This is a genomic window from Noviherbaspirillum autotrophicum (genome assembly GCF_000818395.1).
GTDB classification, from domain to species: domain Bacteria; phylum Pseudomonadota; class Gammaproteobacteria; order Burkholderiales; family Burkholderiaceae_D; genus Noviherbaspirillum; species Noviherbaspirillum autotrophicum.
Map to the genome: position 1 here is coordinate 1,366,222 of NZ_JWJG01000028.1, position 56,192 is coordinate 1,422,413.

Genomic DNA, 56,192 nt, shown 5'->3' on the forward strand with positions numbered 1-56,192 from the left:
GTACTCGACCCGCAAGCCGTCGATCGTCACCACCTGCTGCGCGCCCGGAAAGCGCGCTTCCTTTTGCAGCTTCGCGATCAGTTCAACGTTCTCGCCCTCTTCCAGCTTCAGCTGCAGTTCCGGCGTGCTCACCGATTGCGGCAAGGCATTGAGTACCGCCGACGGATCGGCCACCCGCGACAGCAATTCCAGCAGCCGCGCTCCCGCATACAAGCCGTCGTCGAAGCCATACCAGCGGTCCTTGAAGAAAATATGCCCGCTCATCTCTCCGCCCAGCGGCGCGCCCGTCTCGCGCATCTTCGCCTTCACCAGCGAATGCCCGGTCTTCCACATCAGCGGCACCCCGCCATGCTGTTTCACCCACGGCGCCACATGCCGCGTGCACTTGACGTCGTACAGAATCTCGCGCCCCGGATGGCGCATGAGCACGTCCTGCGCAAACAGCATCAGCTGCCGGTCCGGATAAATAATCTGCCCATCCTTAGTCACCACGCCCAGCCGGTCGCCGTCACCGTCGAACGCCAGGCCTATCTCCGCATCCGTGTCCTTCAAGCAGCGGATCAAGTCCTGCAGGTTTTCCGGATGGGCCGGGTCGGGATGATGGTTGGGAAAGTTGCCGTCGACGTCGCAAAACAGTTCGCGCACCTCGCATCCCAGCGCCCGGTACAAGTCGCCGGCAAAGGCGCCGGCCACACCGTTGCCGCAATCGATGGCAATCTTCATCGGCCGCGCCAGCTTCACATCGCCGGTGATGCGTTCCAGGTATTGCTGCCGGATATCGTGAGTGCGGTAGCTACCGTTGCCTTGCGCAAAGTCTCCCTTGACGATCGCCTGGTACAAGCCCTGGATCGTATCGCCGTAAATGGCTTCGCCAGCCAGCACCATCTTGAAGCCGTTGTAGTCGGGCGGGTTGTGGCTGCCGGTGACCATGATGCCGGACTGGGCATCGAGCACATGGGTGGCGAAGTACAGCATCGGGGTGGCGACCACGCCGAGGTCGATCACGTCGACGCCGGCGCGTTGCAGGCCGGAGGCCAGCGCCTTGGCCAGTTCGGGGCCGGACAGGCGGCCATCGCGGCCGATGACCACCGTTTGCTCGCCCTTGATGCGGGCAGCGGTGCCGAAGGCTTGGCCGATCTGGCGGGCGATGCCGATGTCGAGCGTTTTGCCGAGAATGCCGCGGATGTCGTAGGCTTTGAAAATGGTGGGAGAGAGAGGTAACAAGGTAGATTCCGCCAGACAGAATAAGACAGGAAAATCGCACTCACGACGAGCCGGCGTGGGCGCCATGCATTGAACCAAAGAAAAACCGAAGGCCGGATTTCCATCCGGCCTTCCTCATGCCAGCGCCTATCTGGCTCCCGAAGCTTCGATCAGCGGGACATCTCCTTCCGAAGAACCATTGCGGTAGGTGCCATAGCCATAGCCATAACCGTAACGTCCGGGGCGCGCCTTGAGATCGTTGAACAGCACGCCCTTCGCCGCCAAGCCCGCCTGGGCCAGACGCTTCATCGATTCATTGATTTCGCCCGGCGTCGTCACGCCTGCGCGCGTCGTGATGTAGATTGCGCCGGCATGCGAGCCGATGATCAGCGTATCGGCCACGGCGAGGATCGGTGGCGCATCGACCAGCACCAAGTCATATCCGACGGACAGCTGCTCCAGCATGGCGCCGAAGCTCGGGCGCAGCAGGAGTTCGGATGGATTCGGCGGCAAGGTTCCGGTAGAGATGAAGTCCATATTCTCGATCACGCCGTGGTGTATCACTTGCTCCGGTGTACGTGCGCCCGCAATCGCGTCCGACAATCCATCCTGGCGTCCGAAGCCGAAATACAGGTGCAGCAAGCCGTTGCGCAAGTCTGCATCGACCAGCAAGACCCGCTTGCCGGTCGCCGCCATGATGGCCGCGAGGTTGGCCGACACGAACGACTTGCCCATTCCTGGCGTCGCGCCGGTGATCAGCACAACGTTGTTCCTGAACTGTGGCAGAGAGAATTGCAATGCCGCACGGAAGCTGCGCAGGCTTTCAATGGCGGCGTCGGTGGAAGACACCTTGGCCAGCAGCGGAACTTTCTGCTGCCGTGCGGCGACCTGCTGATACAACTCCTTCTGCTTCTTGCTATGCGGGATAGTGGCATAGACCGGCACACCGACCATCTTCTCCACCTGCTCCGGCGTATCGATGCCGCCATACAGTGACTTGCGGAAGAATGCCGCCAGCACACCGAGGAACAATCCGCCCAGCACTGCCAGCGCAAGGATGACCGGACGGTTCGGCTTGATCGGCTTTTCCGGCAGCATCGGCGCATCCACCAGGCGCACGTTGCTGACCTTCCCGACAGTGATCAAGCGCAGCTGCTGCGCCGTGTTCAGCAATGCGGTATACAGCTCGGTATTGACCTTCACGTCGCGGGTCAGTCGCACTAGGTTCTGCTCCAGCATCGGCAGCGATTTGATGTGTTCCTGCATGCCGTTGATTTCGGCATTGATTTCCTTGAGCTGGCTGTCGAGGCCCTGCACCAGCGGATGATCGGGCGTGAATCGCGTCAGCAGCTCCAGCCGCTTTTGCTGAAGCTCCATCTTCTTGATCTTCGCATTCGACTGCTGCTGCAGCGTCAGTTTGGATTCTTCACTCAGGTCGACGGTACCATTACTGTTGCGAAATGCGTTGTACTTCGCTTCAGCCTGTTCCAGCTGCTGCTTGAGTTCCGGCAGCTGCTTGTTCAGGTAGGCCAGTGATTTTTCTGCTTCCTCCGTCTTGCGCGCGGCGTTCTGCTTCACGTATTCCTTGCTGATCTCGGTCAGCACTCCGTGAATCATTTTCGGATCCGATCCCTGCAGGGTGGCGGCAATGATTCCGGACTGCTTGCCGCCCTGCTCGTTGACGGTCAGGGAATTCTGTATACCTTCGATGGTGGCCAGGCGCGAGCTGCGATTGAGCAGGAATTGCGTGCCGGGCTTGCCCTGAAGCCGGTCGACGCGCAATTCGATGGCGCCCTTGTCGGTATCGACGCTGACCGGCTGGCCCACCTTGCCCTTGAATTCGACGCCCAGGTCCTTCTGCATGACACGGAACTGCCCGTCGTTTTCGGCAGTCAGGACAAACTCGCGGTTCAAGAAGGAGTCGGGCACGTTAAATACGGCCACGTCGATTTTTTCCGCGCCCCATGCATAGCCGCCGTATCCCAGCAAACCCGGCGTCGACAACTGCCTGTTATAGCCGGACAGCCAGGAGCCGATCAGGGGGAAGCGCTTCGGCTCGGCGCTGATGTACAGGCGCAGATTGTCGATGGCGCGCGAGACGACCAGGCGGGAACGGACCAGCTCCATCTCGGAGGGCGCCGCGGTTTTCACGTCGAACATCGAGGACAAGTCGCCCAGGATGTTTTTCGATTCTTTCTGACTTTCTTCCTCGACATGAATCAACATGTTCGCTTCGTATACCGGCTTGGCCAGGAACGCATAGCTGGCACCAAGCAGGGTCACGACAAACGCAATACTGGCAATCAGCCAGCGGTTTTCCCACAGGATGTCGAAGTAAGTTGCCATCCCGATTTCTTCATCATCGTGGCGTATGCTCGGCGGCCCGGATAACAGGGGTATGGATTGATTCGTCATAGGTTTATCTGAAAGAAGTTAAAACATGCATAGACTGTCGCCGGATGATCCACGCTGCCCGCTACAGCGCTACACCGCCCGATGTCCATGCCTGGAAGACGCCGGGCAAATGCAGCGCATGTCGCTCAGAGCTAAGCCATTACTTGTTGGTAGCCGGCGTGACCGCGCCGACCGCGCCGGATAACGCGCTCGGGAGTATCAGGCTGATCGCGCGATGCCAGTTCGCCAGCGGCGTGGCGGCCACATAAACGACATCCTTCGGACTCAGCTCGAAGTTTTCCGCCATTGCCAGCGCACCCGGCGAGCGCCCATCAAGCTGATAGACAATCTGGTCGGTCCCCGATCTGCGAATGACGTAGATCTGGCTGCCATCACCGCTGAGCGGATTGACGCCGCCCGACTCGCCCAATGCCTCGTTGAGCGTCAGGCGTCCGTTATGCATCGGCAGGGCTCGCGGGCTTACGACCTCTCCCGACACGAACACCTTGCTTTCGTCGCGCGAGCGCACGCGCACCACGTCGCCGTCCTGCAGCATGATGGTCGACGGGTTGACGCCGCGCTGAACAAGCTGCGGCAGGTTCACCTGATAGTTGACGCCGCCGCGGTTGACGACCACCTGGCTCTGGTCGCCGGTCGGCAGCACGCCGCCGGCCCGGTTGATTGCTTCCACGAGGGTCATCGGAATATCGTTGATCGCCTGCAGGCCGGGCGTTTTGACTTCGCCATCGACGTACACGCGCTTGCTGCGATAGGACTGCACGCGCAGCGTGACCTTCGGATTGCGCAGGTAGCGCGACAGCTTGGTGCTCAGCAGATGGGCCGCCTGATCCTGTGTCATCCCGGAGACCTTCAACGTGCCGGCGTAGGGAAACTGGATGGTCCCGTCATGGTCGACCATGAATCCGGCTGGAGGCGCGGTGGTCGCGGCCACAGCGGCATCCGCGCCGACACCGCCATAACCCACCGCCGCGACCGTGGCGCTGCTGGACAATTCAGGATGGTCCCACACAACAATCGACAGCACGTCGCCGCTGTCGATCTTGTATGCCACCGGCTTTGCAATCAGTGCACTGATATCCTGCGTCACCTGCTTTTCGCGCAGTTGCTTTTCAGTCTTAACGAGTTGCACGGTGATCGGCTTCAGCACCGCATTGGCATTTTCGCCGTTGCCTGCCGTGGCAGAACCGGTGGCATCGCTGCTTGCCCGCTGATCGAAATGCATGCCTGGGGCGGCTGACGTGCAAGCCGCAATCAGTGGAATGGCTGCAACCACACTCCATCGTTTCAGGGACGCGTTGAAATACAAATGCATATGATTACCCCACATGATTAGTACGAACTTGCCGGACGATTGGCTGCACAAGCAGTGTGCAAGAAGGCCTGGTCGGAATACGTCCACAATTTGGCGGACTGCATGTCAAAGAAGTGAACGTGGATTCGGGATAGACGTTGCGCGACTCCTCTTGATGAACGGAACCGGTCTCGTTTCAGGTGTCCTGCCCGGAGTGACACTGACTCTGCGTTCCAATTGCCTCACAACTTTCGGCGACTTAATTGATGTTCAACTCTACTTTTCCACTCGTTGTCTGTTTTGACACGTATCAACGCACAACACGAATGGATTTTTGCCTCTGCGGATGCGTTGTTTTGAACGCGCAGACTGCATGTCATGAAGTTTCGCGAAGGAATAATTACGCTTCACGACATGCGATTTGCCGCACCGAATTGACGAGGTGCGCTGCATTTCGCAACTGCCGCAGGGACAATAGGAATGTAGCCCGTGATGCCAGGAGACGGCTTGCGGAAAAGCACGGTCACGGTCGTGCATCTTTAATGCAGATTAAACCGGCACACTGAAGGCCGAAGGCGGGAGAAGATCAGTTGCCGCGCAAGGATTGCAGCGGGGGCTGGCGCAAGACATTGCGCAATCCGGCCCAGCCGCCGATAAACGCGCAGATCGCCCCGACGGCGAGGCCGATCAGCCAGACCACCGGACTGAAGCGCCACTCGAAGTTGAAGACATATTGCGCCAGCACCCATCCCACAACGGCAGCGCCGGTCGCGGCGAGCAGCCCGGCCAGGCTGCCAACAAGCGCAAACTCGATCCACTGCGCCTGCGATAACTGCCCGCGCGTGGCGCCCAGCGCGCGCAGCAAGGCCGCTTCGCGGATCCGCTCGTCCTGTGAACCGGCCAGCGCCGCGTACAGCACCAGCACGCCGGACGCCAGCGTGAACAGGAACAGGAACTCGACAGCGGCAATCACCTGGTCGAGTACGGCCTGCAGCTGCCGGATCACGCTGCCCACATCGATCACGGTCAAATTCGGAAAGTCGCGCGTCAGGGAATGGATGACGGCCGATTTCGATTGCGGCAGATGGAATGCGGTGATCCATGTCTGCGGCATGTTCTCCATCAGTTTAGGATTGAGGATCACGAAAAAATTCACCCGCATCGAACCCCATTCCAGCTTGCGCAGACTGGTCACGGTAGCCTCGACCTGCTGGCCCGCGATATCGAAGCGCAACCGGTCGCGCAGCTTCAGATTCAGCGTTTTTGCCAAGCCTTCCTCGACCGATGCTTGCGCGCCGCTGTCGTCAAGCCAGCGTCCGGCCACGATCTCGTTTTGCGGCGGCAGCGCGCGCATCGTCGACAGGTTGAACTCGCGGTCGACCAGGCGCTTGGCGCGCTCTTCGACGTAGGTCTGGCCCGTGATCGGCGTGCCGTTCACCTGGATCAGGCGGCCACGAATCATCGGGTACAGCAGCGGATCCGCGATGCCCGCCTGCGCCAGGCGGTGCGCGATCTCGTCCCTCTGCTCCGGCTGGATATTGATCACGAAACGGTTCGGCGCGTCCGGTGGCGTCGACTGGCGCCATGCAGCCAGCAGATCGCCGCGAATGACCGTCAGCAGCAGCAAGGCCATCAACCCCAGCGACAGCGCCACGATTTGCACCACCGTGGCGCCGGTACGGCGCTGCAATGCAGTGACGGCAAAACGCCAGCTTGGATGGGCGATGCGCGAACGCAGCGCGCGCAGCGATTTCACGCCCAGCCACCCGATCAGCGCGAACACGGCAAACCCGCCGAGAAAACCGCCGGCCGTCAGCAAGCCAAGCTGTGGCGCGCCGGATTGCCACAGCAGCAGGCCGACAAATGCGCCCAGTCCCAGCACATAGGTCGCCAGCGTCACCGGTTGCGGCGCGTCCTGCTCGCGTCGAATGACACGGTTGTGCGGCACGTTGCGCAGCTGCAGGATCGGCGGTATTGCAAACCCGATCAGCAGCAGCATCCCGGCCGCTAGCCCCTGCACGGCTGGCGTGAAGGTGGCCGGGGGAAGCTGGCGGCTCACCAGCGAGCCGAGCCATTCCAGCAGCACGAAGTGCGCGCCGAAGCCGAGCGCGATGCCCAGCAGGCCGCCGGCCAGGCCGACCATGCAAAATTCGCTCAGGTACATCAGCGTCACCTGGTTTTGCGTCATTCCGAGGCAGCGCAGCATCGCGCACGCATCCAGGTGGCGCAACATGAAGCGGCGTGCCGCCATCGCCACGGCAACCGCTGCCAGCATCGCGGACAGCAAGCCGACCAGCGACAGGAACTGTTCGGCGCGGTCCAGCGTGGCCCGCATCTCGGGGCGGCCGGATTCGAGCGATTCGAGGCGCACGCCCTTCACGTTGGCGCGCGCGATTTCTTTCTGCAGCCAGCGCCGGAACGAGGCGACCTGCGCCGGATCACCGGCAGCAAGCAACCGGTAGGTCACGCGCGATCCGTTCTGAATCAGATTGGTTGCCTGCAAGTCGGACAAGCGCAGCATCACGCGTGGCGCAAAATTCATGAACGACGCTCCGTGGTCGGGCTCGAGCGAGATTACGTTGACAATACGAAAAACAGCATCCCCCAACTGCAACGCATCACCGACGTTCACGCCGAGAGCCGACAGGATATTTTGGTCCACCCAAACCGTGCCCGGGGCAGGAATGTCACGCACCTCGACTTCTGCCCCGTCCTTTCCGGTTGCCAGCGTCAGCTTTCCGCGTAGCGGATAGCCAAGCGACACCGCCTTGATAGACGCCAGCTGCGACACAGCCTGCTCCCCCTCCCCTGCTATGGCCATGCTGGGGAAAGCGACCGTCTCGGCCAGTTGCAATCCGTGCCGCTGCGCCTGCGCACGCCATGCCGGATCGACCGGCTGATCGGCATTGATGACCAGATCGGCACCCAGCAGCTGGTTTGCGTCGCGATTGAGCCCGGCACGCATGCGGTCGACGAAAAAGCCGACCGACGAAAGCGATGCCACAGCGACGACCAGCGCGACCAGCAGGAATCGCAATTCGCCGGCGCGCCAGTCGCGCCGCGTCATTCGCAATGATTGCAGCAGCATGGGATGTGTTTTCTTTCTTATTGGGGCGGCGCACTATGCGCTCAGCCTTCGGAACAGCCATCGCAGTCCGCGCCACAATTTGGGCAGCAGCCACAATGCGACAAGGAAGAATACCGCAAGAAATGAAATCAAGATCCAGGGATGAAAAAACGCCGCCCACAGTCCGCCAGCCACCCCCACATCCTCCACTACCGACGCGGTCCAGTTGGAAAACGGCTCGGGCGAGGTATTGATCAGCACGCGGCTGCCCGCCTTTGTGGCGTGTGCGCCGGCGGCGAGCGTTCCTCCCAGCAGCGCCGCGGCGGCCGTCCATTCCGGCGCCATGTGGCCGAGCGTGGCGGCACCAAGAATCGCGCCGGCGGGAATGCGGATAAAGGTATGGATCGCATCCCAGGCCGAATCGACGCCGGGCACCTTATCGGCCAGGAATTCAACGACCAGGAGGGTGCCGGTAACCGTCATGACCCAGGGCGATTGCAGCGTCTGCAGCGCTGGGGGCAGATCGAGCCATCCGGCACGCCCCAGCCAGCCGGCAGCAAACAGCGTCATGTAGAGCCGGATGCCGCTGGCCCAGGACAGGCCGCCGGCCAGCGCCGCGGCGGACAATGGATCAGCCATGGGACGGCATGTCCGGCAAGCCCAGCGTCACGGGAAGTGCGGCGTCCTGCATCATGGTTCTCCCGTCAATACCCTATGCTGCAGCGCTAAGGGCGAAGGCTGGCCAGACCGAATGCGCTACGCAAAGCAGGCATCGACCTCCTCCAGCAATTTCCGCTTGGCCGCCTCGTCCAGGAACGACGCGACAAAGCTGTTGCGCGCCAGCAGGCGCGCCTGCTCTCGCCCGAGCGGCAATGCCTCGAACATGCGCAGAAAATTGTCATTTACATAACCGCCGAAATAAGCGGGATCGTCGGAATTGACGGTCACCAGCAAGCCGGCTTCCAGCAGTTTCAGCAGATTGTGGTCTGCCAGGCGATCGAACACGCGCAGCTTGATATTCGACAGCGGACAAACGGTCAGCGGTACGCGCTGCTCCGCCAGGCGCCGTGTCAGCGCCGCGTCTTCGAGGCAGCGCACGCCATGATCGATGCGTTCCACGTGCAATACGTCGAGCGCCGAGCGGATATAGTCCGGCGGGCCCTCTTCGCCCGCATGCGCCACCAGGTGCAGGCCGAGCTCCTTGCAGCGCGCAAATACCCTGGCGAATTTCTCCGGCGGGTGGCCTCGCTCGGACGAGTCGAGTCCGACGCCGATGAACTTGGCGCGATGCGGAATGGCCTGCTCCAGCGTGGCCAGCGCATCCTCTTCCGGCAGATGGCGCAGAAAGCACATGATCAGCGCGCCGCTCATGCCCCAGTGGCGCTTCGCGTCGTCCAGCGCGCGGTGGATGCCGTCAATGACCGTGGAAAAGGCAACGCCGCGCTCGGTGTGCGTCTGCGGGTCGAAAAAGATTTCCGCATGCCTGACGTTGTCGGCGTGCGCGCGCTGCAGGTATGCCAACGTCATGTCGTAGAAATCCTGTTCGTGCAGCAGCACGCTCGCTCCGGCATAGTAAATGTCCAGGAATGATTGCAGGTCCGTGAACGCATACGCGCGGCGCAACTCGTCCACCGAGGCATAGCGCAGCGCAACGCCATTGCGTTTTGCCAGCGCAAAAATCAGTTCCGGCTCCAATGAACCCTCGATATGAATATGCAACTCCGCCTTCGGCATTTTCTGCAGCAGATTGCGTAGTGATTCGTCCATGATTCTCCCTGTGTGCTATACGTGATGCGCCAAATGCTGGAATTGTACGATCAACAGCACGGCAGCGGCATCACCGCACCCAAAGAAAAAAGGCGTGCGCGGGCACCACCCGGCCTTCACATCGTATTGCCACGCATCGCATCGCCGTGGGTTTTTTCGTAGTGCTCCTGGCAAGGCGCACAACGGTCCGCCGTCGGCTGCACTTTCAGCCGTTCATAGGGAATCTCCGCTTCGCAGCTCACGCACACGCCGTACACATCGTTTTCCATGCGCTGCCGCGCCGCCTCGACCGCCCGCAGTTCAGTCAGGTCGCGCGTCACTGCGGCATTGCCGAGGTCAACAGCAAGGTTGGCGAAAGACGAGTCGCCCGGATCCGGAATTTCAGTCGCCACATCCATGTACTCGTCTTTCTCGTTGACCTCGCGCAGCAGGTCGGCGCGCAACGCCCGTTCGCGCTCATCCAGCAACTGCTTCAGATGGGCGAGTTGTTCGTCACTCAAATACGCCATGTCATGCCTCCCGAAAAATAAGATGAAACGCCGGCTTCCGCCCTGATTTCAGGCCAGCGGTTCCGGCTGCTCGCGCATGCGCCACCATGCGGCAAGAGCAAGACCGAGGCCAAACATCAATGCCCAGCTGGTTCTGGGATGCAGCGCGGCCTGGGTATACAGGCTCGACTCGAAGACGTGGCCGGATTGGCCCTGGCGCTCCTGCAAATCGCCTCCGGGCGAGTACAGACTGTTCTGGCTGCGGTCGCGCGCAGGCATGTCGGATTTTTGCTGGCCGAGGAGGAAGCGCCGGATGTAGCCGTCCACCATGCGCGGCGCATAGTATGCCGAGGACGACACCAGCTTGGCGGCTCCGCCGATGAAGATGTCGCGCTTGAAATTTTCGGCGGCATGCAGAATGGCGTCGGCTGCGATTTCCGGCGCATAGACGGGCGGCTGCAGCTTCGGCTCGACCTCCAGGTAATTTTTCGCATGCTCGACGAACATCGTGTCGATTGCCGCCGGCTTGATCAGCGTGACGGCGATCGGCAGGTCCTCCGCCTCCAGTTCCGAGCGCAGCGAATCGGTGAAACCTTTGACCGCATGCTTGGACGCGGAATAGGCGCCCTGCAACGGCATAGCGCGGTCCGACACTTCGCTGCCCAGGTTGATGATCGCGCCGCCCCCGCGCTGCTTCAAGTGCTCGACGGCGACCAGCGACCCGTGCACGACGCCCCAGAAATTGGTCTGGAACAGCTTGCGCTGGTCTTCCAGCGACACGTCTTCGACGCGCCCGAAAATCGAGATGCCGGCGTTGTTGACCCAGGTATCGAAACCGCCGAATCGCTGAATCGCTGCTTGCGCCACCTTGCGCACATCCTCTTCGATGCCGACATCGGCCACCACGTGGATTGCCTCGCATCCCTGTTTCGATAGTTCGTAGGTAAGTTGCTTTAATGCATCCTCATTGCGCGCCACCAGCACCACCTTGGCGCCACGAGCGGCCGCACGCCGTGCAGTCGTCAAGCCGATGCCGCTGGTGGCGCCGGTAATGACAATGATTTGGTCCTGCAATTTTTTTAGTCGAAATTTCATCCGGACACTCCTTTCGAACGTTACAACCAGCGAAAAGTATGCCCGGTTGAAAATTCGGTTGCCTTCCATGCAAAGGACAACCGTTTTTGTTATGCGCTGAAATTTTTACCGTTGCCATGCACGTTTTTTCACGCTGCGCCAAGCCGCTGGTTCCGGCAGACGGCATGCAGAGCGGCGTGTTACGTTCTAAAATCGGTCGCAGGCGGGGTGCGGGGGTATCACGCGCGATGCCTGCCAACGAAATACGGAGTCCCTGAGTTCCTTATTGCAGTCAGGTTCGCGTACCGATGGAAAGGAGGCCGTACATGCCCTTTGCTAGAAATCAATTCGGCGTACCGCTTTATCCGGAGAACGATGCGCGCCGATTGTTCGTGCTGTTGTCAGCGGTCGATCTGCTCGAACGCCCGACCGCATCCGCCATCGCCGATCTCACCAGCCACGACAAGGAAACGATCGATGCCGACATGGCCAAGCTGCGTGAGCAGTTCGGCGTGGTGCTGCACAAAAGCGGTGAGATTTACCGCATCGAGTCCTGGGGAGAAGTGCTCAAGAAGCGCGGCGTCAAACGCTACCTGAAAGGCTGATGCATGCCGCACATGCGCTGCGACATTCGTGGCGAGTGCCATGATTGGCCTCAACAATGGCAGCCGCAGCACTGCTAGGATCTGCGGATACCGTGGCGATGGGGAGAGTTGGCGATGCAAATCGAAACGATCGGAAAATATCAGCTTCACCTGATCGCGCACGAGCTTCCGGGCACACGCGGCTGGCATCCCTATGTCTCCATCCACAAGTTCGACGACGCCGCGCAGGACTTCATCTGCGTGCTTGACAAGCACCATGCCGGCGACGAGGCGCTACCGAGCTACGACGAAGCGATCGACATGGCGCGCCGCGTCGGCACCGCCCTGCTGGAAAAGGGCAACCTGTAGCAAGGGCAGCGCCGCCGCATTCGCTGCAATGCCGCGCCGGCTCCGTATCGCTTGCTTACCGCATCCGCTCGCGCACCAGCTCGTCGGCAAACACATCCTCGCTCGACTTCAGGATGTCGCTGCGGCTGATGATGCCGATCAAGCGCATGCTTTCCCGCGTCTCGACCACCGGCAAGCGTTCCAGACGGTATGCTGCCATGCGGGCCGCCACAATGCGCACGCTTTCCTCGGCCAGCGCCACGACCGGCTCCCTGTCCCTTGGCGCCAGGTCGCGGCATGATGTGGCCGATGCCGGCGCATCCATCAGCGTGCCGCGCTCGATCATGCCGGCCAGGCGCCCCTCGCTGAGCATCGGATAGCAGCGATGCGGCTGATCCGTGCCGAAATAGCGCAGAATGGCCTCGCCAACCGGCAGATCGGCCGGAATCGTCATCACCGCGCGCGTCATCAGGTCGGACACATGCTGCCGCTCGAGCGGGTCAACCCCGTATTCCCGATAGATATGCAGCCCGCGCCGCGCGATTTTTTCCGTCATGATCGAGCGGCGCATCGTCAGCACATTGAAGCCGTAAGACACCGCCGTCGTGAGCAGCAAAGGCAGCAATGCATTGCTGTCGTGAGTCAGGCCGAAAGCAAACACGATTGCCGTCAGTGGCGCGCCCAGCACGCCGCCCAGCACGCCGGCCATGCACACCAGCGCCCACAGGCTGGGAGTCGCCCCGGGAAGAACCGGCGCCAGCGCCACGCCCAGGCCTGCCCCCATCATCAAAAGCGGAGCCAGCACGCCACCCGAGGTGCCGGACCCGAGCGCGACGATCCACATCAGCGCTTTCACGCCCAGCAATGACAGCGCAACCGCCAACGCCATGTGATTGCTCAGCAAGTCACCGATCACGTCATAGCCAACGCCGAGCGCGCGCGGCTCGAAATAGCCGCCGATGCCGACGGCCAGCCCGCCGAGCGCCGGCCACCACATCCAATGGAGCGGCAGCTTGGCGAACAAGTCTTCCATCCGGTAAAGTGCATGCGTGAGCAACGACGACAGCAGCCCGCATGCCAGCCCGGCGGCAATGCAGGATGCCAGTGCGGGAAGCGTCGCCGGCGCGGTGTCGATCGGGAACAGCGGCCCCGCTTCGAACAGCAGAGGCCGCAGGAAGCCGGCGACGGCGCAGGCTACGGCTACCGGCAACAGGCTGCGCGGCCGGAATTCGAACAGCATCAGTTCAACGGCCAGCAGCAGCGCCGCAACCGGCGTACCGAAGATCGCGGTCATGCCGGCGCAGGCTCCCGCCACCAGCAGGGTCTTGCGCTCGGCCGCGGTCAGGTGAAAGAACTGTGCAATCAGCGATCCGAGCGAGCCGCCGGTCATGATGATCGGCCCTTCCGCCCCGAACGGGCCGCCGCTGCCGATCACGATTCCAGAAGAAATTGGCTTGAGCAGCGCCACCTTGGGCGACATCCTGCTCTTGCCGAACAAGATCGCCTCGATCGCTTCCGGAATCCCGTGGCCGCGTATCTTTTCGCTGCCGTAGCGCGCCATCAGCCCGACCAGCAGGCCGCCGATGACGGGCAATGCAATCACCCAGGCGCCGAGCGTGTGATGCGCCGGCATGGCGTCAGCCAGCGACAGCCGCTGGAAAAAGAACAGGTTGGTAAAGAAGCGAATCAGCTTCAGCAGCACATCGGCGGCGATGGCGCTGCATGCGCCAATGGCCACCGCCATCGCCGAAATCATGACGAGGCGGCGATCGGCTGCGTAATCGCGCTTGGCATGCGCATGTAACTGCCGTTCCATCGGCATGGATTTTGTTTGGCCCATCTTGTCAGATCCTGAATTGAATAAAACCTGTGGCATACCGCCGGCGAGCCGGCAGCGTTCCAACGCCCGCAACGCCCGCCGGCAACCGGCTCATTGGTGAGGGCGGTACTGAGCACAGAGGCGCGCGTCGCACGCGGTCGCCCCTGCGTGAATTGTCATTTCCGCTTGGGTGGCAGAGAGTGACTTATCCGCCACACCTTCGCTGCGGCTGTTGCAACAATATGTATCATATTATGTTATATTTCGCGGCTTTCCAAAAACAAGCATTGCCCGCCTGAAGGTTGGCAACAACACTCCAACATGAATGACGTAAGGGCGTGGTTGCGCGGGTTCATTCCCGCTCCCATTAATGCTGGACGGCGCGAAAAGCTGTGCGCCTGTCTCGGCGCATGGATCGGACTGATGTTTGCCGGTCTGGTCAGCAAAGCCACGCTTGGCAATTTCAATCCCTGGTTTATTGCGCCGATGGGCGCTTCGGCCGTGCTGCTGTTCGGCATGCCGTCCAGTCCGCTGGCACAACCGTGGTCGCTGGTCGGCGGCAATATCGTTTCGGCCCTGGTCGGCATCGTTTGTGCACAATCCATCGGCGACCCGATCCTGGCCGCCAGCGCCGCCGTCGCCGTCGCCATTGCCGCCATGTTCGCGCTGCGCTGCCTGCATCCGCCCAGCGGCGCCGTCGCCCTGACCGCCGTTCTGGGCGGACCGACCGTGCTGGCCAGTGGATACCGCTTCGCATTGTGGCCGGTCGGACTGAACTCCATTTTCCTGCTGACGGCGGCCCTGATCTTCAATAACCTGCTGCGTCGCCGCTATCCGCATGCGCATTTACATCATGCCAACCCACACGGCACGGCCGACCCGCTCCCGACCGAACGGCTTGGCTTTACGCGCGCCGACCTCGATGAAGTGCTGAAGTCGCACCAGCAATTGCTCGATATCGATCCCGACGACCTGGAAGAAATTTTCCGGCATGCCGAACTGAACGCCTACCACCGCCGTTTCGGGCAGATCCGTTGCGCCGACCTGATGTCGAAGGATGTCATCACGGTACAGCAGTCGACGTCGCCGCAAGCCGTCTGGCGCTTGCTTGCCAAGCACAGGATCAAGGCCTTGCCGGTGGTTGACGACGCTGGCATGTTGGCCGGCATCGTCTCGCTGCATGACATGATGATCGGCCACGAGCACGACGTGCCGGCAGGCTTCTGGCCGCCACAGCTGCCGCGGGTCGGACACATAGAACAATTGATGACCCGCGACGTGCGCACTGCAACGCCGGATCAACTGATTACCGAACTGGTGCCGCTATTTTCGGATGCGGGATATCACCATCTGCCGGTGGTCGATGCGCAACGCCGCGTCATTGGCATGGTGACGCAATCCGACCTCGTCGCTGCCCTGTACCGTGCGCGCCTCGAGGAAACAGGAAAACCGGTGCACAGGCCCGTGATGGCGGTGGCGGCATAATTCATGTCCGAAAGGGCATGAATTGCCATACTTCAAATTTGCGGTTTGTCATACCCTTGTCATGCCACTTCTATACCATCGCGGCATTCACACTTTTCCAAGTGAGCCATACTCAAAGGAATAGTCTGTTTGTACCGGAGCTGGCGGTACGCAAAGATTCCAGCACCAGATTTCCAGCCATCCATTTCATGGATGGCATGCCATTTCCAGACTCCGCAAGCCAGATCATTACTTTTCGGGCCACGTCTTAACAAAATTGACACTAGCAGCCTTACTCTCTGGTTTCCGGCAGCAATAATCCCGGCAAAGGCGTGTTTCTTGCCCGCACTGCGAAAGCCGTGCGGTTTTTTTTTGATTGCTAGGCTTCAGAAGCCACTTCAAGACTCTGCAGGCCACAGCCCTAGATTGTTTCCATAGATAAATTATGCTGCAAGGCAAGTAGGCTCCAATCTTCGGCCAGCCTGATCCCGCCGAGGTATTTTGCCCGCACAGCGCAAGCCGTGTGGGCATTTTTGTATTCGCCTACTTTCCCTGATCCTGGCGTCATGACCGTCCAGGATCCTTACCCACACAGCGCATGCTGTGTGGGTTTTTTTCACCCGGCCTCCCGGAACTCTTCACCGCGCAAGACAGGCAGCGCCGTCATGAGCGGAGGGCAGGCTGTAGACGGGCGCGAATCCGCCTCCCGGCGTACGAAAGTTGGTGGTTTGCCCCTGATACAGGCGCGCTGCCAGCCACTGCACTGCGCCGTCATACACATAATTGCGAATGTCGAACTTGAGTGACTGGGTCTGATCTTGCAGGTCGATGACGCGCTTGCCTGGAGCGACCACGGTTTGGGCAACGTAGTCGCCCGCCAGGATATCCTGCCATGCACGCTTGGTCAGCTTGTCTCCGCGATATGCGGCACGTCCGCCAAACCCCGCGGTGGGCTTGAAGAAAAGCCGGCGGCGCTCGGCCCAGAGACGGTCTGCATTTTCCGGATTCACGATTTCCGTGCGCGGGATACCCGCCAACAGAATCGATTGAATTTCCACGGGAACGCCAAGTTCCTGCAAGCGAGCGGCATCGCTCAGCAGTGCGAGGTTACGCTTGTCGGCATACAGTGCATGAGCCTGCGGATGCGGCGTAAGCACGACGGCATGGGCGAGGTAGGCTTCACGCAAGGAGGCACTGGATGGCGCCTCCAACAGAAAATCCGTGAGGCGGTTATACACCATGTCCACCACCATCGCTCCATGCCAAAGGACGCCGTCGCGCAGGACCAATTCGGATGGGTCGGCAATCACCGCCTGCAATCCATTGCGCTGGAATAGCTGCTGGAACAGCAGGAACTCCGGATAAAGATATTGCTCTTGCGGCGACTGATCCACAATGGCGATGCTGCGCAAGGGGCGTTCGCGCCTGGAGAGCGACCATTCGCGACGAAACATTTCCACAATACGCGCTTCCAGGACGGCAACACCATCCGACGGCGGCAGCATCTGCTCTATCTCCGGACAGCACGCACGTTGACCGCGTGCCAGCGCCGCATTGAGCATGGCGCCGCCGGCATTGGTATTGATTTCAATTAGCCCGATGCCATGCTCATGAATGTGGAAGTCATAGCCGAAAAAGACGCCCTTCGCCCCACCCGGTGCATGCTGCGCAATGGCTGGCGCGGCAGCGAGAACATGTTGACGGAAGGATGGCATCGCAACGACATGTTCTACCGCATGAATCAGCCGTGCCATACGTTCCCTGTGCTCGCTTGACAGAAAAACCGGCCGCGTCGCAAGCGCATGGGGGCATCGTTCTTCCACCAATTGTGCCAATCCGGGACTACCCAGCTCCGACTCTAGGGCTCGGTGCAACGCATCCTTGTCAACACTGATGCAAAAACACCCGCTGTTTAACAACGCGGCGGCGCCCCCGGACAATGTCGCATTCACCGGCGCTTCGATCTCCATTGAGAGTTTGGACATGCTGTTCTCGATTGCCTCATTCAGTTTTGGATTGATAACGCCGCATGAACCAGCTTATCTGCGTGCATGAATTTGATATTTCCATTATTATAGAACCATAGAATATTTCAACTGCTTTCAGCACGAATTTTTTGGCAATGAATACAAAGACTGCGATTTCCGCCCTGGCCGCCCTTGCTCAGGATTCCCGGCTTGCCGTTTTCCGGCTGCTCGTTCAAGCCGGGCCGGAAGGCATGGCGGCAAGCAAGATTAGCGAAAGCCTCGGCATTCCCCCCTCCTCCCTGTCCTTCCACTTGAAGGAGCTGACTCATGCCGAGTTGGTGATTCCAAGGCAAGAGGGCCGCTTTGTCATCTATGCCGCGAATTTCGGGACGATGAATGCACTGATGAGCTTCTTGATGGAAAATTGTTGTGGTGGAAATCCGTGTTCGCCAGTGTGCACGACCGATTGCGCAACGTCCGACACGAATTCGTGATGAGGGATACGCAATGCTCCGATGGGAAGCATCGATCCCTGCCTGCCCTCGCAGAGTCCTTACTTAACCCAACGAACTTAAGCGCATGAACCTCCTGTTTCTCTGCACTGGCAACTCTTGCCGCTCCATCCTGGGTGAAGCAACTTTCAATCACCTGGCCCCCGCGGGTTGGCGTGCGATGAGCGCCGGCAGCAAGCCGACCGGACAATTGCATCCGCGCTCCCTGGCGCTGCTGGTCCGCGAAGGGATTTCGACTGAGGGCTACTACAGCAAGTCGTGGGATCGCCTGCCGGCCACGCCGGACATCGTGATCACGGTGTGCGCGAGTGCGGCAGGCGAAACCTGCCCCGCCTATCTGGGCCCGGTGCTGCGCACGCATTGGGGCGTGGAAGACCCGGCGCATGCAACCGGCACCGACGAAGAAATCGATGCTGCCTTTATGAAGGCGTACCGCATCCTGCGCGCACGCATCGAAGCGTTCCTGGCATTGCCGCTGGATACGCTGAAACACGATAAGGCAGCCCTCAAAGCAGAAATGGACAAGATCGCCGCCATCGGCGCATAAAGGAAAACGACATGACAACCATCCAAGTATTCGATCCGGCCCTCTGTTGCAGCACTGGCGTGTGCGGCGTCGAAGTGGACCAGCAGCTGGTCACCTTCGCGGCGGACATCAAATGGCTGGAACAACAAGGCACCAAGGTGGAACGTTTCAACCTTGCGCAGCAGCCGCTCGCATTCGCCGAAAACCCGGTCGTAAAGGGATTTCTGGAGCGCTCCGGCCAGGAAGGTTTGCCGCTGATTCTGGTCAACGGCGACGTCGCGCTCGCCGGCCGTTATCCGCGCCGCGCCGAACTGGCGCGATGGGCCGGCATCAGCCAGTTTGCCGTTTCGGCACAACCCGCAAATACCTGCAAGCCCGGCTCCGGCTGCTGCTAACCATCCAAGGGAAAAGCGATGCGCTTCCTCGAAGACACACCTCCATTTCTCTTTTTTACGGGTAAAGGCGGCGTCGGCAAGACTTCTCTTGCCTGCGCGACTGCGATCCGGCTCGCCAACCAGGGCAAGCGTGTCCTCCTGGTCAGCACCGACCCAGCGTCGAACGTCGGGCAGGTATTCGGCCTCGCGATCGGCAACCGCATTACGGCCATACAAGCCGTGCCCCGCTTGTTTGCCTTGGAAATTGATCCGCAGGCGGCGGCGCAGCAGTACCGCGACCGGATCGTTGGCCCGGTGCGGGGCGTCTTGCCGGAGGCAGTCGTTAAAGGCATCGAAGAGCAGCTTTCCGGCGCCTGCACCACGGAAATCGCCGCATTCGACGAGTTTACCGCGCTGTTGACCGACCAGAAGCTGCTGCAGGACTACGATACGATCATCTTCGACACCGCTCCCACGGGTCACACCATCCGCTTGCTGCAATTGCCTGGGGCGTGGACCGGCTTCCTTGAAGAAGGCAAGGGAGATGCATCGTGCCTCGGCCCGCTTGCCGGCCTGGAAAAACAGAGAAACCAATACCGCGCTGCCGTCGACGCCCTGGCAGATGCCCAACGCACGCGTCTGATCCTCGTTGCGCGCGCCCAGCAGTCGACGCTACAAGAAGTGGCCCGTACCCATGAAGAGCTTGCGGCCATCGGGTTGACTCAACAATACCTTGTGATCAATGGCATTCTGCCCAAGACCGAAGCATCCGCCGATCCGCTTGCCGCCGCAATCTGGCAACGCGAGCAAGCGGCACTTACTCACCTGCCAGCCAACCTCTCCCAGCTCACCACCGACCGTGTTGCGCTCATGCCGTTCAATCTGGTCGGACTGCCGGCGCTGAGCCAGCTCCTTGCCGCCCCTGCACCGCAGGCCGACACGCCTGCGTCTGCGGCACCGCTTCCGCCGGCGCCCGATCTTGCGGCGCTGGTTGACGACATCGCCGAAGACGAACACGGCTTGATCATGGTGATGGGCAAAGGCGGGGTCGGCAAAACCACGCTCGCCGCCGCCATCGCGGTGGAGTTAGCCAGCCGCGGACATGACGTCCACCTGACCACTTCCGATCCAGCGGCCCATCTCGCCGATACACTGGATGGTTCGCTTGATCGCATGACGATCAGCCGCATCGATCCGCATGTCGAAACCGAGCGCTACCGACAACATGTACTGGAAACGAAAGGCAAGGAATTGGATGCACAGGGCCGCGCGCTGCTGGAGGAAGATTTGCGTTCGCCCTGCACCGAAGAAATCGCCGTTTTCCAGGCGTTTTCACGCGTGATCCGAGAGGCAGGCAAGAAGTTTGTGGTGATGGATACGGCCCCGACCGGCCATACGCTCCTGTTGCTTGATGCAACCGGCGCTTATCACCGCGAAATCGTGCGCCAGATGGGTAGCAAGGGACTGCACTTCACCACGCCCATGATGCAGTTGCAAGACCCGAAGCAGACCAAGATCTTAATCGTGACCCTAGCTGAAACGACGCCTGTTCTGGAGGCGGCGAATCTGCAGGACGACTTGCGCCGTGCGGGGATCGAGCCATGGGCCTGGATTGTCAACAACAGCCTCGCCTACGCCGCCCCGCGATCCCCGCTCTTGCGGCAGCGCGCGGCAAACGAGATGCAGCAGATCGATGCCGTCGCAACCCGCCATGCACGCCGCTGGGCAGTCGTGCCGTTGCAGGCGCAGGAACCAGTCGGTGTTGACCGGCTGCGCAGCCTGGCGCGCCATTCATCCGTGTGATCCCCCTGAATGATTCAGAGACCATCATGTCCGTACAATGCGAAGTAACCGGGAAGCGCGCCGCCGGTGCGCCGCTCGGCTTTTTTGAACGCTACCTGACTGCCTGGGTCGCACTCTGCATCGTCGTTGGCATCGTGTTTGGACAAGCCTTGCCCGGCGTATTCAAGACCATCGGCGCGATAGAGATCGCCAAGGTCAACCTGCCGGTCGGTTTGCTGATCTGGGTGATGATCATCCCCATGCTGCTGAAGATCGACTTTGGCGCATTGAGCCAGGTGCGCGCCCATGTCAAGGGCATCGGCGTGACCTTGTTCGTCAATTGGCTGGTCAAGCCGTTTTCGATGGCATTGCTTGGCTGGATATTCGTGCGGCACCTGTTTGCGCCGATGCTGCCTGCTGCTCAGATCGACAGTTATATCGCCGGCCTGATTCTGCTTGCAGCAGCCCCGTGCACGGCGATGGTATTCGTCTGGAGCCGGCTGACCAACGGCGATCCGTATTTCACGCTGTCGCAAGTGGCGGTGAACGACCTGATCATGGTATTTGCCTTCGCGCCGGTAGTGGGCTTGCTGCTCGGCGTATCCAGCATCACCGTGCCGTGGGATACGCTGATCACGTCGGTGATCCTCTATATCGTCATCCCCGTCCTTATCGCGCAAGCGCTGCGCAGAGTTCTTCTGACTAAGGGACAGACCGCGTTTGACGCGGCAATGACGAAAATCCAGCCATGGTCGATTGCCGCGCTGCTGCTGACACTGGTGCTGCTGTTTGCCTTCCAGGGCGACGCGATCATCAAGCAGCCGTTGGTCATTGCGCTGCTTGCGGTACCGATCCTGATTCAGGTTTTTTTCAATTCCGCGCTGGCTTATTGGCTGAATCGGAAGGTGGGAGAGAAGCACTCGGTCGCCTGCCCGTCGGCGCTGATTGGCGCGTCCAACTTCTTCGAGCTGGCGGTCGCTGCCGCGATCAGCCTGTTCGGATTTGAATCCGGCGCCGCGCTCGCGACCGTGGTCGGCGTGCTGATCGAAGTGCCGGTGATGCTGCTTGTCGTCAAGATAGTCAACGCCACCCGGCCATGGTACGAAGCCGGTAGCCGGGCATGACACAGGCGCATGCGACATAAGCGGATTCCTGATCTCAAGCCAGGCAAGTCGCCCGCATAAGTGGATTTATCGATGGCCTTGCTCGGCGAAGGATCACAGGCCCGTGCAAGGCATTGTGCGACTGATCTCAGACATATCGCATTGAGATTTGCCGTGCTAATTTCAGCGGCGTGCATTACAAGAATGCCGGCACCGGCAAAGAGCAAGCTAACCGAATCGACTTGAAGGACATTCCATGAATCGCAACATTCTCGACGAAGCGCAGATTCACCCGGCGATACGCGCCGCTATTGCCAATGCCAATGCGGATATCGTTAATGAAGTAAAAGCAGCCATTGAGTCGAACGCGGTAGTCGTAGTCGGCATGGCCCAGAATCCGCATCCTCTCAGAGCGAAAGCGGCTCTCAACGCGGCAAATATCCCGTATAAATACCTTGAATACGGCAGTTATCTAAGTGGCTGGCGCCGACGCAATGCATTGAAGATGTGGACAGGCTGGCCTACGTTCCCGATGATATTCGTCAAGGGCACCCTCGTTGGGGGTGCAAGCGACCTGAAAAAGCTTATTGCGAGCGGAGAGCTTATTCAAATGCTCAAGGCTTGATCCGAGATATCTTTCGTATTTTTCCCTGGCTACGGTAATATGCGCTCGCAGTAATAAAAATCCATGTCAGGGATTGGGCGAGACACTGGCCCACCCGCAATAAGCGCGGCGGGCTTTTTGTTGCCTGAAGAAGGCGAGTCATGCGTTTGATGAATATCTGTCATTCGCCAAATGAAGCAGACAGATCACTACGATGTGAGTATTATTGTGCCTGTCTCCTCCAACTCTCCTTGAATTGGATTTAACCCGCTACCGCAAGGCTAGCGGGTTTTTTTTCGCCGAAGATTTTCAAGTTGATGGGCCAGAGCAAGCAAAATTGTCCTCAAACTTGAATTGTCCGAGCAGGTCTTCTCCCATCCCTTTCCAAGGGCGCATTAACAATTCGAACTCAGCTTCGCCCTTCCAGCCACATTATCGCCTGCGCCATGTCGTTGTAGAAAACACGGTATTCACCGTCACCTGATGCGCCAAAGGCAATTCTGGATAAGAGAGCGATGCGGCTGTTTGGCACAAGAATGGCGCTACGCAGCTGGGCAGAACCTAGTTTTTGTTTTGTTTCTGCTTCCAGTCTTTGCTGCAGAAATACGAGATCAACGTCGGGAGCCTCCATCTCCAAGGCGTCATACAACACCTTTACCTGATGTGTATCCTGGGCCAAAACCAGTACCCGCGCCTGACATTCCAACAGCATTTCTTCGGTGCATATTCCGCGCAAGCGGGCAACAATAATGCTGCCGACCGGCTCAACCCATAGCTTCTGTTGTTCCATGGCTTACTTTCTTCAAACAATTATCAAAACCCTTACCTGGCTCATATTCTGAAGGTAGCATCTCGAACGAAAGGGAAAGCACCTTCTCCCCTTGCGTCATCAGATCGAGCTCCACCTGCGACAGGAATATGCTTTTTCCATGTCCATTGATGCCAGCCCAAAGTGAAACCTCACCAGGGCGGAAGGCAATTTTTCCGTTTGCCTTGTCCCACAGCGGACGCGGAGGCGTGGACGCATCTGGCGCTGGGTAGAACGCCGCAATCGTCTCCTGGAGGAAGTCTGAAGCTGGCCGGACCTTGTGATCTTCTGGCTCCGCCATGTAGGCGCTGAAATCAATGTCGTCCTTAATCAGCTCCATGCGAACTCCTTGTTTTCAAATGGCAGCCACGGCAGGAAATCGAGCATCCAACGCCACTGGTTTTGCGGCTTGTCGATGTCAGCGGGATGGGGCAACAAGTAGACATTTGCGCCTTGCCGATTGTCGGCATCCCACACCCCGAGGAAAGACGGTCGTTCAAACGCGATAGAACGGGCTACAGCACGCCAATCAACACTCGGTGCGGCATAGATGCAGACCTGAAGCCCGCGAACCCAAAGCCAGTCGTAAACCTTACTTGGCTGGGCATAGACGGTATGGTTTGGCTCATTGATCCGGCCAATCAGGGACACCAAGATCATTTCTGCCGGCTTGAGCCCTTTTTTGCGGGCTTCAAGAATAGGTAGGCCATTGGAGGCGATCATTCCCATGATTCACCTCCCACCGCTTGTCCACCCACGAGGTTCTTGCTCCCCAACTCACCCACGTACTGTGCAAACTTGGTGGCGTTGAATAACGTGGCCGGGCGCAAATAGCTCCGCATCTTCGAATCAGCAGACCAAGCGCCTACCTTGGCATCGATCACAGCGCGGCACTCATCCGCCGTTGCCCCTTCAGCCAGACGAGCTGCAATCAGAGTCATGTTTGCCTTTACCGGCTTGTAGCCTCGCCCCGTTTTCTCGTTCAGGTAGGCAAGGACACCAGCGGCATCCTTACTATCCGTAGTTGAAAATGAAGATGAAGATGAAGGGGTTGGATTTTGCTTATCCCCAGTGGTTGGATTTTGGTTAAGCAAACGCGGATTTCCGCCCAATTTCCCAGCCTCTCGGCGGATTTGGCATAGCTTTTCGTCGGAAACCATCCGCTTGCTGTATATCGCGTTATCCGCACCCCGACGCTTTGCTACGCCATAGGTTAGGAGCGTGCTTAGCGTTTGGTTGAAGGTTTGGTTATCCAAGCCGAGAAGGCGCGCTGTCACCTCGTCAGGCATTGGGGAGCCATTCAGGAGCAAGACGCCACGCTCACTTGACTCGTGCATGAGGCACAGCATTTCGAACCAAACACCCCGCTCGAAGTAGCCGAGCGCTTGGACGGCGAGGTCCTTGCGCCAGTCGGCTGGGTAAAACTGCATTGCAGGCATTTTCATGGCATCACACCCCGCATTCCTTGGCGATACTCTGTATGGCCAATTCATACTCGCCGCTGCTGGCGGCTGGATGGGTTGCAACCCAGTGTGCCTTTCGCGCTTCATACCGCGCATAGCGGCTGCAAACAGTGCGTGTTCGAGCTACCGAGCGGATAGAGTTGTATAGCGCTTGATTCAGGCTTGGTGCGTTCTTTGTCATGCCGGCACCTCGAGATCAAGCGCCCCTTGTGGGTTGATTGCGTCCTTGCGAAGGCCAACCAAGACATAACGAGCGATACCCGGGTGAACGAGGCCATCTGGGCCAATGACCGTCTCCCGTTGGGAGGCAATAATCCAATCCTCTTCAAGCTCCTGGATGCGAGTTGCGAGCCGCGCATAGCCTGCTGCCGTGCCCTCGTAGGTGTTCAGTCCTCGTGGCCCAAGGTACTGCAGTGTTTTAAGCAGAACAGCGCGCTGAGTAAGCGTATTCACGCCGCTCAAGGCGAGGCCGGCGCGGGATAGCTCATTCAGGATAGATTTGATATGCTTGTAAGAGCAGTGAAGGATTTTCCTTTGCTGTGTCACGCCGCCGCCAAGCTCAGTGACATCAGCGCCCGCCTCGTTGCGGGCGTTGTTATTTTTTAGAGTCATTGTGCCTCCCGTCACGCCGCTTGGCGCGTGGCAGCACATGCCGCTAGATATTCATCTAGCTCGTGTTCCAAGAAGATTGTGGTTCGAGGACCCAGCTTGAATGGTTTCGGGAACCGTGGGTCAGTTTTGGCCTTAAGCCAGAGTGTTGAAAGGCCGATGCCTAGCTTTGCGGAGGCTTGAGCCGGGCGAATTGCACGGCCTTGTGGGATGCAGACAGACATTTCATCTCCTTTAGGATGTCTAGTCACATGCACATGCATGTGATCTGCCTGCATTAGATTTCCCTCTTCTATCCTCCCTGCAACTACCCCCCTATCCCTTACTTTGAGGGGGGAGGGTTAGCATCCGCAATTTGCCCAGTCCCCCTCAGCCGCTCCCATGTCGACTCAAACACCTTCTGTGTGAAGAGCGCTGGGTTCCCAAGCATTGCCCTCTTCGCATCTGCCTTGACCCCGGGCTTACCAGGCGCCGGCTTCGGGAGAGATGCAGGGTCATACCCGCTCTGCCGGAGCCACTCCAATACCGCTGCCTCTTGCTTAGCGCTTTTTAGAGTGTGTCGGTCCTCCACAATAGCTGGGGAGGATTGGATGGAAGTGGGTGCGGTTTGCGACGGAGGAATATTAGAGATCTTTTTCTCAGATGAGAGTAAGGCACTTTCTGTAAATTGTCCCACTGCCGCCAGCTTTGGCGTAAGCTCTGCTGGGACTTGTGCGATCAGTTTGCGCATCCACGAGAGCAAATCGGAAACAGCAATAGTTGTTGCATGTGGATCAACGGGATCAACAACAGCGCCGTTCCATTCGTTTATGGCCGGCTTGGCGTCCGCTTTCAGGTCCTCGTCTTTTACCGCCTCTAGTACGAGGGACAATGCGTCGTCATATCCGCCGCCCAACTCCACTGCCACAATGTACGGTGCTTCCACAAGCGAAATCCGCTTCCGCAGCAAAAGCAACCGCGCACGTTCTTCATGCCTCATCTTGCGCCCCTCAACGCCCCTTAATTCGGAAACCATGCCAGCCGGGTAAGGGTTGCCCGGTTTTCGAGTGGCCGCTCTAGGCATGGCTACACTTAAATATATGGATATTTGGCAAGTATTCAATAACTACTACCGATTTTCCTTCGCCCCAAGTGAGTATTGAGGCTATCGGCATGCCGATCGGCTGAGCTGGACTCGAGATTGCAGCCATCCGTCGATGTCGGACGTGAGCCAGCCAACCGCTCTAGCGCCTAACGGAATAGATGCGGGAAATTCGTTTCTGGAGATAGCAGCGTAGATGCTGGAACGGGAAAGGCCTGTGCGCGCAAGTACAGCGGGAAGGCGGATGATTTGGTGTTGCTCCATTTGAGTTTCTCCTTGGCTTGATAACCGCACTGGTGGCGGCGACAAGACAGGAGTCGCCCAGCATTTTTATCTTTTAAGGGTAACGGAGAAAATTTTTCGTAACGACGTAAAAATGCGGAGTAAGCAACTTAGACGCGCGCCAATTTATCGCCAAGCAATTGCGCGATGGAGGGAAAAATGGTGGGAAGTTTCAAGCTATCGCCTTGTAACCCGCATGGGTGCTAGGCGGTTGGCGGAGGCGGTGAGATTCGAACTCACGGAAGGCGCAAACCTTCGCTGGTTTTCAAGACCAGTGCCTTAAACCACTCGGCCACACCTCCAGTCACGCAAATTATCACATAGATCGCTCGCCCCCTGTCCCAGACAGCTGACAAGCTCATTTCCTGTGATTTTGCGCAGCCGGCATTATACCCAACTCGTCCCCGCAGCGCTGTGCAAATGACAAATTAATCGCCGAGGAACATCTGCTGCAAGTCGTTGAGGAAACGCTTGCCAAGCTCCGTCGGCTTGATGATCCTGTGGTCGCGATACAGCAAGCCCTTCGCTTCGGCTTCGTTCAGGGATTTTTCCATGGCATTGAGCGTGAGCCCGGTGCGCTCGGTAAACAGGTTCACTTCGAAGCCTTCATCCAGGCGCAGCGCATTGAGCATGAATTCAAAGCCGAGGTCGCCGCGACCGATCTCGAATTCTTCCTGAATCGGCGCGCCCATCCGTGACTGCTCGAGATATGCCTTCGGCTGCTTGTAGCGCATCTGGCGGATGATCCGGTGCGGGAATGAAATCTTGGAATGCGCGCCGGCGCCAATGCCGAGGTAATCGCCGAACTGCCAGTAATTCAGGTTATGCCGCGCCTGCCGGCCCGGCTGCGCATAAGCGGACACTTCATAGTGCCGATAGCCGGCCGCACCGGTCAACTCCGCAATCATGTCTTGCATCTCGGCGCTGGCATCGTCGTCCGGCACTTGCGGCGGATATTTCGCGAAATACGTATTCGGCTCGAGCGTCAGGTGATACAGCGACAGGTGCGGCGGCGCGAAGCCGAGCGCGGTTTCGAGATCGCGGCGCGCCTCGTCCAGCGTCTGCGATGGCAGCGCGTACATCAGGTCGAGGTTGAAATTGTCGAAGTTCGCATGGGCGATCTCGACGGCCTTGCGCGCTTCGCCATCGTCATGGATGCGCCCCAGCGCGTTCAGATGGCGCGCATCGAAACTCTGGATGCCGATCGACAGGCGATTGATGCCGCTGGCGCGATACGACTTGAACTTCTCCGCCTCGAAGGTGCCGGGATTGGCTTCCATCGTGATTTCTGCTGCCCCGTCAAGCGGCAGCAGCGTGCGGATATCCGACATCAGCCTGTCGAGGCCGGCGGCCGACATCAGGCTAGGCGTGCCGCCGCCGATAAATACCGTGTAGATCTTGCGCCCCCAGATCAGGGGCAGCGCGCCTTCCAGATCGGCTCTCAGCGTGGCGAGGTACTCTTCCTCGGGAAATCCGCCTCTGGCCTCGTGCGAATTGAAGTCGCAGTAGGGACACTTCCTGACGCACCACGGGAAATGAACGTACAGGGACAACGGCGGCAATGCGGACAAATGCAATGCGCCGGGCCGCAGGAACGCCGCCGCAGCCTGTGCTGGCGACGTGGCGACGGCGCTCGCGCCGACGGGCTTAATCGGAATCATCGTAGTTTTTCAACCAGCAAACGTAACGCCTGGCCGCGATGCGATAGGCGATTCTTTTCTTCGGCGCTCAGTTCCGCGACAGTCTTGTCCAGGCCGGGCAACCAGAAATACGGGTCATAGCCAAATCCGCCCTGCCCGCGCGCCTGCTCGATGATTTCGCCGTCCCAGCGCCCTTCAGCGATGATCGGCTGCGGATCGTCGGCATGGCGCACGAACACCAGGGCACAGTAATAATAGGCCGATTTGTCGGCATGCGTCGCGAGGTCGGCAATCAGCTTTTGATTATTGCGCGCGTCGGACTTCGGCTCCCCGGCAAAACGTGCCGACAGCACGCCCGGCGCGCCGCCCAGCGCATTGACGCACACGCCGGAATCATCGGCCAATGCCGGCAAGCCGGTCAGCCGCGCCGCGTGGCGCGCCTTGGCAAGTGCATTTTCGACAAAGGTCGGGTGCGGCTCGTCCGCTTCCGGCACATTGAATTCGCGCTGTGTGCGGACGGCAAATCCGATCGGCGCGAGCATTTCGCCGAATTCTTTCAGCTTGCCGGCGTTATTTGATGCAAGAACAAGAGTACGGGACATGGGATCGATTGCTGCCAAGCGCACCGGGAGCGCGAAGAAGGCCATCTTCTACGCGCTCCCGGCATGCCTGGCGAGTCAGACAGGTTATGTAGTTGACGTTCTTATGACGACAGGCCGAGGGATTTTTTTTGCAGAGCGATCAAGTCGGCAATGCCGGATTGCGCCAGATCCAGCAAGCGATCCATGGTTGCACGGTCAAACGCCTCGCCTTCGGCGGTTCCTTGCACTTCGACAAAATGTCCGGCGTCGGTCATGACGACATTCATATCGGTATCGCAGCCGGAATCTTCAAGATAGTCGAGATCGAGCACTGGCTGGCCGCAGTAGACGCCAACCGACACGGCGGCGACGAAATGCTTGACCGGCATCGCGGCAATCAGTTTCGCTTCGGCCAGCTTGGCAAAGGCGTCGTAGGCAGCAACCATCGCGCCAGTAATCGATGCAGTGCGGGTGCCGCCGTCTGCCTGAATCACGTCGCAATCGAGATGCAAGGTGCGCTCGCCGAAACCGTTCAAATCGAACGCCGCGCGCAGGGAGCGCCCGATCAGGCGCTGGATTTCCTGAGTGCGCCCGGACTGCTTGCCCTTGGCCGCCTCGCGGTCCATGCGGCTGTGGGTTGAACGCGGCAGCATGCCGTATTCGGCGGTCATCCAGCCCTGGCCTTTTCCCTTCAGGAAGTTGGGGACCTTTTCTTCGATGCTGGCTGTGCAGATCACGCGCGTATCACCGAACTCGACCAATACTGATCCTTCGGCATGCTTGGTGTACTGGCGCGTCAGGCGCACGGCGCGCAACGCATCGGCGGCACGGCCGCTGGGTCGATTTTCAATCGTCATGGATTAATTCTTTGAAGTGATACGGGAAGTTTTTTCGATCGCGCCACGAATCTCGGCGATCGCCTTTTCGATTTCGCTTTCGTCGAACACGTCGCTCGGTTCCGGATCGGCATGGCGCGGTGCCTGGATTGTGGTGGTGACACTGCCAACAGGCAGGGTATGCGTGGTAATGGTACTCGGAGAATCCTGCAATGGATTGCCGCTCTCCCACGTCATCGCCAGTGCAGTGACATTATCGCTGGTCTTGCCCGCGATACTCACCGCAGTGGACAACAGATCCGGGACGGCTCGCACGACGGTATTGTTCTGCAAGGTCTGCGCCAGCACGTGGTCCGGCAAGACGGACCACAACCCATCGGAACAAAGCAGCAAGACGTCGCCCGGTTGCAAGCTGGCGCGGCGCGACAGTTCGACGATCGGCATGTTCGGCGCGCCCAGGCAATTGAACAACTTGTTGCGGTCGGGATGGGTATCTCGTTCGGAAGGATCGACCTTGCCTTGCGCAATCAACGTTTCGATACGCGAATGATCGCGCGTACGTGCGAGGATCTGTCCCTGGCGCATCCAGTACAGACGAGAATCGCCGCAGTGCGCCCAATAGGCGCTGTTGTGCTGCACGATACAGGCCACGATGGTCGTGCGCGGCGTTTCCGGCAAATTATTGATAGCGCGGTAACGATGAATCTCGCGGTGCGCCGCGAGGAAACTCTCTTCGAGAAATTTCTCCGGCTTTTTCACATAGGGAGTGGCGTTTTGCTGGAACAGCGAGCCGATCGTCTGCAGCGCAATGGTCGCTGCCGTTTCGCCTTGGATATGTCCGCCCATGCCATCCGCGAGCACGAGCAACAGCGCATCGCGGGTAAAGCTATACCCCATGCGGTCCTGGTTATTCCTGCGGCCGCCGATATGGCTTTCTTGGTAGACAGAAAATCGCATGAGTAAATTTATCGGGTGTTGTGATGGATGTTCGCAGCGTCGCCCGGCGCAGCTTTTCCAAAGCTGTTGAAAAAGCTGCGCAGCTTGGTTGAGACTTTTTCCAGCAGAGCGGTATCTTCTTCCCTTTTTTCAGCCACCGGTTCGCGCAGTGCTTTTTGCAATGCGAACACGCTTTGCGGACGTTCAAGCGGGTCGATGCGCAAGCTCCAGCGGATCACCTGGATCAGCTCGCGCGAATATGTGCTTTCCAGCTTGCGGAAATGATCCTCCATCTTGTCATTGGTCTTGCGCTGATCTGCCGGTTGCGGCGGCGCCCCGACCATGCAGGCGAACATCGAGGCGCCGATACTGTAGATGTCGGTCCAAGGGCCCAGATTGCCGTTCTTGATATACAGTTCCGGCGGCGCGAAACCCGGCGTGTACATCGGATACAGCTTTGGCATATCCGTTTTCAGGGTTTGGCGCGCGGCACCGAAATCCAGCAGGATCGGCGTGCCATCCATGCGCAGATAGATATTTGCCGGCTTCAGATCGAGGTGCAGCAGCTTGTTGGCGTGTACTTCGCGCAGGCCATTCATCACCTGATTGAACATTTTCCGGATGAAGCGTTCCGATACGAGTGGCCGCTCGCCCTTGTCGCGCCGCCGCAGAATATGGTCCTGCAATGAACGCCCGGATTCATAGGCCATCACCATATAGACGGTATCATTGGCGCGGAAGAAGTTCAGCACGCTGACCACGTTCGGATGGGAAATGCGCGCCAGCGCCCGCCCTTCCTCGAAGAAGCATTTCAGTCCGATGCGGAACACGGGCAGGTTTTCGGAAGCAATCGCCGGCACCAGTTCCCCAGGTTGGCGCAACGCCAGAGAGCTGGGCAGGTATTCCTTGATCGCGACGGCATTGCCGTCTTCATCGTATGCCAGATAGACAATACTGAACCCGCCGGACGCAATCTTCTTTACAATGCGGTATCCGGCAATTTCTAGTCCATCCGGCAACGGAGCGTTGTTTTGCGCAGCCATGTTGTCTCAAGTAATTGTTACTTGCGATTTTGTTGATAAATCCCTGTTTTGTAAAGAAGAACTACCTTGACTATCTGTAGCATGACCGGGTACGCGGTCACCACACGTGAATCTTCCGCCGGAACCCTGACGGTGGAGCTCAAGAGCGTCAACTCCCGCTTTCTCGACCTACAGTTCCGTATCAACGATGATTTGCGCGCCCTCGAACCAACATTGCGCGAAGCAATTATGGCGCGAGTCCAGCGCGGCAAGGTGGAATGCCGCCTGAGCTTTGGCCGCAAATCCGTTGCGGGATCAACACAAAATCTGAATACGATTGCGCTGGATGGATTATCAAAAATGCAAAATGAAATCCGCCAACGCTTCCCCGATGCGCGGGTGCTGACCGTCAATGAATTATTGCGTTGGCCCGGCGTGATCGAAGAAGGAGAAATCACGCAGGACGCCCTGCAGGCCGACGTGCAGGCGACGCTGGCGGAGGCGCTGGATGCATTTGTCGCCACGCGTGCGCGCGAAGGCGCCGCCCTGCAAGCCATGCTGCTCACGCGCATCGACGAGATGGAAGCTATTGTGCAACGCATTACGCCGCTGATTCCGCAGGCAATCGCGCAATTCCAGCAAAAAGCGACCGAGCGCATGAAAGAAGCGCTGGGCTTGGCAGTTCAAAATGCCACAGGCGCTGCGCAAACTCTGTCACATGAAGAAGCGCTCGAGCGCATTCGCCAGGAAGTGACGATCTATGGCATCCGTGTCGACATTGCCGAAGAACTAACCCGTCTGTCGACCCACTTGTCCGAAACGCGCCAAGTCCTGAAAAAAGGCGGCCAGGTCGGCAAGCGCCTCGATTTCATGATGCAGGAACTCAACCGCGAAGCGAACACGGTCGGCTCCAAGGCCGCCGTCAAGGAATTGTCCGACGCCTCGATGGCAATGAAGCTCCTGATTGAGCAGATGCGAGAACAAGTTCAGAATCTCGAATAATTCCGATTTACCCCTTTTTAACCATTTGCAGCACACTACAGGGAGCCCTATGTCCGACGCCCGTCCTTCCTCCGGCAGCCTGTTCATGGTGGTCGCGCCTTCCGGCGCCGGCAAATCCACCCTGGTCAACGCGCTTCTGGCGCAGGAACCGGCCATCAAGCTGTCCATCTCGTTTACGACGCGCCAGCCGCGCCCGCTGGAGCAGCACGGCCGCGAATACTATTTCACGACCGTTGACGATTTCCTAAAGCGGCGCGAAGCCGGGGAATTTTTGGAATCGGCTGAAGTCCATGGAAATTATTACGGCACTTCGCGCCTGCTCATTGAAGAGCAAATGAAGGCTGGCACCGACGTTTTGCTGGAAATCGACTGGCAAGGCGCCCAGCAAGTGAAAAAGCGCTTTCCACATGCGGTCGGCATTTTCATTCTGCCGCCGTCGATCGCCGCACTGGAAGAGCGCCTGAAAAAGCGCGGCCAAGACGACGATCACGTGATTACGCGCCGCATCCTGGCTGCCGGCGGCGAAATCGCGCACGCCCCGGAGTTCGAATATGTTATTATTAATCAAGAGTTTGCGACCGCTTTGTCCGAACTGACCGCGATAGTCAAAGCGACTCGTTGCCGGTTTGCGCAACAAGCAGCGCGCAACGCCTCCCTGTTCGCCCAGCTGGGCATCCATGCCATCATTAGCTGATACCGATTTTTTAGGAGTAAGAATGGCCCGCATTACCATTGAAGATTGCCTCAAACAAATTCCGAACCGCTTCCAGTTGACCCTGGCTGCCACCTATCGTGCACGCCAGCTGCTGCAAGGCCACACCCCCAAGGTGGAAGCCAAGGACAAGCCGACCGTGATCGCGCTGCGCGAGATTGCATCCGGCAAGGTCGGAATCGAAATGCTGAAAAAAGTCCCCAGCTAGGTTTCACCATTACCATGCAGCTGATATGCTTACCGTATGAACTTGACACCTGCGGATTCAACGCTATCAGTTGCGCCCAATAACCGGGCGGCATCCGATCGCCCGGCATCACGAAATTCCGATTCCCCTCCGAAGTCCGACCCGAACGGCCAAAGCGCCGGTGTCGCGTCCGTCACACTGCTGATCAACAAGCTGGCCGAATACCTGACGCCTTCCGACATGAAGAAGGTGAAGGAAGCGTATCGCTTCTCCGACGAGATGCACCTGGGGCAGATACGCAAGTCCGGCGAGCCGTACATCTCTCACCCCATCGCTGTTGCTGAAATCTGCGCCGACTGGAAGCTCGATGCGCAAGCGATCATGGCGGCGCTGCTGCATGACGTGATGGAGGATCAGGATGTCACCAAGGATGAATTGATCGAACGCTTCGGCGCACCGGTCGCGGCCCTGGTCGATGGCTTGTCGAAACTGGACAAGATCGAATTCCAGAGCCAGATAGAGGCGCAGGCCGAGAATTTCCGCAAGATGCTGCTGGCGATGGCGCGCGACGTGCGCGTCATCCTGGTCAAACTGGCCGACCGGCTGCACAACATGCGCACGCTGGACTTCATGTCGCCGGAAAAGAAGCGCCGCATTGCGCGCGAGACGATGGAAGTCTACGTGCCGATCGCGCACCGCCTCGGCCTGAACAATATCTACCGAGAGCTGCAGGACCTGTCGTTTTCGCACCTGTATCCGGTACGCTACCGGACCCTGTCAAAAGCGGTGAAAGCCGCGCGCGGCAACCGGCGCGAAGTGGTCAGCAAGATCATGGAATCGGTGAAGACCACGCTGGCCGCCACCGGCATCCAGGCGCAGGTGTACGGCCGCGAAAAGACGCTGTATGGCATTTACCGAAAGATGCGCAACAAGCACCTGTCGTTCTCGCAGGTGCTGGACGTGTACGGTTTCCGCATCGTGGTCGACAGCTTCGCCAACTGTTATGTCGCGTTGGGCACCTTGCATGCGCTGTACAAGCCGATGCCCGGCAAGTTCAAGGACTACATCGCCATTCCGAAAATGAATGGCTACCAGTCGCTGCACACCACGCTGATCGGCCCCTACGGCACGCCGGTCGAGTTCCAGATCCGCACCCAGGAAATGCACCGCGTGGCGGAAGCCGGCGTGGCGGCGCACTGGCTGTACAAGGACGAGGAAGCCGGCCTGACCGACCTGCAACAGCGCACCCACGCCTGGCTGCAGTCGCTGCTCGACATCCAGAAGCAGACCGGCGATTCGGCCGAATTTCTGGAGCATGTGAAGGTCGACCTGTTTCCCGATTCGGTCTACGTGTTCACGCCGAAATCAAAGATTATCGCGCTGCCGCGCGGCGCCACCGTACTCGATTTCGCCTACACCATCCATACCGACATCGGCGACCAGGCGATTGCAGCAAAAATTAACCACGAGCCAGCCGCCTTGCGCAGTGAACTGCGCAACGGCGATATTGTCGAGATCACCACCGCGCCATCTTCGCGTCCAAGCCCGAACTGGCTCACATTCGTCCGTACCGGCAAGGCGCGCTCGGCAATCCGCCATCATCTGCGCACCGTCAATCTGTCGGAATCGACCGAACTCGGCAAGCGGCTGCTGGCACAGGCGCTCAGCGCGCTGCACATCGGCCCGCTTCTGGCCGATCCGCTGGCGGAAAAACTGCTCAATGAGTCCAGCGCGAAGTCGCTCGACGAGCTGTACGCCGACATCGGCGTCGGCAAGCGCATGGCGACCCTGGTGGCGCGGCATATACGGGGCCTGATCGAAAGCGAATCCGGCATGCCGCTGCCGGACGTCGACGCCGATGCGCCCGGCAAGCTCGATCCGGTCACCATCTCTGGCAATGAAGGCGTATCGGTGCAACTTGCGCCCTGCTGCCAGCCGATTCCGGGCGATACGATCATCGGCCAGCTCAAACGCGATCAAGGCATCAGCGTGCATGCGATCGACTGCGATTTTGCAAAGCGCCAGCGCCTGAAGGAACCCGACCGCTGGATCGAGCTGGTATGGGGCGCGGACCTCAACCGCCGCTTCGACTGCCGACTGAAGATCCTGGTGCGTAATGAAAAAGGCGTGCTCGCGCGCGTGGCGGCGGAAATCGGCGAATCCGACGCCAACATCACCTATGTCGGTATGGACGACGACAAAGACACCCTGATGAAGTTGCTGCGCTTTACCGTGCAAGTGGAAGACCGCGTTCACCTGGCCCGCCTGATGCGCAATGTGCGCAAGATACCGGGCGTGACCCGCATCCTGCGCGAGCGCGCCTAGCTGCCCGAACAGCACCTCGCAAGACCGCGCATTCCCGCCCTACGGGTTGTGAATCTGCTTGTGCATTCGGCGCAGGCCGAGCCAGACTCCTGCGGCCACCACCGGCACCAATACGCCAGTCGCCAAATCCGGATTAATTGGCCAGCCGACGGCCTTGGCCGCCTTCCCGGCATAGCCGAACAGGCCAACCATGTAGTACGAAATCGCCGCCACCGACAGCCCTTCGACCGCCTGCTGCAGGCGCAACTGCTGTGCCGCGCGTGCATTCATCGATTGCAGTATCTGGCGGTTCTGCTGCTCCTGCACGATGCCGACGCGGGTGCGCAGCAGGTCATTGGTGTGCGCGATGCGCTCGGCCAGAGCTTCCTGGCGGCGTGCAATCGAGGCACAGGTATTCATCGCCGGCGTCAGGCGCCGATCCATGAATTCGACGACCGTCGGAAAGCCTTCGATGCGCGTCTCGCGCAATTCGTCGATGCGCGCGTCGACCAGCCGGAAGTAGGCTTGCGACGCCGAAAAGCGGTAGCTGTTATCGAGCGCAAGCTTTTCGATGCGCGCCGCCAGGCCGGTAATCGTGTTGAGCAAGGCCTGCTCGCGATCGGTGTCGGCCGCGGATAACGCGTGCGCGTCGGCGATGACGCCATCGACCATTTCCACTGTCAGAGCAGCGAGCTCTCCCTCGATCACATTGAGTATCGGCGTGGCTTGCTGAGCATGCGGCAGGCCAAGCAAGGCCATCATGCGGTAGGTTTCGATCTCCAGCACGCGCTGCACCAGGCGCCCGGACTGCTGTTCGTGCAGGCCGACGTCGCGCACCACGAAGCGGCTGAACCCGTCCGACTGGATCAGAAAATCCGTCCACAGCTCCCCGCCTTCCAGCACGCGGCTGCCGACCAGATTGTTTCCTTCAAAAACGCGCCGCAAGCCCGTAGCGAAAGTATCGCTGGCGCCGCGCGTGCGGTCGAGCACGACATGGGCCGCAACCATGATCTTTCCTTGCAAGCCTGCCAGCCATGCCTGCGGCAGGTGAAACAGCGGAACGCGCTCGAACGCTTCCGCCAACGGCAGATCCGCTTCATGGCGCTGCGCAAAGGTATAGGTCGCAAACTCGGTATGGCATTCCCATTTCAGCCGGAAGCGGCCAAAGTCATGGAAAAAATACTTGGCGTCAGATACCGGCGCAGTGACGCCGAAATGTGCGCACAGCGACGATAGTAGCGCGTGCTGCACGACCGCATTGTTGCCACCGGATTGACCTTGATCGCGGGCGTACACCGCCAGATGGGTAAGGCTTTCCGGCGCATCCAGCCTCAGGTAGGGACGCGAATGCACTTCGGCGGCCAGGGGCACGCGCAAGGCATGGTTCAGTTTCGAATAGACGATCGCCATGGATAAGCCAGTTGTTGAGAAATTCTTTCAATTTAGCAAATTTTGTGCCGAATAGATGACGGTGTGTGGACGTATTAGGCAGCGCCTGCCAAAAAAAGCCCTTGCAACCGCCGGGCTGCAAGGGCATTGCGCTTCATGAATTGGATAACTTATCTATGGCGCCGGATAACGCACTTCCAGTATGGTCAGCTCATCGACCCCGGACGGGGTCCGCAGCACCACGGACTCACCTTCGCGCGCCTTGGTCAGCGCCCGCGCCACCGGGGAAATCCAGCTGATCTTGCCATTGAGCGGATCCAGCTCGTCGATGCCGACAATGGTGATCGTGTGTTCCTCGCCGGCCTGGTTTTCATAGGTGACAGTCGCACCGAAAAAAATCTGGTCGCTGCCATGATGCACACTTGGATCGACCACTTCGGCGATGTCCAGGCGCTTGGTCAGGAAACGGATACGGCGGTCGATCTCGCGCAAGCGGCGCTTGCCGTAGATGTAATCGCCGTTCTCGGAGCGGTCGCCGTTGGATGCAGCCCACGAGACGATCTTCACCACTTCCGGTCGCTCGACATCGATCAAATGCAGCAGCTCCTGCTTCATGCGCTGATGTCCCTGCGGCGTCATGTAGTTTTTCGTTCCGGCGGGGATGGCGGGCAATGCGCCTTCTAGCTCGTCGTCGTCTTCGCTCTCTTTGACAAATGCTTTACTCATAATGCGTCATTGTAGCGCCATGCTGCGCATATCGATGCCAGTCATGACCGTCCTAATTCGCACCATCCGTGACACGGTTGCTCCATTTGTACGCAGCCAGCTGAAGACCATAGAAATCTTCGCTCGACAATCGCAACTTCCTCAGCAACGGTGCAATCGAGGGCTCTGCGTCCCGGACCTGTTCAACCGATTCGGCCAGCGTCAACAGGTCGCCATAGAAGCCCTGCCGAGCCAGCAATGCGTCGCGCACGTCCTTGGCGACTGAAACCTGTTTCAGGATTTCTTGCATTGGCATGCCGAACAAGGCATCCATCAGCGACATGGTCCCGACGGTGAATGCGACGTCGGCGACATGGCGATCGTCCGGACAAATTTTCGCAGCGATCAGTTCCAGCAGGCGCCCGCGGGTACTCGCCAGAATCAGCAGCGGTGACGCGGCATGCACGGTCTTGCCGGGTTCGGCATACAAGAGAATCTGCAGCCAGCAGTATAGTTGGCGCTTGCCGAGCACGGCCAGAGCCTGCCCGATGGAATCGATACGCTGCGCCGCGCCCGATGACGGCATATTGGCCATGCGCAGCAATGGCAAGGCCAGCGCCGCGTCCTGCTTGATGCTGTGCTCCAGCTCGGAGCTGTCCGCGTTCTCCGTGATTTGCGCCATCAGGCGGACGATGGTCATCTGCGACGGCGACAGCTTTTTTCCGGATAAAACAAACGGCTTCGCAAAATAGTAGCCTTGAAAATATGCGAAGCCGAGCTCAAGGCATTGTCGAAACTGCCCCAGGTTTTCCACCTTCTCGGCCAGCAGTTTTTTTCCTGCATGGATGAAGCGGGTACTCAAATTGCGCAACTCCGCCTCCCCCATGCCGCAGATGTCGATCTTGATGACCTGAACAAGGGGCAACAGCCGCCGCACGCTGTCGGTTTCAGCCACCACGTCGTCGAGTGCGAACACATAACCCGCCTTCGACAGCTCTGCGATGCGCGTGACGACGTCATCGGTGGCCTCGACGGTTTCCAGCACTTCGAGTACGACCTTATCCTTGGGCAGGAAGTGGATGAAATCGCTACTGAGCACTGCTGCATCGACATTGATGAAGCCGCGCAGCGTGCCAACCACGTTATGAAGTCCGAGTTCCGATGCATGCGCAATGACGGACGCCGTCGCATAGACGTCGTCCGTGACGTTCGCCGGCCCATCGGTTCCGGTTCGAAACAGCAATTCGTATGCAACGAGATTTTGATTACGGTCCAGGACGGGCTGGCGCGCAAGAAAGAATTCCTTGGCGCGCTGCAAGGGCAACGGTGCTTGCGGAAAAGAGTGGAGAACCAGGTCATTCATTGATGAAGTGGTGCTCCTCTTGGCCGGCTGTGCGCAGCGCGCGAGGTCGACAGCAGAATTGCATCGATGCGGCGTGGCATGGGCTATTTTTGCGGTATGTATTTTCTATCGATAGAAGCCGATTTTTTCATGTCGGCGGTCGAACCTGAACCTCATCGATCCAGGAAAACAGGCAGTGCCGCTTCGTGCCGGCATGGCCTGCCCACCTGTCATGCAATTAACGTACCTTGCCCGGATAAGCCATTTCCATCGGCGCGCCTCGTCGTTCAGGTGCGACGCGTGCCGGTATGCGGTATCACGGTTTCGCCGGTTTCCAAAGTAAAACCAGCCTTGTCGTCCGTACCGAGCGCCGCCACCAGATAAGGCATCAATTCGCGCAGCATCGGCTCCAATGTCCAGGGCGGATTGATGATGAACATGCCGCTGCTGCGCAAGCCGAATCCGTCGGGCGCCGGGCCGCTTACCGACAGCGTCACGTTCAGCCAACCATTGCCCGGCAGGCGCTTGAGCCGGTCCGGCAACTGGCGCGATTCCATACGTTGCAACACCGGATACCACACCGCGTAGGTGCCGGTGGCAAAGCGTTTCAATGCGTCGTCGAGCGTATCCTTCACCTTGCGGTAATCGTCCTTGACTTCGTAAGGCGGGTCGATCAGCACCAGCCCCCGCCTTGATGGCGGCGGCAACAGGGCTTTCAAGCCGGCGAAGCCGTCGCCCTTCTGGATCATCACGCGCTTGCCACGCACGCTGGAGCGTTGCCCCTGAGCGGCGGCATGCGCTTCCAACTTGCGGAAATTATCTTCCAGGATCTTGCTATCGCTGGGATGCAACTCGAAAAGCCGGATGCGGTCCTGTTCTCGTAATACTTTTTCGGCGCAATAGGGAGAGCCCGGGTAATAGCGCATTTTTCCGCTCGGGTTCATCTCCTTTACCAGCTGCAGATATTCGCCCAGCGCCGGGGGCAAATCCTTGCGTTCCCACAGCTTGGCAATGCCGGATTCAAATTCGGCACTCTTGGCTGCATAGCCGGTATCCAATTCATAAACACCGGCGCCGGCATGGGTATCGACGTACATGTACGCCGCATCTTTTTGGCCGAGATAGCGCAACAACTGGATCAGAACGGTGTGTTTGAGCACGTCGGCATGATTGCCTGCGTGGAAGGCGTGGCGGTAGCTCAGCATAGGGATTGACGAATAAGGCGGGGGAATGGAGAGGCGCCATTGTAACAAGCAGACGCAGTCGCAAATAAAAATAAAAAAACCGCACCCTGAGGTGCGGTTTTTCTGCCGAGCCGGCGAAGATCAGTGGAACTGCTCTTCTTCGGTCGAACCGGTCAGTGCCTTCACGGAAGACGAACCGCCTTGGATCACGGTGGTCACGTCGTCGAAGTAGCCTGCGCCAACTTCCTGCTGGTGCGACACGAAGGTGTAACCCTTTTCGCGTGCTGCGAATTCCGGCTCCTGCACCATGTTCACGTAGTGCTTCATGCCTTCGCCGCGAGCGTATGCGTGCGCGAACTGGAAGGTGTTGAACCAGTTGACATGGATACCGGCCAGCGTGATGAACTGATACTTGTAGCCCAGTTCGGACAGCTTTTCCTGGAATTCGGCGATGGTCTTGTCGTCGAGGTTCTTCTTCCAGTTGAAGGACGGCGAGCAGTTGTAGGACAACAGCTTGCCCGGGCACTTGGCGTGCACGGCTTGCGCGAATTCGCGGGCAAAGCCCAGATCCGGCGTACCGGTTTCGCACCATACCAGGTCAGCGTACGGAGCGTATGCAACGCCACGGCTGATCGCTTGCTCCAGACCGTTCTTGACGCGGTAGAAGCCTTCCTGGGTACGCTCGCCGGTCAGGAACGGCTTGTCGTTGGCGTCGTGATCGGAAGTGATCAGGTTAGCAGCTTCTGCGTCGGTACGAGCCAGAACGATGGTCGACACGCCCATGACGTCAGCAGCGAAACGAGCAGCAACCAGCTTCTCGATTGCTTCTTGCGTCGGAACCAGCACCTTGCCGCCCATGTGGCCGCACTTCTTCACTGCAGCCAGCTGGTCTTCAAAGTGCACGCCCGCTGCGCCTGCAGCGATCATGTTCTTCATCAGTTCGAAAGCGTTCAGCACGCCGCCGAAACCGGCTTCCGCATCAGCGACGATCGGCAGGAAGTAGTCGACGAAGTTGGCGTCGCCCGGGTTGATGCCACGCGACCACTGGATTTCGTCAGCGCGCTTGAAGGTGTTGTTGATACGACGAACCATGGTCGGTACGGAGTCGTATGCGTACAGCGACTGGTCGGGGTACATGGTTTCGGAGGTGTTGCCGTCGGCAGCGACTTGCCAGCCCGACAGATACACGGCTTCCAGGCCAGCTTTGGCTTGCTGCATTGCTTGGCCGGCGGTGATTGCGCCGAAGGCGTTCACATAGCCCTTCTTGGCGCCGCCGTTGACCTTTTCCCACAGCTTTTCAGCGCCGCGCTTGGCGAACGTGTACTCGGGCTGCAGGGAACCGCGCAGACGGACGACGTCTTCAGCGGAGTAGTTGCGCTTGATACCCTTCCAGCGCGGATTCTCAGCCCAGTCTTTTTCGAGTGCCTTAATTTGCTCTTCGCGAGATGCCATGGTCATTCTCCTGTGGTAAAGCGAGTGAAAAGAAAAAAGAAAACTTGATGGGAGAATGATATGCGGTTTTTTGCGAGGCAACAAGGTCTTATATAAGACATATAACCAAAATTAAATCATTCATTTTCAATGACTTATAAAAAGCATTTCGCGATACAAAAACATTTTTCTTACAATGAAACAATTTTGTGATGTATTGCGTCATGTTTTTTCACAATACAAAACGTAATTTTTGGATCGTGAAATTTGCGTTATGTCTTGAGGAAAGTTTGGTTAAGGGCGATTGAGAGGTTGATTGGAATCAATTAATAGCCTTACAACCGCCATTCCCGCTGCCGGCGGGCGCTGATGCGCGCATGCCGGCAGCGAGGCTCAGCGCATCTTGCAGGTCTTGACGCCAAAAATCGCATACAACGGACACCAATTTACCAAGGCCGTCACCAAGGGAACGATGCCGATCAGGGCAATCCATTTCAAGTCGCCCTGGAGGAAGAAAAACAGGCTGAAGAAAACCGCAGCCAGAATCAGCCGGATGGCCTTGTCGACGGTACCGATGTTTGCATTCATGAAACGCTCCTTACGTCAGTGACGGAATTGCTTCAGCATAGGCAAACGCGCAGCCGGCGTCTGTAACCTAGGTCACATAACACGACGGGGACACGTCAACGAGCGACGCTCAGGGTATGCAGCTTGGCGGCATCAATGATGTCAACCCGCCCGCGCCCCAGCGCAAGCATCCCCCGCTGGGCGAAATCATCCAGCAGGCGGCTGATCATTTCGCGCACCGTTCCCAGTTCATCGGCAAGCTGCTGGTGCGTCAGTTTGATCGTACCGCCAGGTCCCGCAGCCGCGGCATTCCCCAGTCCAGCATGCGCCAGCAGCGCCGCCGCCAGGCGAACGTCCAGCCTGAGCGTGACAACCTCCTCGACCAGTTCCATCGTGTTGACGAGCCGGTTGCCCAGCGCGCGAAACATCGCATTCCGGAAGGCGGCGTTGTTCGCAATGCATTCGTTGAACAAGCCGGACGGCATGACAATCAGTCGCGTCGCCTCGCCCGCGATGCCGCTGGCCGGATAATGGCCGCCGCCGAGCAGACAGCCCAGCGAGAGGATACACGGCTCATCCGGGGTCACCCGGTACAGCTCGATGCGGCGACCATTGGCAAGATGCTTGAACACGCGCACCACGCCTGACAGGATGATCGGAAAACCGCCGCAATCGCTGCCCGTGTCGAAAACCTGCGTGCCGGCCGGCAGATCGAGCACCGGCTGAGCGGCCAACAATGCCAGCACCGACGGCGAAAGCCCCGCCAGCAGCGGCTGCGACGTATCCAGCAAAGAAGCAGCGGTCACCATGTAGACACGCGCCGTGGGTCAGGCCAGCGGCTGGGATGCCACCAGCACGCCGTCGGCATCGGCATAGATCCAGTCGCCCGGGTTGATCGCAACGCCTGCAATCGATACGCGCAAATCGCGGTCGCCCACGCCCTTGCGCACGCTGCGCTGGGGATGGGTGGCGAGCGCGCGCACGCCGATGTTGCAGGTGTTGATTTCTTCCGAATCACGGATGCAGCCGTTGACGATGATGCCGGCCCAGCCGTTTTTCTCGGCCAGCACGCCCAGGTTGCCCCCCACCAGCGCGCATTGCAGGCTGCCACCGCCATCGACGACCAGCACCCGGCCGTTACCCGGCGTTTCGAGCGCCTGTCGTACCAGTACATTGTCTTCGAACACCTTGAGCGTGGCTGCCTGGCCGGAAAACTTCACCAACTTGCCGAACTTCTGGAATACGGGCGGCACCACGGCCAGCGCGCCGGTCGCCAGTTTGTCCTCATTCGCATCGCAAATATCGCAGGTCGCAAAACTCATCCGCTTCTCCTTGGGTCAAAAAGCAGCATTGTAAGCGAGCTCGCAGACAAAAAAGCCGCCGGCGGTGCGCGGCGGCTGTTCGCGACCTGCAGGCATGGCTATGCAGCCGCCCGCGTCCCGGACGCTCGTGCCGTGTTCACGCCGACGCTGACGGCGGTGAAGATCGCCAGCGACTGGAACAGGCCGATGCAGATAAACACCCAGGATGGATGACTTGCATCCATCAATGCACCAAACAACACCGGCGCTCCCGCCAGGCCGATGTCGAGCCCGGAATACACGACGCCGTACACGCGGCCGGTCGCATTCTTGGGCGCGGCGGCGCGAATCAGCAAGTCGCGCGACGGTCCCGCGATGCCGGCGCCGAAGCCAATGACGCCCATGAGCACGATCGCCAGCAGCGACGGCACGATGCCGGCGGCGATGACGAGCGAGACAAGGCCCGAACCGGTAAATGCCATCGCGATGGTGCGCTCGTGGCGCGAGGTGCGCGATGCCATGAAGCCGCCCACCACCATCCCGGCGGCCGACGCCAGCATGTAGGCGGTGTAGCCGGCAGTGGCCGAGGCCAGCGACATGCCGTACAGCGCGCGCAGGCTGGACGACGAAAAACTCTGGATGCCGCCCAGCGCCATGGCGGTGATGAAGAAGAATGCAAAGCACATCCATACCGCCGGCAAACGCATGAAGTCGAGCGCATGTCCGCCTGCGGCGCTCTTGCCTGCGGCCGCGACGGCCGTTCTTGCCTCATCCGTATGCAGCAAGTCGCGATACGCAAACAGGATCGCCAAGGTTGCGAACGGAATGCATGCGGCGGCAGCCAGCGCGGTACGCCACGTCGACAGCGCCGCAATCGTGGTCAGGAAGACCGGCGCCGCCGCCCAGCCGAGATTGCCGGAAATACCGTGCACCGAAAAGGCATGACCGAGGCGCTGCGTGGACACACGCTTGTTGAGCAAGGTGAAGTCCGCCGGATGAAACACGCTATTGCCGAGCCCGGCCAGCATGGAGCCTGCCAGCAGCAGCACATAGCTGTGCGCCTGCGACAGCAGTAGCGCCGACAAGCCGAGCAGTCCGATGCCCGAAAACAGCACCGCACGCGCGCCAACCCGATCGACGACGAAGCCGGCCAGCGCCTGCCCGACGCCGGACACGATGAAGAATACCGTCATCAGCAAGCCCAGTTCCGCATACGACAGGCTGAATGCCTCCTTCAGCCACGGGAAAAGCGGCGCCAGGATCAAGTGAAAGAAATGCGATACGCCGTGGGCGACGCCCACCAGGCCGATCACCTGCGCATCGCGACGCAGGGAAGGAATTGCTGCTGCACTCATTGCCGCCTCGTTGAATAGTCGATGCAAAGAGTGTAAGCAAAAACATTTCGTCTGTTTTAAGATAAAAAGACAATCTTTATCGAGAAAACGACAGCGCTCTGCAGCACTTCCCATGGCCATTCAACCCGTCACCCATACCCGCCTGCATTTGCCGGGCACCGCGCCGACTGCCGAGCGCCCCGTGCGCCTGGTGGCGCGCGACCTCGACGCCGCCGAATTGCTGGCCGCGCATCGTCATGCCTGGGGACAGGTCACCTATGCACTGGACGGCGTGGTGCGCGTCACCGTCGGCAATACCAGCTGGATCGTGCCGCCGCAGCGCGCCATCTGGATTCCCGCCCAGGCGCAACACGAGGTCGTCACGCTGGAAAAGGCGCGCCTGCGCGCCTTGTACGTGCAGGCCGGCGCCGCTCCGTTCCAGGGCGAACAATGCGAAGTGCTGGACGTGACACCCCTGCTGCGCGAGCTGGTGGTCGCGCTGTCGCAGGCGGATGCGGGAGCGCCCCGCGAGGCGATGCTGTCGGCGCTGATTCTCGATGAACTGGCCCGCTCGGCCACCCTGCCGATCTGCGTGGCCCTGCCCGAGGACAAGCGTCTGCGGTCCTTATGCGAAATGCTGATCGCCAAGCCGGCCTCGCCGCTCACCCTGGAAGACTGGGCCGGACGCGTGGGAGCGTCCGGCCGCACGCTGGCGCGCCTGTTCGAGCGCGAGCTCGGCATGAGTTTCAGTCAGTGGCGCCAGCAGGTGCGGCTGGCGCATGCCGCGCCCCTGATCGCACGAGGCATGCCGCTGTCGCGCGTGGCTGCCGAGCTCGGCTATGCCAGTCAGTCGGCGTTTTCGGCGATGTTCAAGAAAACCTTCGGGCAATCGCCGACCGCGTTTTTCGCGCGCGTAGAAAGCTAAAACCAAAAGGAAAAGGCCACTCACCGTGGCCTTTTCCCTTGCTGCGGCAAATCAGGCCGCACCTAGTGCGCCACCTTCTCGAACGCCAGCCCGCCATTATTCGGCGTGACCGAAACCGTGTCCTTCGGACCGAAACGGCCCTCCAGAATCAGTTTCGACAGCGGATTCTCGATCTCCTGCTGGATCGCCCGCTTCAATGGCCGCGCGCCGTACACCGGGTCGAAACCGGCTTCCGCAATCTTCTGCAGCGCGGCAGCCGACACGTCCAGCCGGATATCCATCTTGGCCAGCCGCTGCTCCAGCACCTGCAGCTGGATACGGGCGATGGCGCCGATGTTCCTCTCGTCGAGCGCATGGAATACCACGATCTCGTCGATGCGGTTGATGAACTCCGGGCGGAAATGCGATTTCACCTCGGCCATCACCGCCAGCTTCACCAGCGCCGGATCGCTCTCGTCCATCGACTGGATCTTGTGCGAACCGAGGTTGGAGGTCATCACGATCACGGTGTTTTTGAAATCCACCGTACGCCCCTGGCCGTCGGTCATGCGGCCGTCGTCCAGCACCTGCAGCAGCACGTTGAACACGTCCGGATGCGCCTTCTCGATCTCGTCGAGCAGAATCACGCAATACGGCTTGCGCCGCACCGCTTCGGTCAGGTAGCCGCCTTCTTCATAGCCGACATAGCCGGGAGGCGCGCCGATCAGCCGCGCGACCGAATGCTTCTCCATGAACTCGCTCATGTCGAGCCGGATCAGCGCTTCCTCGGTATCGAACAGGAACGATGCCAGCGCCTTGCACAGCTCGGTCTTGCCCACGCCGGTCGGCCCGAGGAACATGAACGAGCCGTACGGGCGGTTCGGATCGGCCAGGCCGGCGCGCGAACGGCGGATCGCATCCGACACCGCGACGATGGCTTCGTGCTGGCCGACCACGCGCTTGTGCAATTCGTCTTCCATGTGCAGCAACTTGTCGCGCTCGCCTTGCATCATTTTCGATACCGGGATGCCGGTAGCGCGCGACACCACCTCGGCGATTTCTTCCGCGCCGACCTGGGTGCGCAGCAGCTTGCGCTCGGCCTTCTTGTCTTCGCCGATATCAGCCTGCTTCAGCTGGGCTTCCAGTTGCGGCATCCGGCCGTACTGCAGCTCGGACATCTTTTGCCAGTCGCCCTTGCGCTTGGCTTCTTCCATCTGCAGCTTGATCTTTTCGATTTCTTCCTTGATGTGCTGGGTGCCCTGCACCGCGCCCTTTTCCGCCTTCCACACCTCTTCCAGGTCGGCATACTCGCGCTCGAGCTTGTGGATTTCCTCCTCGATCAGCCCGAGGCGCTTCTGCGAAGCCTCGTCGGTTTCCTTCTTCACGGCTTCGCGCTCGATCTTCAGCTGGATCAGGCGGCGGTCGAGCTTGTCCATAACCTCCGGCTTGGAATCGATTTCGATCTTGATCTTCGATGCGGCTTCGTCGATCAGGTCGATTGCCTTGTCGGGAAGGAAGCGATCGGTGATATAGCGATGCGACAGCTCGGCGGCGGCAACGATGGCCGGGTCGGTAATCTCGACGCCATGATGCACTTCGTACTTTTCCTGCAGGCCGCGCAGGATGGCGATGGTCGATTCCACGCTCGGCTCGTCGACCAGGATCTTCTGGAAGCGGCGTTCCAGCGCGGCATCCTTTTCCACGTACTTGCGGTATTCATCAAGCGTGGTTGCGCCGATGCAGTGCAGCTCGCCGCGCGCCAAGGCGGGCTTGAGCATGTTGCCGGCGTCGATTGCGCCCTCCGCCTTGCCGGCGCCGACCATGGTATGCAATTCATCGATGAAGACGATGGTCTGGCCTTCATCCTGCGCGATTTCCTTCAGAACCGCTTTCAGGCGTTCCTCGAATTCACCGCGATACTTTGCACCGGCCAGCAGCGCGGCCATATCGAGTGACAGTACGCGCTTGGATTTCAGGCTTTCCGGCACTTCGCCGTTGACGATGCGCTGCGCAAGCCCTTCGACGATCGCGGTCTTGCCGACGCCCGGCTCGCCGATCAGCACCGGGTTGTTCTTGGAACGGCGCTGCAAGACCTGGATCGCGCGGCGGATTTCGTCGTCGCGGCCAATTACCGGATCAAGCTTGCCGGAGCGGGCGCGCTCGGTCAGGTCCAGCGTGAATTTTTTCAGCGCTTCGCGTTGCCCTTCCGCATCCTGAGACGACACGTTGCCGCCGCCGCGCACCGCGTCGATGGCGGCTTCCAGCGACTTGCGCGTCAATCCGCTATCGCGTGCCAGGCGGCCGGCATCGGACCTGTCGTCGGTCAGGGCGAGCAAAATCATTTCGCTGGCGATGAACTGGTCGCCGCGCTTCTGCGCTTCCTTGTCGGCCAGGTTCAGCAAGGCCACGGACTCGCGCCCGATCTGCACTTCTCCGCCGGTGCCCTCCACCTTCGGCAAGCGCTCCAGCGCATGTTTCAGCGCGTTCTGCATGCCGCCAACGTTGACGCCGGCGCGTTGCAACAGCGAACGCGCGCCGCCGTCGTCCTGGTTCAAAAGCGCAGTCAGAATGTGCACCGGCTCGATGTACTGGTTGTCGTTGCCGACCGCCAGACTTTGAGCATCGGACAGAGCCTCCTGCAATTTGGTAGTCAATTTGTCGAGACGCATGGATGTAATCTCCAGAAATTCGATTTGCTAACAACTTGGGGACGGCGAGACATCTTTTCAAGCAAGCTTTTTGATTGTGGCTATTTCAACTTCAGAATGGGATGGATCTACATCAAATTCAAGCGAAATGCGTGAAGCCTGCCCTCTATGGCAAATAGATTCCAAAAAAGCAATAAAACTGAAGATGGGATGCGCGAAGACGGCCACGGGGCTTGTGGCCGGAATGAAGATCAGGAGCCGGAGATGGCGCGGTAGGTCGCTAGCCCGGCAATGCAGAATGCGATGGAGCCGAAGAGATGGAGTGCGGTGTGCGCCAGTGCCCAACCATAGTTTCCGCGCTGGAGCAGCACCATTGCCTCGGCCGAAAAGCTGGAAAACGTGGTCAGGCCACCAAGAAAGCCGGTCACGGCGAACAGGCGCCACTCCAGCGGCACGGTCGGATGCGCGGTAAAGAAGCCGACCGCCAGGCCAATCAGGTAGCCGCCGATGAGATTGGCGCTGAGCGTTCCCAGCAGGACGTGCTGGTGCAGATTGTTGAGCAGGTTGCCCAGCCCCCACCGCAGCCACGCGCCGATGGCCGCCCCCAGACCGACCGCCATCCAGCTCATTTCTGCGCGCCCGAATTGGCGGAGCTGACGCCCCATTTTGTCAGCGCCTGGTCATCGGCGACGCGGGCATCGACCCAGCGCGCGCCTTGTGCAGTCTGTTCCTTTTTCCAGAACGGCGCCTGCGTCTTGAGGTAGTCCATGACGAACTCGCAGGCCGCGAAGGCTTCGCCGCGATGCGCCGACGTCACCGCGACCAGCACGATCTGGTCCAGCGGCTTCAGTGGCCCGACGCGATGGATGACCAGCGCGTCGAAGATGTTCCAGCGCGCCTTGGCCTTTGCCACGATGTCTTCCAGCGCCTTCTCGGTCATGCCCGGATAGTGTTCCAGCTCCATTTCAGAAACGCCGGCGCCGTCGTTCATGTCGCGCACGGTGCCGACGAAGCTGACCACGGCGCCGACGCGCGCGTCGCCGCCGCGCAGCTGTGCCACCTCGGCGCCGAGGTCGAAATCCTGGGTCTGGACGCGAATCGTCATGCCGTCCTCAACCGCCCGTCACCGGCGGGAAGAAGGCCACTTCGCCGCCTTCGGCTACACGCGTTCCCGCCTCGGTCATCTGCTGGTTGTAAGCCATGCGCAGCGCCCGTCCTTCGGCCAGCGCCTCGGCCCACATACCGCCGCGCTCGCGCAGGAAGGCGCGCACATCGCCTACCGTTTGTACGTGCGCCGGCAATGCGACGGCTTCCTGACTGGTGCCAAGCGCTTCCCGGATGCTGGCAAAGAAACGGAGCTGGATATTCATCTTGTATTAGTACAACAGTTCGCTGAACGGAATGAAGCGGACCAGATCGCCCTGGGTAATCGTACGGCCGGGAGGATTGTCGATCAAGCCGTCGCCCCACACGGTCGAGGTTAGCACCGCCGATCCCTGGTTGGCAAACAGGTCGAGGCCACCCTTTTCATTGATTTTTGCCCGCAGGAATTCGTTACGCCGGTCGGCCTTGGTCCAGGCGAAATCGGCGCGCACATCGAATGCCCTGGGCATAACGGCAGTCACGCCCTGCAGCCGCAGGATGAATGGTCGTACGAACAGCAGGAAAGTCACGAAACTGGATACCGGATTGCCGGGCAGTCCAATGAAGTAGGCGCGCCCGTTCCGGTCGGTACGGGTGATATCGCCGAACGCGAGCGGCTTGCCCGGCTTGATCGCGATCTGCCACAGGTTCAGACGGCCTTCCGCCTCGACTGCCGGCTTGATGTGATCTTCCTCGCCGACCGACACGCCACCGGAGGTAATGATCAGGTCATGGTCAGCCGCCGCACGGCGCAGCGTATCCCGCGTGGCCTGCAGCGAGTCCGGCACGATGCCGTAATCCGTGATGTCGCAGCCAAGGCTTTCCAGCAGGCCGCGCAGCGTAAATCGGTTGGAGTTGTAGATTGCACCGGGCTTGAGCGACTCGCCCGGCATCACCAGCTCGTCACCGGTAAAAAACACCGCCACGCGCGGCTTGCGCACGACCGGCAGATCAGCTAGGCCAACCGAAGCGGCCAGCCCGAGTTCCTGCGCGCGCAGCCGGGCACCGGCAGGAAGGATGACGCTGCCCGCCTTGATGTCTTCTCCGGTGCGGCGGATCCATTCGCCTGCGCGCGGGCTATGGCGGATCGTGACGATATCTCCGTCCTCGGCCTTTTCCAACTCGCACTGCTCCTGCATCACCACAGTATCGGCACCTTGCGGAATCATCGCCCCGGTGAAAATCCGTGCAGCCGTTCCCGGCTGTAGTTCCTGTCCCACTTGGCCTGCCGGAATACGCTGCGCCACCTTTAGCCGTGCAGCACCACCAACACAATCAGCCGCGCGCACCGCGTATCCATCCATCTGGGTATTGTCCATCGGCGGGACATCGAGCCGGGAAATCTGTGGCGCGACAAGTACGCGGCCATTCGCCTCCAGCGTGGGCAACACTTGCGTTTCCGCGATCGGATCAACCGCGGAAAGCAGGAAATCAAGCGCATCGGCAGCGCTTAACATGGGCTTCTTCTCATTCATGTTCGGCCCCGCTCTGAAAATGCTCCGGTCACAAGCCGGTGCGGCTGGCGATGTACGCCTTCATCTTCTCGACGTCCGGCGCCATGACATCGAAGCGCTGCGGCAGCCCCTCGATATTCTCGAATCCGGCCGGGCGCTCGGCGTCGCGTCCAAGCGCTTCGCGGATCGTCTCGTTGAACTTCGCCGGCAAGGCGGTTTCCAGCACGATCATCGGCACGCCCGACGTCAGGTTTTCGCGCGCCACCTTCACGCCGTCGGCGGTATGGGTGTCGATCGTTACGCCGTAACTCGCCTGCACGTCGCGGATGGTCGCAATGCGGTCGGCGTGCACCGACTTGCCGGATACGAAACCGTATTGCGCGACATTCTTGAACTCGTCGCCATCGCTGCCCGGCTTGCCGGACAAATCAAAACCGCCATGCGTATCGACCTTCCTGAACAGCGCACGCACCCGCTCGGCATCACGGCCCAGCAGGTCGAAAATGAAGCGCTCGAAATTCGAGGCCTTGCTGATGTCCATGCTGGGGCTGGTGGTGTGATACGTCTCGGCTGATTTGCGCACGCGATACACGCCGGTACGGAAGAATTCGTCGAGCACGTCATTCTCGTTGGTTGCCGCCACCAGCTTGTCGATCGGCAGGCCCATCATGCGCGCGATATGGCCGGCGCAGATATTGCCGAAGTTACCCGACGGGACCGTGAACGACACTTTCTGCTCGTTGCTGGTGGTAGCCGCCAGATAGCCGCGGAAGTAGTACACGACTTGCGCCACCACGCGCGCCCAGTTGATCGAATTGACGGTGCCGATCTTCTGGCGCGTCTTGAATTCGAGATCGTTCGACACTGCCTTCACCATGTCCTGGCAGTCGTCGAAAACGCCTTCCACCGCAATATTGAAGATGTTCGGGTCCTGCAGGCTGAACATCTGCGCGGTCTGGAACGCGCTCATTTTCTTGTGCGGCGACAGCATGAACACGCGGATGCCCTTTTTGCCGCGCATCGCGTACTCGGCGGCGCTGCCGGTGTCGCCCGACGTCGCGCCGAAAATGTTCAGTTCCGAGTGCTCCTTGGCGAGTTCGTACTCGAACAGGTTGCCGAGCAATTGCATCGCCATATCCTTGAACGCCAGGGTCGGGCCATTCGACAGCGCCTGCAATACGAGCTTCTTGCCGTCCTTTTCTTCCAGCACGCGCAGCGGCGTGATTTGCGACGCATCCTCGCCGGCGCGCGCATTGCGATACACCTCGGCGGTATAGGTCTTGTGCGCCAGCGCTTTCAGGTCTTCCTGCGGAATATCGGTGGCGAATTTCTTGAGCACTTCGAAAGCGAGCTCAGCATACGACAGCTTGCGCCACGCATCGAGCTCGGCACCGCTGACTTTCGGATATTCGACCGGCAGATAAAGGCCGCCATCGGGAGCCAGGCCGCCCAACAGGATCTGCGAAAAGGATTGCGCCGGCGCCTGGCCGCGGGTGGAAACGTATTGCATAAAATGGAATGGATTGGATGGCAACGGGTTGTCCGACATTATAACTGGAGCATCGGCGCGCTACCGTTGTTTTAGTCGGTGGAGCAAGCCGGCAAGAGCCGTTCCACCGTTGCCGGAGGTGGTTTCGGCCCTCAGGCGGCGTGGTGCAGCGCCGGCGCCTCGATATGCGCAAGCATGTCCTGCGCAAGCTGGTCCAGCCCGATTGCCGCATGCCAGCCCCAGTCGGCACGCGCATACGTGTCGTCCAGGCTGTGCGGCCAGCTGTCGGCAATCGCCTGGCGATGATCCGGCTGATAGCTGATCTCGAAGCCGGGCACGCTTTTCTTGATCGCCTGCGCCAGTTCGCGCGGATTAAAGCTCAGCCCGGCCACGTTGTATGCGGAGCGCACGCGAATCTGCTCTGCTGGCGCATCCATCAGCTCGATCGTGGCACGAATCGCATCGGGCATGTAAATCATCGGCAGCGTGGTGTCCGGCCCGAGATAGCAAGCATAGCGTTCTCCCCGCTTGGCTGCATGGAAGATCGCAATTGCATAATCGGTGGTGCCGCCGCCCGGCGGCGACTTGTAGCTGATGATGCCGGGATAGCGGATGCTGCGCACGTCGACGCCGAATTTGCTGAAGTAATACTCGCACAGGCGCTCGCCCGCCTGCTTGCTGATGCCGTAAATGGTGGTCGGGTCCATGACGGCCAGTTGCGGCGTATCCACCGCCGGCGTATGCGGCCCGAAAGCCGCGATCGACGACGGCCAGAACACCTTGAGCGGCTTGCCGGCCTGCTTGCGATCGCGCGCCAGTTCGAGAATATTCAGCAGCCCGTTCATGTTGAGCGTCCATGCCTTGAGCGGCGCCTGCTCGCCAGTGACGGACAGCAGTGCGGCAAGCTGATACACCTGCGTCACGCCGTACCGCTCGACAACCTGCGCAATGCGGTCCTTGTCGAGCACGTCGACCGTTTCATAACAGTGCGCACCGAACAGGCTGCGCGGCGCGATGTCGGCCGCGATCACGTTCTCGGCGCCATGATTCACGGTGAGCGCCTCCACTAGTTCGCTGCCGATCTGCCCGTTGGCGCCGATGACCAAAACGCGTTCCATGTCTGCTCCTTCAATTCGTCAAAAGGCCGAGTTCCCGCCCCACCTGGGCGAATGTGGCAAGCGCCTGATCCAGTTGCGCACGGGTGTGCGCGGCCGATATCTGCACGCGCACGCGCGCCTGCCCCATCGGCACCACCGGGTAGAAGAATCCGGTCGCCAGTACGCCCAGTTCATACAGGCGCTGCGCGAATTTCTGCGCCAGCGGCGCGTCAAACAGCATCACCGGCACCACCGGATGCGTGCCGGGCTTGATCGTGAAACCGAGTTCGGCGATCGCCTTGCGGAAGTACGCGGTGTTGTCATGCAAGCGATCGCGCAGCACGGTCGACGCCGACAGACGCTCCAGGACTGCCAGCGAGGCGCCCGCAATCGACGGCGCCAGCGAGTTGGAGAACAGATAGGGGCGCGATTTCTGGCGCAAGGTATCGATCATTTCGCGCCGCGCTGCCGTGAATCCGCCCATCGCGCCCCCGAGCGCCTTGCCGAGCGTGCCGGTAATGATGTCGATGCGCCCCATCACCCCATGATGCTCATGCGTGCCGCGCCCGGTCTTGCCCATGAAGCCGGTCGCATGGCTGTCGTCAATCATCACCAGTGCGCCGTATCTGTCTGCCAGGTCGCAGATCCTGCCGAGCTGGGCGATGGTGCCATCCATTGAAAACACGCCATCGGTGACGATCACCTTGTGGCGCTTGTCCGTGGCCGACTGCAACTGCCGCTCCAGGTCGGCCATATCGTTGTGCTCGTAGCGAAAGCGGGCTGCCTTGCACAGGCGGATACCATCGATGATCGATGCATGATTCAGTGCATCCGAGATGATCGCGTCGTTCTCGTCGAACAGCGGTTCGAACAGGCCGCCATTCGCATCGAAGGCGGCGGCGTAGAGAATCGCGTCCTGCATCCCGACAAAGTCCGACAGCGCGCGCTCCAGCTGCTTGTGCACGGTCTGGGTGCCGCAGATGAAGCGCACGGAGGACAGGCCGTAGCCGTATTTCTCGGTCGCGTCGATCGCCGCGCGCACCGTCTCCTCGTCACCGGACAGGCCAAGGTAGTTGTTTGCGCACAGGTTGATCAGGGTACGGCCGTCGTCGCACACCACTTCCGCCCCCTGGCGCGACGAAATCACGCGCTCGGGCTTATACAGCCCCTGCTCGCGCAAACCGGCGAGATTGCGGCCCAGTTCGGAATAAAAATTTTCTTTTGCCGCCGTTGCACTCATTACAATTTCCTATCCTTTCTCCGTCCGATCGGACACCGGCATGACGATGCATCCGCGTCAATTTGTGCTGGTATTGCATCCAATCTGTTACGATGCAATTTATAAAACTAAATTCACTATTTAGAACTTAAGTTCAATATATTGAATATTATCGACCCACATTGAACATTGCAAGCATCTGTTATGAAAAAGCCCAGCACGCCAAGTTCCCCGCCCGAAGTCGGCGCCACGCTCCAGAAACTGCGGCTGAAGCGCGGCTTGACGCTCGATGACCTGTCACGCGCGGCCGGGGTGTCGAAATCGATGCTGTCGCAAATCGAGCGCGAAAAGGCGAATCCGACCATTGCCGTGGCCTGGCGCCTCGCCAATGCACTGGGAGTTGGTATCGAGGAACTGCTGTCGAGCGAGACGCAGGAAGTCGAGGCGATCCATATCCTGGAGCCGCATGAGACGCCAACCCTGCCGGGCAGCCATGCCGGCTACGTGCTGCGGATTCTGGGACCGATGGAACTGGCAGGGAAATATGAGTGGTACGAACTGACGCTAGCGCCTGACGGCGCGCTGGTGTCCAATCCGCACGATCCGGGCACCTCGGAATACTTGACACTGCTGCACGGCGCGCTGGAAGTCGAAGTCGACGGCACGAAGAAAAAACTGAAGGCTGGCGGAACAGCGCGTTATCAAGCGGACAAGAGCCATGCCATCCGCAACGCCGGCAAGACGGAAGCGAAGGCTTTACTGGTCGTCATCCACCGTTAGCCAAAAAGAAAACAGCCTGGAACCGGAAGTTCCAAGCCGTCCAAGTTGCAACAGACAGGAATCAGCTCAGCTGTTCCAGTCGAATCTTCGTCACTGCGCCAACCACGGTCGGCAACGCCTCGATCTTCGCGATCGCCGCAACGATGTTCTTTTCCTGCGTCTGATGCGTCAGCATGATGATGTCAGTGCGGGTCTCGCCTTCCGCCGGCTCCTTCTGCAGCATGGCGTCGATGGAAATCGTCGAATCGGCCAGAATGCGGGTGATATCGGCCAGCACGCCCGGCCGATCCGCCACCTGCATGCGCAGGTAGTAGCTGGTGGTGATTTCCGACATCGGCAGGATCGGCGTATCGG

57 protein-coding genes and 1 tRNA gene (1 of these 58 running past the window's edge) are annotated in these 56,192 nt (G+C 59.7%); 16 read left to right on the forward strand and 42 right to left on the reverse strand.

The annotated features are described in order from the left end of the window. The 8 genes from TSA66_RS27290 to TSA66_RS07545 all read right to left on the reverse strand — a co-directional run. The coding region (locus tag TSA66_RS27290; protein ID WP_198358739.1) for a phosphomannomutase/phosphoglucomutase at positions 1-1,224 on the reverse strand (1,224 nt) is incomplete at its 3' end. Between the two features lie 126 nt (positions 1,225-1,350). After that, entirely contained in the window at positions 1,351-3,618 is a 2,268-nt protein-coding gene (locus TSA66_RS07515; RefSeq protein WP_040039590.1) for a polysaccharide biosynthesis tyrosine autokinase, read from the reverse strand. Positions 3,619-3,757: 139 nt separating this feature from the next. Then, positions 3,758-4,840, reverse strand: coding sequence for a polysaccharide biosynthesis/export family protein (locus TSA66_RS07520; RefSeq protein WP_052452173.1), 1,083 nt, complete (start codon positions 4,838-4,840; stop codon positions 3,758-3,760). A 655-nt stretch (positions 4,841-5,495) separates the two neighbouring features. After that, positions 5,496-7,997 (reverse strand): ABC transporter permease, encoded by a 2,502-nt coding sequence (locus tag TSA66_RS07525; protein ID WP_040039592.1) that lies wholly within the window; start codon positions 7,995-7,997, stop codon positions 5,496-5,498. A 33-nt stretch (positions 7,998-8,030) separates the two neighbouring features. Then, a complete protein-coding gene (locus tag TSA66_RS07530; protein ID WP_040039593.1) occupies positions 8,031-8,615 on the reverse strand; it encodes a DUF4126 domain-containing protein in 585 nt (194 codons plus the stop codon). A 117-nt stretch (positions 8,616-8,732) separates the two neighbouring features. Continuing rightward, positions 8,733-9,746, reverse strand: coding sequence for an adenosine deaminase (locus TSA66_RS07535; protein ID WP_040039594.1), 1,014 nt, complete (start codon positions 9,744-9,746; stop codon positions 8,733-8,735). Between the two features lie 113 nt (positions 9,747-9,859). After that, positions 9,860-10,252: a TraR/DksA family transcriptional regulator gene (locus tag TSA66_RS07540; RefSeq protein ID WP_040039595.1), complete on the reverse strand. Its 393-nt coding sequence runs from the start codon at positions 10,250-10,252 to the stop codon at positions 9,860-9,862. 48 nt (positions 10,253-10,300) lie between these two features. Then, a complete protein-coding gene (locus tag TSA66_RS07545; RefSeq protein ID WP_040039596.1) occupies positions 10,301-11,326 on the reverse strand; it encodes an SDR family oxidoreductase in 1,026 nt (341 codons plus the stop codon). A gap of 305 nt (positions 11,327-11,631) precedes the next feature. Here TSA66_RS07545 and TSA66_RS07550 point away from each other — a divergent pair, with 305 nt between their 5' ends. Together TSA66_RS07550 and TSA66_RS07555 are read left to right on the forward strand one after the other, a co-directional pair. Next, positions 11,632-11,910, forward strand: coding sequence for a hypothetical protein (locus TSA66_RS07550; protein ID WP_040039597.1), 279 nt, complete (start codon positions 11,632-11,634; stop codon positions 11,908-11,910). Positions 11,911-12,024: 114 nt separating this feature from the next. Beyond that, positions 12,025-12,258, forward strand: coding sequence for a hypothetical protein (locus tag TSA66_RS07555; protein WP_040039598.1), 234 nt, complete (start codon positions 12,025-12,027; stop codon positions 12,256-12,258). A gap of 55 nt (positions 12,259-12,313) precedes the next feature. Here the strand turns inward: TSA66_RS07555 and TSA66_RS07560 are convergent, their stop codons facing one another. Continuing rightward, positions 12,314-14,053 (reverse strand): chloride channel protein, encoded by a 1,740-nt coding sequence (locus TSA66_RS07560; protein ID WP_040042326.1) that lies wholly within the window; start codon positions 14,051-14,053, stop codon positions 12,314-12,316. A 324-nt stretch (positions 14,054-14,377) separates the two neighbouring features. On the opposite strand from TSA66_RS07560, the gene TSA66_RS07565 reads away from it, so the two are divergent. Then, positions 14,378-15,541, forward strand: coding sequence for an HPP family protein (locus TSA66_RS07565; RefSeq protein WP_040039599.1), 1,164 nt, complete (start codon positions 14,378-14,380; stop codon positions 15,539-15,541). A 617-nt stretch (positions 15,542-16,158) separates the two neighbouring features. On the opposite strand, the gene TSA66_RS07570 is transcribed toward TSA66_RS07565, so the two are convergent. Continuing rightward, the gene (locus tag TSA66_RS07570) at positions 16,159-17,274 is read right to left on the reverse strand and encodes a hypothetical protein (protein ID WP_232429426.1); all 1,116 of its coding nucleotides are present in this window, start codon (positions 17,272-17,274) and stop codon (positions 16,159-16,161) included. Positions 17,275-17,401: 127 nt separating this feature from the next. Here TSA66_RS07570 and TSA66_RS27655 point away from each other — a divergent pair, with 127 nt between their 5' ends. From TSA66_RS27655 to TSA66_RS07600, 7 genes are all read left to right on the forward strand, one after another. Continuing rightward, complete coding sequence (locus tag TSA66_RS27655; RefSeq protein WP_232429427.1) at positions 17,402-17,575, forward strand: hypothetical protein; 174 nt, start codon at positions 17,402-17,404, stop codon at positions 17,573-17,575. Between the two features lie 67 nt (positions 17,576-17,642). Beyond that, on the forward strand, positions 17,643-17,981 hold the full coding sequence (locus tag TSA66_RS07575; RefSeq protein ID WP_040039600.1) for an ArsR/SmtB family transcription factor: 339 nt from the start codon (positions 17,643-17,645) through the stop codon (positions 17,979-17,981). 85 nt (positions 17,982-18,066) lie between these two features. After that, positions 18,067-18,546, forward strand: coding sequence for an arsenate reductase ArsC (locus TSA66_RS07580; RefSeq protein ID WP_040039601.1), 480 nt, complete (start codon positions 18,067-18,069; stop codon positions 18,544-18,546). A gap of 11 nt (positions 18,547-18,557) precedes the next feature. Continuing rightward, entirely contained in the window at positions 18,558-18,920 is a 363-nt protein-coding gene (arsD, locus tag TSA66_RS07585; RefSeq protein ID WP_040039602.1) for an arsenite efflux transporter metallochaperone ArsD, read from the forward strand. An 18-nt stretch (positions 18,921-18,938) separates the two neighbouring features. Continuing rightward, the gene (gene arsA, locus TSA66_RS07590) at positions 18,939-20,702 is read left to right on the forward strand and encodes an arsenical pump-driving ATPase (protein ID WP_040039603.1); all 1,764 of its coding nucleotides are present in this window, start codon (positions 18,939-18,941) and stop codon (positions 20,700-20,702) included. A gap of 26 nt (positions 20,703-20,728) precedes the next feature. Continuing rightward, positions 20,729-21,805 (forward strand): ACR3 family arsenite efflux transporter, encoded by a 1,077-nt coding sequence (gene arsB, locus TSA66_RS07595; protein WP_040039604.1) that lies wholly within the window; start codon positions 20,729-20,731, stop codon positions 21,803-21,805. 235 nt (positions 21,806-22,040) lie between these two features. Next, on the forward strand, positions 22,041-22,409 hold the full coding sequence (locus tag TSA66_RS07600; RefSeq protein ID WP_040039605.1) for a glutaredoxin domain-containing protein: 369 nt from the start codon (positions 22,041-22,043) through the stop codon (positions 22,407-22,409). 388 nt (positions 22,410-22,797) lie between these two features. Here the strand turns inward: TSA66_RS07600 and TSA66_RS07605 are convergent, their stop codons facing one another. The 14 genes from TSA66_RS07605 to TSA66_RS07660 all read right to left on the reverse strand — a co-directional run bounded on the left by TSA66_RS07605 (position 22,798) and on the right by TSA66_RS07660 (position 31,667). Continuing rightward, the gene (locus TSA66_RS07605) at positions 22,798-23,178 is read right to left on the reverse strand and encodes a hypothetical protein (protein ID WP_040039606.1); all 381 of its coding nucleotides are present in this window, start codon (positions 23,176-23,178) and stop codon (positions 22,798-22,800) included. Then, positions 23,153-23,536 (reverse strand): hypothetical protein, encoded by a 384-nt coding sequence (locus TSA66_RS07610; protein WP_040039607.1) that lies wholly within the window; start codon positions 23,534-23,536, stop codon positions 23,153-23,155. The genes TSA66_RS07605 and TSA66_RS07610 overlap by 26 nt, the downstream gene beginning before the upstream one ends. After that, a complete protein-coding gene (locus tag TSA66_RS07615) occupies positions 23,527-23,925 on the reverse strand; it encodes a hypothetical protein (RefSeq protein ID WP_040039608.1) in 399 nt (132 codons plus the stop codon). The genes TSA66_RS07610 and TSA66_RS07615 overlap by 10 nt, the downstream gene beginning before the upstream one ends. Next, a complete protein-coding gene (locus tag TSA66_RS25445) occupies positions 23,916-24,641 on the reverse strand; it encodes a conserved phage C-terminal domain-containing protein (protein WP_157691632.1) in 726 nt (241 codons plus the stop codon). Before TSA66_RS25445 ends, TSA66_RS07615 begins: the two co-directional genes overlap by 10 nt. Before the next feature lie 195 nt (positions 24,642-24,836). Beyond that, a complete protein-coding gene (locus TSA66_RS07625; protein WP_040039609.1) occupies positions 24,837-25,271 on the reverse strand; it encodes a hypothetical protein in 435 nt (144 codons plus the stop codon). An 11-nt stretch (positions 25,272-25,282) separates the two neighbouring features. Continuing rightward, complete coding sequence (locus tag TSA66_RS26080) at positions 25,283-25,546, reverse strand: helix-turn-helix transcriptional regulator (protein WP_332309936.1); 264 nt, start codon at positions 25,544-25,546, stop codon at positions 25,283-25,285. 44 nt (positions 25,547-25,590) lie between these two features. Then, complete coding sequence (locus TSA66_RS07630; RefSeq protein ID WP_040039610.1) at positions 25,591-26,283, reverse strand: hypothetical protein; 693 nt, start codon at positions 26,281-26,283, stop codon at positions 25,591-25,593. A gap of 129 nt (positions 26,284-26,412) precedes the next feature. Beyond that, positions 26,413-26,613 carry a helix-turn-helix transcriptional regulator gene (locus TSA66_RS26085; protein ID WP_084199419.1) on the reverse strand — a complete coding sequence of 67 codons (201 nt, stop codon included), beginning with the start codon at positions 26,611-26,613 and terminating at the stop codon, positions 26,413-26,415. 230 nt (positions 26,614-26,843) lie between these two features. After that, a tRNA-Ser gene (locus tag TSA66_RS07635) sits at positions 26,844-26,933 on the reverse strand. Positions 26,934-27,059: 126 nt separating this feature from the next. Then, the gene (gene hemW / locus TSA66_RS07640; RefSeq protein WP_040039611.1) at positions 27,060-28,292 is read right to left on the reverse strand and encodes a radical SAM family heme chaperone HemW; all 1,233 of its coding nucleotides are present in this window, start codon (positions 28,290-28,292) and stop codon (positions 27,060-27,062) included. After that, entirely contained in the window at positions 28,289-28,873 is a 585-nt protein-coding gene (gene rdgB, locus TSA66_RS07645) for an RdgB/HAM1 family non-canonical purine NTP pyrophosphatase (protein WP_040042329.1), read from the reverse strand. The genes hemW and rdgB overlap by 4 nt, the downstream gene beginning before the upstream one ends. 101 nt (positions 28,874-28,974) lie before the next feature. Beyond that, positions 28,975-29,709, reverse strand: coding sequence for a ribonuclease PH (gene rph / locus TSA66_RS07650; protein WP_040039612.1), 735 nt, complete (start codon positions 29,707-29,709; stop codon positions 28,975-28,977). A gap of 3 nt (positions 29,710-29,712) precedes the next feature. Continuing rightward, positions 29,713-30,645: a PP2C family protein-serine/threonine phosphatase gene (locus TSA66_RS07655; RefSeq protein ID WP_040039613.1), complete on the reverse strand. Its 933-nt coding sequence runs from the start codon at positions 30,643-30,645 to the stop codon at positions 29,713-29,715. An 8-nt stretch (positions 30,646-30,653) separates the two neighbouring features. After that, positions 30,654-31,667: a serine/threonine protein kinase gene (locus TSA66_RS07660; protein ID WP_040039614.1), complete on the reverse strand. Its 1,014-nt coding sequence runs from the start codon at positions 31,665-31,667 to the stop codon at positions 30,654-30,656. Positions 31,668-31,733: 66 nt separating this feature from the next. On the opposite strand from TSA66_RS07660, the gene TSA66_RS07665 reads away from it, so the two are divergent. From TSA66_RS07665 to TSA66_RS07680, 4 genes are read left to right on the forward strand one after another with little or no spacing between them, the layout of a single operon-like run. Then, positions 31,734-32,648 carry a YicC/YloC family endoribonuclease gene (locus tag TSA66_RS07665; RefSeq protein WP_232429428.1) on the forward strand — a complete coding sequence of 305 codons (915 nt, stop codon included), beginning with the start codon at positions 31,734-31,736 and terminating at the stop codon, positions 32,646-32,648. Positions 32,649-32,697: 49 nt separating this feature from the next. Further along, entirely contained in the window at positions 32,698-33,342 is a 645-nt protein-coding gene (gene gmk / locus TSA66_RS07670) for a guanylate kinase (protein ID WP_040039616.1), read from the forward strand. A gap of 22 nt (positions 33,343-33,364) precedes the next feature. Then, a complete protein-coding gene (rpoZ, locus tag TSA66_RS07675) occupies positions 33,365-33,568 on the forward strand; it encodes a DNA-directed RNA polymerase subunit omega (protein ID WP_040039617.1) in 204 nt (67 codons plus the stop codon). Between the two features lie 36 nt (positions 33,569-33,604). Then, on the forward strand, positions 33,605-35,872 hold the full coding sequence (locus TSA66_RS07680) for a RelA/SpoT family protein (RefSeq protein WP_040039618.1): 2,268 nt from the start codon (positions 33,605-33,607) through the stop codon (positions 35,870-35,872). A gap of 39 nt (positions 35,873-35,911) precedes the next feature. Here TSA66_RS07680 and TSA66_RS07685 read toward each other — a convergent pair whose 3' ends face one another. The 9 genes from TSA66_RS07685 to TSA66_RS07725 all read right to left on the reverse strand — a co-directional run bounded on the left by TSA66_RS07685 (position 35,912) and on the right by TSA66_RS07725 (position 45,125). Beyond that, positions 35,912-37,261 (reverse strand): DUF3422 family protein, encoded by a 1,350-nt coding sequence (locus TSA66_RS07685; RefSeq protein ID WP_040039619.1) that lies wholly within the window; start codon positions 37,259-37,261, stop codon positions 35,912-35,914. 153 nt (positions 37,262-37,414) lie between these two features. Continuing rightward, positions 37,415-37,966: a transcription elongation factor GreB gene (gene greB / locus TSA66_RS07690; protein WP_040039620.1), complete on the reverse strand. Its 552-nt coding sequence runs from the start codon at positions 37,964-37,966 to the stop codon at positions 37,415-37,417. A gap of 52 nt (positions 37,967-38,018) precedes the next feature. Then, positions 38,019-39,308, reverse strand: a complete 1,290-nt coding sequence (locus tag TSA66_RS07695; protein WP_040039621.1) for an EAL and HDOD domain-containing protein — start codon at positions 39,306-39,308, stop codon at positions 38,019-38,021. Positions 39,309-39,574: 266 nt separating this feature from the next. Continuing rightward, on the reverse strand, positions 39,575-40,492 hold the full coding sequence (locus TSA66_RS07700; protein ID WP_040039622.1) for a 23S rRNA (adenine(2030)-N(6))-methyltransferase RlmJ: 918 nt from the start codon (positions 40,490-40,492) through the stop codon (positions 39,575-39,577). Positions 40,493-40,612: 120 nt separating this feature from the next. Beyond that, on the reverse strand, positions 40,613-41,929 hold the full coding sequence (gene aceA, locus TSA66_RS07705; RefSeq protein ID WP_040039623.1) for an isocitrate lyase: 1,317 nt from the start codon (positions 41,927-41,929) through the stop codon (positions 40,613-40,615). 366 nt (positions 41,930-42,295) lie between these two features. Continuing rightward, positions 42,296-42,490 (reverse strand): YgaP family membrane protein, encoded by a 195-nt coding sequence (locus TSA66_RS07710; RefSeq protein WP_040039624.1) that lies wholly within the window; start codon positions 42,488-42,490, stop codon positions 42,296-42,298. A 95-nt stretch (positions 42,491-42,585) separates the two neighbouring features. Further along, positions 42,586-43,278: a Crp/Fnr family transcriptional regulator gene (locus TSA66_RS07715; RefSeq protein WP_052452176.1), complete on the reverse strand. Its 693-nt coding sequence runs from the start codon at positions 43,276-43,278 to the stop codon at positions 42,586-42,588. Positions 43,279-43,296: 18 nt separating this feature from the next. After that, positions 43,297-43,791 carry a ribonuclease E activity regulator RraA gene (gene rraA, locus TSA66_RS07720; protein WP_040039625.1) on the reverse strand — a complete coding sequence of 165 codons (495 nt, stop codon included), beginning with the start codon at positions 43,789-43,791 and terminating at the stop codon, positions 43,297-43,299. Between the two features lie 98 nt (positions 43,792-43,889). Continuing rightward, positions 43,890-45,125, reverse strand: coding sequence for an MFS transporter (locus TSA66_RS07725; RefSeq protein WP_040039626.1), 1,236 nt, complete (start codon positions 45,123-45,125; stop codon positions 43,890-43,892). Between the two features lie 112 nt (positions 45,126-45,237). Here TSA66_RS07725 and TSA66_RS07730 point away from each other — a divergent pair, with 112 nt between their 5' ends. Then, the gene (locus TSA66_RS07730; RefSeq protein WP_040039627.1) at positions 45,238-46,029 is read left to right on the forward strand and encodes an AraC family transcriptional regulator; all 792 of its coding nucleotides are present in this window, start codon (positions 45,238-45,240) and stop codon (positions 46,027-46,029) included. 62 nt (positions 46,030-46,091) lie between these two features. On the opposite strand, the gene clpB is transcribed toward TSA66_RS07730, so the two are convergent. The 8 genes from clpB to TSA66_RS07770 form a co-directional block, all read right to left on the reverse strand. Continuing rightward, complete coding sequence (gene clpB / locus TSA66_RS07735; RefSeq protein ID WP_040039628.1) at positions 46,092-48,677, reverse strand: ATP-dependent chaperone ClpB; 2,586 nt, start codon at positions 48,675-48,677, stop codon at positions 46,092-46,094. 230 nt (positions 48,678-48,907) lie between these two features. Next, positions 48,908-49,285: a fluoride efflux transporter CrcB gene (gene crcB, locus TSA66_RS07740; protein WP_040039629.1), complete on the reverse strand. Its 378-nt coding sequence runs from the start codon at positions 49,283-49,285 to the stop codon at positions 48,908-48,910. After that, complete coding sequence (gene moaE, locus TSA66_RS07745) at positions 49,282-49,761, reverse strand: molybdopterin synthase catalytic subunit MoaE (protein WP_040039630.1); 480 nt, start codon at positions 49,759-49,761, stop codon at positions 49,282-49,284. The genes crcB and moaE overlap by 4 nt, the downstream gene beginning before the upstream one ends. A gap of 7 nt (positions 49,762-49,768) precedes the next feature. Next, positions 49,769-50,026, reverse strand: coding sequence for a molybdopterin converting factor subunit 1 (gene moaD, locus TSA66_RS07750; RefSeq protein WP_040039631.1), 258 nt, complete (start codon positions 50,024-50,026; stop codon positions 49,769-49,771). 6 nt (positions 50,027-50,032) lie between these two features. Continuing rightward, a complete protein-coding gene (locus tag TSA66_RS07755) occupies positions 50,033-51,256 on the reverse strand; it encodes a molybdopterin molybdotransferase MoeA (RefSeq protein ID WP_232429429.1) in 1,224 nt (407 codons plus the stop codon). A 46-nt stretch (positions 51,257-51,302) separates the two neighbouring features. Next, complete coding sequence (gene thrC / locus TSA66_RS07760) at positions 51,303-52,763, reverse strand: threonine synthase (protein ID WP_040042331.1); 1,461 nt, start codon at positions 52,761-52,763, stop codon at positions 51,303-51,305. 131 nt (positions 52,764-52,894) lie between these two features. Further along, positions 52,895-53,860 carry an NAD-dependent epimerase/dehydratase family protein gene (locus TSA66_RS07765; RefSeq protein ID WP_040039633.1) on the reverse strand — a complete coding sequence of 322 codons (966 nt, stop codon included), beginning with the start codon at positions 53,858-53,860 and terminating at the stop codon, positions 52,895-52,897. A gap of 10 nt (positions 53,861-53,870) precedes the next feature. Continuing rightward, positions 53,871-55,079: a glycine C-acetyltransferase gene (locus TSA66_RS07770; protein ID WP_040039634.1), complete on the reverse strand. Its 1,209-nt coding sequence runs from the start codon at positions 55,077-55,079 to the stop codon at positions 53,871-53,873. 183 nt (positions 55,080-55,262) lie between these two features. On the opposite strand from TSA66_RS07770, the gene TSA66_RS07775 reads away from it, so the two are divergent. Beyond that, positions 55,263-55,838, forward strand: a complete 576-nt coding sequence (locus tag TSA66_RS07775) for a helix-turn-helix domain-containing protein (protein WP_040039635.1) — start codon at positions 55,263-55,265, stop codon at positions 55,836-55,838. A 61-nt stretch (positions 55,839-55,899) separates the two neighbouring features. Here the strand turns inward: TSA66_RS07775 and TSA66_RS07780 are convergent, their stop codons facing one another. Then, positions 55,900-56,192: the 3' portion of a homoserine dehydrogenase gene (locus TSA66_RS07780; protein ID WP_040039636.1), read on the reverse strand. 1,030 nt of this gene lie beyond the right edge of the window; only the last 293 of its 1,323 coding nucleotides appear in the window; the start codon falls outside the window, past its right edge; its stop codon occupies positions 55,900-55,902.

What these genes read in the sequence shown, in the direction of transcription:
- arsD (WP_040039602.1), top strand. Translation starts at nt 18,558, where the DNA reads ATGACAACCATCCAAGTATTCGATCCGGCCCTCTGTTGCAGCACTGGC.
- TSA66_RS07770 (WP_040039634.1), bottom strand. Translation starts at nt 55,079, where the DNA reads ATGAGTGCAACGGCGGCAAAAGAAAATTTTTATTCCGAACTGGGCCGC.
- TSA66_RS26080 (WP_332309936.1), bottom strand. Translation starts at nt 25,546, where the DNA reads ATGCAGGCAGATCACATGCATGTGCATGTGACTAGACATCCTAAAGGA.
- TSA66_RS07725 (WP_040039626.1), bottom strand. Translation starts at nt 45,125, where the DNA reads ATGAGTGCAGCAGCAATTCCTTCCCTGCGTCGCGATGCGCAGGTGATC.
- TSA66_RS07575 (WP_040039600.1), top strand. Translation starts at nt 17,643, where the DNA reads ATGAATACAAAGACTGCGATTTCCGCCCTGGCCGCCCTTGCTCAGGAT.
- TSA66_RS07700 (WP_040039622.1), bottom strand. Translation starts at nt 40,492, where the DNA reads ATGCTGAGCTACCGCCACGCCTTCCACGCAGGCAATCATGCCGACGTG.
- TSA66_RS07605 (WP_040039606.1), bottom strand. Translation starts at nt 23,178, where the DNA reads ATGGAACAACAGAAGCTATGGGTTGAGCCGGTCGGCAGCATTATTGTT.
- TSA66_RS07710 (WP_040039624.1), bottom strand. Translation starts at nt 42,490, where the DNA reads ATGAATGCAAACATCGGTACCGTCGACAAGGCCATCCGGCTGATTCTG.
- TSA66_RS07580 (WP_040039601.1), top strand. Translation starts at nt 18,067, where the DNA reads ATGAACCTCCTGTTTCTCTGCACTGGCAACTCTTGCCGCTCCATCCTG.
- aceA (WP_040039623.1), bottom strand. Translation starts at nt 41,929, where the DNA reads ATGACCATGGCATCTCGCGAAGAGCAAATTAAGGCACTCGAAAAAGAC.
- TSA66_RS07565 (WP_040039599.1), top strand. Translation starts at nt 14,378, where the DNA reads ATGAATGACGTAAGGGCGTGGTTGCGCGGGTTCATTCCCGCTCCCATT.
- TSA66_RS07625 (WP_040039609.1), bottom strand. Translation starts at nt 25,271, where the DNA reads ATGACTCTAAAAAATAACAACGCCCGCAACGAGGCGGGCGCTGATGTC.
- crcB (WP_040039629.1), bottom strand. Translation starts at nt 49,285, where the DNA reads ATGAGCTGGATGGCGGTCGGTCTGGGGGCGGCCATCGGCGCGTGGCTG.
- TSA66_RS07550 (WP_040039597.1), top strand. Translation starts at nt 11,632, where the DNA reads ATGCCCTTTGCTAGAAATCAATTCGGCGTACCGCTTTATCCGGAGAAC.
- TSA66_RS07680 (WP_040039618.1), top strand. Translation starts at nt 33,605, where the DNA reads ATGAACTTGACACCTGCGGATTCAACGCTATCAGTTGCGCCCAATAAC.
- rdgB (WP_040042329.1), bottom strand. Translation starts at nt 28,873, where the DNA reads ATGTCCCGTACTCTTGTTCTTGCATCAAATAACGCCGGCAAGCTGAAA.
- moaD (WP_040039631.1), bottom strand. Translation starts at nt 50,026, where the DNA reads ATGAATATCCAGCTCCGTTTCTTTGCCAGCATCCGGGAAGCGCTTGGC.
- arsB (WP_040039604.1), top strand. Translation starts at nt 20,729, where the DNA reads ATGTCCGTACAATGCGAAGTAACCGGGAAGCGCGCCGCCGGTGCGCCG.
- TSA66_RS07555 (WP_040039598.1), top strand. Translation starts at nt 12,025, where the DNA reads ATGCAAATCGAAACGATCGGAAAATATCAGCTTCACCTGATCGCGCAC.
- rph (WP_040039612.1), bottom strand. Translation starts at nt 29,709, where the DNA reads ATGACGATTGAAAATCGACCCAGCGGCCGTGCCGCCGATGCGTTGCGC.
- TSA66_RS07775 (WP_040039635.1), top strand. Translation starts at nt 55,263, where the DNA reads ATGAAAAAGCCCAGCACGCCAAGTTCCCCGCCCGAAGTCGGCGCCACG.
- TSA66_RS07525 (WP_040039592.1), bottom strand. Translation starts at nt 7,997, where the DNA reads ATGCTGCTGCAATCATTGCGAATGACGCGGCGCGACTGGCGCGCCGGC.
- TSA66_RS07530 (WP_040039593.1), bottom strand. Translation starts at nt 8,615, where the DNA reads ATGGCTGATCCATTGTCCGCCGCGGCGCTGGCCGGCGGCCTGTCCTGG.
- TSA66_RS07695 (WP_040039621.1), bottom strand. Translation starts at nt 39,308, where the DNA reads ATGAATGACCTGGTTCTCCACTCTTTTCCGCAAGCACCGTTGCCCTTG.
- TSA66_RS07630 (WP_040039610.1), bottom strand. Translation starts at nt 26,283, where the DNA reads ATGGTTTCCGAATTAAGGGGCGTTGAGGGGCGCAAGATGAGGCATGAA.
- TSA66_RS07730 (WP_040039627.1), top strand. Translation starts at nt 45,238, where the DNA reads ATGGCCATTCAACCCGTCACCCATACCCGCCTGCATTTGCCGGGCACC.
- TSA66_RS07615 (WP_040039608.1), bottom strand. Translation starts at nt 23,925, where the DNA reads ATGGGAATGATCGCCTCCAATGGCCTACCTATTCTTGAAGCCCGCAAA.
- arsA (WP_040039603.1), top strand. Translation starts at nt 18,939, where the DNA reads ATGCGCTTCCTCGAAGACACACCTCCATTTCTCTTTTTTACGGGTAAA.
- TSA66_RS07660 (WP_040039614.1), bottom strand. Translation starts at nt 31,667, where the DNA reads ATGGCTGCGCAAAACAACGCTCCGTTGCCGGATGGACTAGAAATTGCC.
- TSA66_RS07655 (WP_040039613.1), bottom strand. Translation starts at nt 30,645, where the DNA reads ATGCGATTTTCTGTCTACCAAGAAAGCCATATCGGCGGCCGCAGGAAT.
- hemW (WP_040039611.1), bottom strand. Translation starts at nt 28,292, where the DNA reads ATGATTCCGATTAAGCCCGTCGGCGCGAGCGCCGTCGCCACGTCGCCA.
- TSA66_RS25445 (WP_157691632.1), bottom strand. Translation starts at nt 24,641, where the DNA reads ATGAAAATGCCTGCAATGCAGTTTTACCCAGCCGACTGGCGCAAGGAC.
- TSA66_RS07520 (WP_052452173.1), bottom strand. Translation starts at nt 4,840, where the DNA reads ATGCATTTCGATCAGCGGGCAAGCAGCGATGCCACCGGTTCTGCCACG.
- TSA66_RS07515 (WP_040039590.1), bottom strand. Translation starts at nt 3,618, where the DNA reads ATGACGAATCAATCCATACCCCTGTTATCCGGGCCGCCGAGCATACGC.
- TSA66_RS07560 (WP_040042326.1), bottom strand. Translation starts at nt 14,053, where the DNA reads ATGGAACGGCAGTTACATGCGCATGCCAAGCGCGATTACGCAGCCGAT.
- TSA66_RS07685 (WP_040039619.1), bottom strand. Translation starts at nt 37,261, where the DNA reads ATGGCGATCGTCTATTCGAAACTGAACCATGCCTTGCGCGTGCCCCTG.
- TSA66_RS07570 (WP_232429426.1), bottom strand. Translation starts at nt 17,274, where the DNA reads ATGGCACGGCTGATTCATGCGGTAGAACATGTCGTTGCGATGCCATCC.
- TSA66_RS07765 (WP_040039633.1), bottom strand. Translation starts at nt 53,860, where the DNA reads ATGGAACGCGTTTTGGTCATCGGCGCCAACGGGCAGATCGGCAGCGAA.
- thrC (WP_040042331.1), bottom strand. Translation starts at nt 52,763, where the DNA reads ATGCAATACGTTTCCACCCGCGGCCAGGCGCCGGCGCAATCCTTTTCG.
- gmk (WP_040039616.1), top strand. Translation starts at nt 32,698, where the DNA reads ATGTCCGACGCCCGTCCTTCCTCCGGCAGCCTGTTCATGGTGGTCGCG.
- rpoZ (WP_040039617.1), top strand. Translation starts at nt 33,365, where the DNA reads ATGGCCCGCATTACCATTGAAGATTGCCTCAAACAAATTCCGAACCGC.
- TSA66_RS07540 (WP_040039595.1), bottom strand. Translation starts at nt 10,252, where the DNA reads ATGGCGTATTTGAGTGACGAACAACTCGCCCATCTGAAGCAGTTGCTG.
- TSA66_RS07755 (WP_232429429.1), bottom strand. Translation starts at nt 51,256, where the DNA reads ATGTTAAGCGCTGCCGATGCGCTTGATTTCCTGCTTTCCGCGGTTGAT.
- TSA66_RS07715 (WP_052452176.1), bottom strand. Translation starts at nt 43,278, where the DNA reads ATGGTGACCGCTGCTTCTTTGCTGGATACGTCGCAGCCGCTGCTGGCG.
- greB (WP_040039620.1), bottom strand. Translation starts at nt 37,966, where the DNA reads ATGAGTAAAGCATTTGTCAAAGAGAGCGAAGACGACGACGAGCTAGAA.
- TSA66_RS07600 (WP_040039605.1), top strand. Translation starts at nt 22,041, where the DNA reads ATGAATCGCAACATTCTCGACGAAGCGCAGATTCACCCGGCGATACGC.
- rraA (WP_040039625.1), bottom strand. Translation starts at nt 43,791, where the DNA reads ATGAGTTTTGCGACCTGCGATATTTGCGATGCGAATGAGGACAAACTG.
- TSA66_RS26085 (WP_084199419.1), bottom strand. Translation starts at nt 26,613, where the DNA reads ATGGAGCAACACCAAATCATCCGCCTTCCCGCTGTACTTGCGCGCACA.
- moaE (WP_040039630.1), bottom strand. Translation starts at nt 49,761, where the DNA reads ATGACGATTCGCGTCCAGACCCAGGATTTCGACCTCGGCGCCGAGGTG.
- TSA66_RS07545 (WP_040039596.1), bottom strand. Translation starts at nt 11,326, where the DNA reads ATGAAATTTCGACTAAAAAAATTGCAGGACCAAATCATTGTCATTACC.
- clpB (WP_040039628.1), bottom strand. Translation starts at nt 48,677, where the DNA reads ATGCGTCTCGACAAATTGACTACCAAATTGCAGGAGGCTCTGTCCGAT.
- TSA66_RS07610 (WP_040039607.1), bottom strand. Translation starts at nt 23,536, where the DNA reads ATGGAGCTGATTAAGGACGACATTGATTTCAGCGCCTACATGGCGGAG.